Here is a 56,408-nt window from a genome sequence, read left to right on the forward strand (position 1 = left end):
CCTCAGATCCTCAAGATCCAAGTGTCTCTGATGTCCAAGATCCGGGGTCAGGCTCCGGGGACGTACACCAGCATCTCTGTCTGGCCCTCGCACCAGCCGTCGACAGCAGCTGGAACGGGATCGGATCGAACTCCTGAAGCGGGTGTCCCAGGTTCGATCAGCCGAGATATGGCCGCTCACGGTGCTCCAAGAAGTGACGGATCCGGAGCCGCTGCGTGTGGTGCATCGGCAGTTGATCAATCTCATCCGGATGGACGAACGCCAGCTCCGTAGACTCGTCCGAGATCGCGAGCCGGCCCCCGACCGCACGGGCGGTGAAGCAGACGTTGAACTGCCTGCGCACCTCACCGTCCGAGTAGGCGATGATGTGGCGAGGGTCGGTGTACGTGCCCACGAGCCCGGTGATCTCTACGTCCAGTCCGGTTTCTTCCTTCACCTCGCGGACGGCCGTTCCTGGGAGTGAGTCGGTCATCTCCATGCCGCCACCAGGTAGCGCCCACAGATCGTTATCCCTGCGGCGCTGAAGAAGTATGCGTCCTTCGTCGTCGGTGACCACGGCGGACGCGGCAACCACCAGGGTGTTCGGCTCCGGTGCCGCTGGGTCGTCGTAGTACTCGGTCCGTGCCATGGTCACCCTTCTCGTACCGGCGTCGCGGTTTCCCACACCGCGTCGAAGCTGCTGGCGTAGGTGTCGAACATGCCGCCCTTCCCGCTGCGCCGGAGATGCCACACGGGAGCACCGTAGGCGTTCACGCCCCAGACATGGGCATTGACCAGTGCTTGGTCATCCGCACGATAGATCGAGTTGTAGAGCGTGGTGGCATGGGTGCGCACCTCGATGCCAGGTACCCCGGCAAGCGGGCGGTAGTGCATGAGGGCGAGTCGGCAACGGGACTCGATCCCGTGGCCGAACCTCTCCTCTGCGCCGCGCTGTTGGACATTCGTACTGTCCGGGTCGCCGATCGCGATACGGACCGCACACCCGTCGTCCGCTCGCTCTCGCAACAAGTCGTTGAGCCGCGGGTACGCCTCGTGCAGGAAGACGGCGGCGTACACCAGCACGTCGATGTGCTCGCGCGCCTGGGTCAGCATGTCCACGAAGGTGGACACGGGGATGTCCGCCCGCTGGTCGTAGAGAGCCACAAGTTCCGGACTGACAGCGCGGGCAGGGCGTGCCTGCCGGAGCGCGGGCCATAGAGCGTGCACGTCTTCTCCTAGTATTTCCGCTGCCAGCATGGCCGTGGCACGGCGCGGCGTACGCCCTAGATTGACCCACCGTTCAACGGACTTGGGGTCGACGTCGACCTTGTCCGCAAGGGCGGCGTACGTCCAGCCGCCGGCCGCCATGGCAGCACGTAACCTCTCGTTCGGCATCCCAATCTCTCCTAACAGCCGGGGACGGCACTAGGGACGTTCTACCCGACGCGGGACGTCCCGAAGTGGGGTTTGTCGGAGGTTTCGACGTCCTGATGAGCGGCAGGATGCTCGTCCGCATGGCGAGCAATCAGCAGACCAGACCAGGCATCGGTGAACTGGCGAAGGACACTGCCAGTGGACGTATCGGCGTCGTCATGGGCGAGGTCGGCGCCCGGGTGCAGATAAGGCCCGTCGGCGGCGGCGTCGAGTGGGATGCCTTGCCGGACAACGTGGTGGCCCCGACCGCGCGGGAAGAACTGAGCGCCCGCCTGGCCATCAAGAACGGCAACAGCCGGGACGGCCTGTGATGCGCGCCATCGGCCGGTATGCCGGGGTCCTGTTCATCATCATGATCAGCGGATCGTGTGGCCTGGTGATCGGCATGGCCCTCGGAACCAGCCAGTAGACCGGCCGCCCCGAACGGGGTGCCACCTTCCCTGGCTCCCCCTTCCCCGTTCGGGGTCGGCCTTCCATCCCCCGGTCGCCATAGGCCGTGCCTCGGCGACCGATGCGGGCGCAAGTGCCAGAGCACAGCGACACTCAAGGAGTATTCGCATGACGGCAACGGCCAACGACCAGAAAACCGGTCGCGCGGTGGCTGGTGAGGAACTGTTCGACAGCCTCACCCACTTCGTGATCGTCCACAACGGGCAGTCCCGCGAACGGGCCGAGCGGATCGCGGACCAGGCGGTGGCCTTCGTGGTCACCGCCGCGACCGCGACCGTCCCCATGGTCCCGTCCGACGACGTGGACCTCGGTCTGCACGCACTCATCCTGCACACGAAGGAGTACGCCGCGCTCTGCGACCGGTATGCGGGCCGCTTCCTCCACCACAACCCCATGCCGGGGGGAGGGCCCCGTGACCCGAAGAAGGTCGCCGCGTCCGCACACGCGATGAAGGCGGCCGGGTTCATGGTCTTCGACGACCTCTGGACCGTGGACGGCACGAACCTCGCGCAGTGCGACGCGGACTGCGGCCGTCCGTACGGTCAGGCGTAGCGACACGACACCAGCGGCGCGGCCGGCCTCGATGCGGGGTCGGCCGCGCCGCCCGGAAGGAGAACAGACGTTGTCCGGGACACCCCCTGAACTGCCGATCGTCGTGCTCGACGCACTGATGCCCAAGGCTCAGCGCCTGGTCGTCAATCGTCGGGGCTCGATGGTCTGGGAGATCGAAAGCCATCGGGGGCAGTACGCCGTGAAGGTCGGTTACCCGATCGAGGCCACGGCCGAATGGCCCGCACAGCCATGGACGGCACTTGCCCCCGCGCGCGAAGGGGCCGTGCTGCACCGACTCGGCCTCGATGACTTCGCGTACGGCGAATGGGAGCTGGGCACCTGGAACTTCCAGCCGTGGCACGAAGGGCCCGACCTGTACGAGCTGTGGAAACCCTGTCGTGAGCCGGACTCTCGTACGGAACCTCATACCGGCGCGGCCCTCGGCTGCGTAGAGGCGCTGGCCGAGCTACATGGCAAGGGCTGGGCCCACGGCGACGTGCAGCCCGCACACTTCATCATCGGCCCGGAGCGCACGCACCTCATCGACCTGGCCTTGGCGCGCGGCGGACACGTCCCCAAGGGGTACGACTTCCCGTTCCGCGGCTGCCTCGTCCACTACGAGGCGCCGGAGATCGCGCGAAGCGTGCTTGCGACCGGAGAGGCGCAGCCTACGCAGAAAGCGGACATCTATGCGCTCGGCGCGTCCCTGCTCATTTCCGCCACGGGCTGGCGGGCCGTCGAGTACCCGGACGACGCACCGCGCCGCGAGCAGAGACAAGCCGTCGCGAGCGGCAAGCGCCGGCCTGTGAAGGTGCATGGCGAGCTGGGCGAACTGATCGACGCCATGCTCAGTCCGGCGCCCGAGGACAGGCCCACGATCTACGAGGTCGGTAAGGCCCTGAGCTGAGCCGTAGACCCACAAGCAGAAGACCGGACCACCCCTCCGCCTGGACAGCATTCAGGGTGGCCCGGTCGCGGAATCCCTGGTCAGGACCCCGGTGCCGATGGTACCGGGGCGGTTGGCGTGCTCGTATGCGGGTGCTGCTGGAACCCCGGTTCCTCGTTGTCGAGTTGGAGAGGAGTTCTGACCTGAGCCACCGAAAGTCAGCCACGACGGCGGGTGCGCCGAACGAGCACCCGTCACGTGTGTTTCCAGCGACCACCCGCCGGCCTCGACCACGCTTCTTCAATGCGTCACGGTCCTCGGTCCCATTCCGGCCGGAGCGTCGTCAGCGCTGCATGACGTATGGGCACTGCCTGCGGCTCTGCGATTCATCCGGCTTGAACGGTGGCCGGTTGGGCGGTGTGGTCACGCATGGTCGGCGTCGGCCTGGTCCTGGTGCTCGGGGAGGTCGGGTTTCCTCCTGGCCTGGTCGACCGGCTCGGCGGGGGGCCGCCGGAGCGGCGGCGGCCACGGGCCGCCAGCGCGCGCGGCCCACCGCAGGCGGGCCGCCTTGATCCACCGCGCCACGCCCTCCGAGGCGGTTGCCGTCAAACACAGCCGTCAAGGAAAATCCAGAGGCCCAGTGGAGTGATCCACAGGGCCTCTGGCGTGCTGTGCACTCGGCAGGATTCGAACCTGCAACCTTCTGATCCGTAGCTCTGCAGAGATCCGTCGCTAAGGGTTACGGAGGCCATTACCTGGCTTCTCGGAGTGGTCCATCGTCAGGGTCGGTTGCTGAGGTTGCTGTATTTCTCTGCTGTACAGCCTTGGCCATTTGACGCGCGCTGGTGCGGGTGTCGGGGTGGGTGTTGCCCAGGACCTGCTCGCGCTGGGCCAGGGTGGTCTCGTACAGAGGGATGGCCCGCCCGAGGTCTCCGGCCGACTCGTAGACGTAGGCGAGGTTGTTGCGGCTGATCAGGGTGTCGGGGTGGGTGTTGCCCAGGACCTGCTCGCGCTGGGCCAGGGTGGCTTCCAGCAGGGGGATGGCCCGCCCGAGGTCTCCGGCCGACTCGTAGGCGCCCGCGAGGTTGTTGCGGCTGGTGAGGGTGTCGGGGTGGGTGTCGCCCAGGACCTGCTCGCGCTGGGCCAGGGTGGTCTCGTACAGAGGGATGGCCCGCCCGAGGTCTCCGGCCACCTGGTAGACGTAGGCGAGGTTGTTGCGGCTGATCAGGGTGTTCGGGTGGGTGTTGCCCAGGACCTGCTCGTACTGGGCCAGGGTGGTCTCGTACAGGGTGATGGCCCGCCCGAGGTCTCCGGCCGACTCATAGGCGCCCGCGAGGTTGTTGCGGCTGATCAGGGTGTCGGGGTGGGTGTCGCCCAGGACCTGCTCGTACTGGGCCACGGTGGCTTCCAGCAGGGGGATGGCCCGCCCGAGATCTCCCGCCGACTCGTAGGCGCCCGCGAGGTTGTTGCGGCTGGCCAGGGTATCGGGGTGGGTGTCGCCCAAGGTCTGCTCGCGCTGGGCCAGGGTGGTCTCGTACAGAGGGATGGCCCGCCCGAGGTCTCCGGCCGACTCGTAGACGTAGGCGAGGTTGTTGCGGCTGGTGAGGGTGTCGGGGTGGGTGTCGCCCAGGACCTGCTCGCGCTGGGCCAGGGTGGCTTCCAGCAGGGGGATGGCCCGCCCGAGGTCTCCGGCCGACTCGTAGACGTAGGCGAGGTTGTTGCGGCTGGTGAGGGTGTCGGGGTGGGTGTCGCCCAAGGTCTGCTCGTACTGGGCCACGGTGGTCTCCAGCAGAGGGATGGCCCGCCCAAGATCTCCCGCCGCCCGGTAGGCGCCCGCGAGGTTGTTGCGGCTGATCAGGGTGACGGGGTGGGTATCACCCAAGGTCTGCTCGTACTGGGCGACCATGGCCTCCAGCAGGGGAGTGGCCTGCTCCAGGTTTCCTGCTGCCCGGAAGGCGATTGCAAGGTTGTGGCGACTGGCCAGGGTGATGGGGTGGGTGTCACCCAAAACCTGCTCGTACAAGGCGAGTGCGTTCATGCGCAGAAGAATGGTGTGGGCGTCGCGGCCCTGCCGGTATAGGAACTGCGCGGCAGCGTGATAGGCGTCGGCAGTCTCGCTGGAAGCGGGATTGTTTGGTGGTGTGGATTCGGCCAGAGCGATGACATGGGGGAGCAGGCGTTCCCACTGCATGGTCTGCTCCGTCGCAAAGCCGTCCTCATCCGGGAGCGCCTCACGCACAGCCTCTTCGACCTCCCGCCGGCCGGAGAGGTACATACCGGGCTCGGCGGCGGTCTGGGCACGCAGGACCGTCTGTATCAGGCGGTGAACGTTGACGCCCTGCCGATCGGCGGTGAAGGAGATCATGTTGTAGGCGTGCAGGACCCCCAGCGCTTCGTCCACGGCCACCGGGTCGGGCGCCAGGGAGGCCAGCAGAGTGCGGGGGATGTCGTCCGGGGCTGTCCATGCCATGGTGTCCAGCAGGGTGACGGCCAGCGGATCGCGGCCCGCGATCACCGTCAGAGTCTGGGTCCAGATGCGGGCGATGGTGCGCTCGGCGCTGATGCCATCGGCGCCCTTGGCGAGCATCAGCCCAAGAGCGCGGCGGTACGCGTCGATGTCGGTGCCGGTCTGATGCAAGTAGGCGCCGGCCTGTTCCAGAGCCAGCGGCAGGTACCCCAGATTCCTTGCCAGTTCTTCGGCCTGCCGACGCTGAGCGGTAGTGTGCGGCTGCCCGTCGAAGGCAATAGCGCACAGCAACTCGGCGGCTGGGGCGGGGTCGAGCAGGCCCAGGGGCATCGTGGGGGCGATGGCGTGCCAGCCGGTGGCCCGGCGGCTCGTGGCGAGATGATGACCGCCTGGGAGAGTCCCGAGGTAATGTCGCAGGACACCCGGGTCCTCGACGTTGTCGAAAATCAGTAGCCAGCCCGTATGCCATTGCAGCCACAGCATCGCCCACGCCGCCCGCTGTTCCAAGGGCGCTGATGCCGCCCAGTCTTGGCACAGGCTCCCGGCTAGGGATGCTAGGTCTGTGATGGTCTGCTCGGCCGTTGCGGCATTGATCCACCACACCAGCGTGTACGAGTTCCGGTACCGGTGGGCGTAGTGCAGGGCCAGCGCGCTTTTGCCGATGCCGCCCAGACCATGGATCGCCTGCACGCCCGAGGTGAGCTGGGTGACCGCAGCCTCGCCTTCGCGGGCCAGCATCTGGCGGAGCCGTCTGACTTCTTCGTCACGGCCGACGAACAGCCCGGATGGCGATCCCGGCAGGTTCGCCAGGCCCGGTGGTGCACTCACCTCCTGCGCGCGTTGCGCCGCTTCTGGCGGCAGCATGATCACACGTGCGTTGTCCCCGGTGATGGCCACACCAATGCTGCTGGCCGCCACCGACCGTTCGCCCGTGGCCTGCGGGCCGCCGTGCACAGACAGGGGCTCCATGTTCACGGCCTGAGCGTGACGTTGTCCCCGGTGACGGCCGTACCGATGGTCTGCGCCGCGATCGAGCGCTCACCGGACGCCGTCACGTTCACCGGTCCGGCACCGGCGGCCGACAGCATCTCCGCCAACTCCTCCCGCAACTCCGCATCCTCCCTGAGGGCTCGCTTGACCTGCTGGCGTAGTGCCGCTGCCGCGTCCCCGTCTTTCAGATCGGCAGCTACGTCCTGCACCGCGGCCTCCAACTCGGCCCGGCCCTGCTCGCCGCGCTGACGCCACACCGCCTGCAGGATCCGTCGCCCCAGATTCGCCGTCGCCTCCACTGCGGCATCCTCGGCACGGGTCAGGACACCCACCCCATAGGCACTCACTGCCGTCGACAGGTACGGCCACGCCTGTTCCGCCAACTCCACGATCGCAGGACCCACTTGACCCCCCAGGGGCTTCAGATTTCGAACGACTTAGCATAGGAAGACACCACCATCGCGTAACCCAAAACGTCGACACTGCCCGTTATGGTTCCACTCCAACTCGCAATCGCACACCGAGTCGACCCGAAGCTAGTCAGCGGGCAAGGCAACGACGAAAGGTTGGTGGAACGGCTTTGGGGTGGCGCTGCTTTGGCGCGAGTGATCATGGCCCCGTAAGCTTCCGGCGTGTCGGGCAGTCTGTGGACCTGCCCGGTAAAGCACGACGTTGGGGCCATGATCTTCGAGGCTCGCGCCAAAGTGGCTCCGTAAAGCCGTGGAGCCAACCGCCCCAGCCACGACGTACCCCTTCTCTCACGGCAAGCGGCTGATTGCTGTGCGCGCGGCGCGGGCGCCGGCCGGGCTGGAGCGGGGCGGAGACAGGAGCGCAGGCCCGGCCGGGGGCCGGGCCGCGCGCGGGGAGCGGAGCGAGCCGCCTTGAACCAGTAGAGAAAGTTGTAACTCAGTCTGTCGGGCGGGGCTTGAAGTCGTACGCACATGCGGGAAGTTCGGCTGCCTGGCGGTGCGCGAGTGGCAGGAAGAGCACGGGTCGGATCGTCCAGGTGATGCGGGTCTTGGCGTGGGTCACTGACACCGTGCACGGCTCGGAGCGCAACAGGGCTCGGCGGGTCTCGATGCGGCCCTCGTACAGCCACTCCCACGCTTCGTCTGAGGCGTCCGCGTCCAGGGCCGGTGAGATCGTGCGGAGCGCGACCGCTACCCAACGGTCGGCCTGGGGTGCCGAGTAGGCGTCGAACGATGCCAGCAGTGCCGGCCCCCGCTGCTCGGTCAGGTCCTCGGTCCAGCACTCGCACCAGTAGCCCCACTGAGGCGGCTTCAGCATGGGTGGCCTCCCAGTCGGGTGTCCGCAAACAGCTCCGCGGTGACCGTGTGACCCTGGTCGCTGTCGTGCACGACGACTCGATGGGCGATCGCGCTGACCATGCCCAGTCCCCGGCCGTGCTCGGCGTCCTGGTCCTGGTGCTCGACCTTCGGAGCCGTGGTCGTGCCGCCGTCGTCCGTTACCGAGACGGCGACCACTTGAGCGGAGACCGCGACGGCCAGGTGGAAGCTGCCGTGCTCCCGTCCGCTCGCCGTGTGAAGAATCGCGTTTGCGCTCAGCTCGCTCACGATCAGCTCGGCGTCGTCCGCCAGAGGGGAGTCGCGCAGGATGTCCCGGGTCCAGCGGCGGGCCCGGCTCACTTCTTCCGGGAATCCTGGGCAACTCAGCCCCCAGACCCGGGCTGTACTCGTATACTCGTGCATACAAGTTCCTTCGTGCTGGTAGGCCGCTATGTGCAGCGGGTTCGGGCTAGACGAGTTTCACGCCGTCGTGGGCGCGGATGGCCGGCGGGGTCGTTGCGTCGAGTGCGTCCAGGACGCGGATCGCGTAGGCCTCGTCGGCAAGCTCGGTGACCTCTTCGCGGGTGGCCCAGCGCAGTGCGCGGGTCTCATCACCGGTGGTGGGCACACCGTCGGCGGCTTCACAGCGGAAGACCAGCGAGACGATCAGGCCCTTCATGTTCTTGTAGACGCCGGTCAGTGTCGCCGGAAGGGCGATCTTGATTCCGGTCTCTTCGAGGACTTCGCGCTGGAGGGCTTCCGGGATGGTCTCCTCGCGTTCGAGGACACCGCCCGGCGGCTCCCAGTGGCCATTGTCCCGGCGCTGGATCAGGAGGGCCCGGCCTTGGTCGTCCACGACGACCCCGGCGACGCTCACAGAGTGCGGGCGTTCAGTACTCACGTTCCTCGGCCCTCTCGGCTGACTAGGCTCTCCACCGTAGCAACAACACTCGCCCACTCGTCTAGATACCTAAAGGAGTACTCACGTGAGCCCTCTTTCTTCGGGCCTCCTCGGTGATCTCGACCCCACGAGCGATCGTGCGGTCTTCCGGCAGATCGCCGACCAACTGCGCGAGGCCATCGACCGTGGGCGATTCCGCGAGGGCGAGAAGCTGCCCTCGGAAGCCGACCTTGTTGACCACTTCGGGGTTTCCCGGATGACGGTCCGCAACGCCTTCTCCATCCTCCAGGGTGAGGGCCTGGTGCACGCCGAGCACGGCAGGGGCGTCTTCGTACGACCACGACCGCCCGTGCGACGGCTCGCCTCCGACCGCTTCGCCCGGCGACACAGGGAGCAAGGGAAGTCCGCGTTCATCGTGGAGGCCGACGCGGCCGGCAGTCACCCCCAGGTGGACAGCCTGGAGGTCAAGGAAGAGAAGGCCAGCCAGGACATCTCCACTCGGCTCGGGTCCGTGCGGCGAGTTCTCGCGCGTCGGCGCCGGTACCTGCTCGACGGGAAGCCGGTCGAGTTCGCCACCTCGTACCTCCCGCTCGACATCGCCCGCGGGACCCCCATCGCCGAACCCAACCCGGGCCCCGGTGGCATCTACGCCCGCCTCGAAGAACTGGGCCACCACCTCGACCACTTCGAGGAAGAGATCCGCGCCCGGATGCCCTCGCCCGCAGAGGTCAAGACGCTCCGACTGGCCGCTGGCGTCCCGGTCATCCATCTCATCCGGACGGCCTTCGACACCGAGGGCCGGGCCGTCGAGGTCTGCGACACGGTGATGGCGGCGGACGCGTACGTCCTCTCGTACCAGCTTCCGGCGACCTGATCGTCACGATTTGCGGTGGTGCGCGGGGACGTCCTCCCGAACTCGTACACCCCAACACGCTTACTCGTATAGACGAGTGGGCGAGTGGTGTGGCAAGGTGACTGTGTGATCCCGATCAAGGGGTTCGCATCACCCACCTTGTATAGACGAGTAGATAGGAGTGTGCCTTGCGCACCATCCGCGTGGAGACCTCCGGAGCGACGATCCTCCTCACCGAGGCCCCCGAGCCGAAGGTCCGCGACCGGCAGACGGGCGAGATCGCCAAGGACGCCAACAGCGGTGAGGCGCTGATGACCATTGGCGTCGTCTACATCGAGGACGGCGAGTCCTCGCTCATCAAGGTCACCGTCCCGGAAGGCGGCATCTCCGAGGGACTGACGCTCGGGGCGCCGGTCTCGCTGCCGGGCCTCGTCGCCCGGCCGTGGGAGTCCGTCTTCAACGGTCAGCAGCGCCACGGCATCGCCTACCGCGCTGCCGCCGTCACTCCGGCCGCCTTCCCGGCCACGACCGGGGCCGTCGCCTGATGTCCGACCTGACGACGCTCCTCGAAGTGGGTGGTCCTGTCGCCGCGCTCGGCGGCGGGGCCGCCTACGCCCGGGCCAAGCACCCGGCGGCGTACTGGTCCACGGTCGGCCTGCCGGTGTCCACGGTCCGGCTGCTCAGCTCGTACGGCTCAGTCATGGAGGCGTGCGGCCTGACCGTGGCACCCTCCCGGCTGCGGGTGCTTGCCGTGAAGGCCATGACACAGCGCGAGGTCCGGCCCGTACCGCCGCGTCGGGGCCTCATCCGACCCACCACGACAGGGCTGCGGATACGCCTCCGCTTGGCGCCGGGCCAGGAACCCGCCGACGTCGCCGCCTCCGCCGAGCGGCTGCGGCACGCCTGGGGCGTTCACGCCGTGTACGTCACGACCGTCAAGCCGGGAGTCGTCGAGCTGCGGCTTGTCGGCTATGACGTCTTACGGCGGGTGCGTATGCCGCGCAAGGTCGCGGGCGGCTTCCTCAAGGTGCCGGTCGCACTGCGAGAGGACGCCATGCCGTTCATACGCGACTACCGCACCATTCCCCACCAGCTCACCCTGGGCGCGACCCTGTCCGGCAAGTCCATGTACCTGCGGCACCTCATCGCCGGACTCGCTCCTCAGCCGGTCGCCCTCGTCGGGACCGACTGCAAGCGGGGTGTCGAGCTGGCGCCCTTCGCGCCCCGGCTCTCCGCACTTGCCACCGACCCGGAACAGGCGGCTGAACTGCTGCCGGTGCTGGTCAAGGAAATGGAGGACCGGTACGACCTGATCAAGGCCCGGCAGGGCATCGCTCCCGACACTCCGGACGAGGAAATCACCTCCGACATCTGGGGCCTGCCTGAACACGAACGCCCGGTGCCGGTGGTGCTGTTCGTGGACGAGGTGGCCGAACTCTTTATGGTCGCCACGAGGAAGGACGAGGAACGGCGCGACGAGATGGTCACGCAGCTCATCCGCCTCGCCCAGCTCGGCCGCGCGGCCGGCATGTACCTGGAGGTGTGCGGGCAACGCTTCGGCGCTGAACTCGGCAAGGGCGCGACCATGCTCCGCGCCCAGCTCACCGGCCGCGTCTGCCATCGGGTCAACGACGAAGCGTCCGCCAAGATGGCGCTCGGCGACATCGCCCCCGAAGCGGTCATGGCCGCCTGCTCCATCGCCCCCGAACGGCCCGGCCTGGCTGTGGCCGGTGACACCTCCGGCGGCTGGTCCCGCATCCGCACGCCGTACCTCTCCCTGGGCGATGCCGCCGAGACCTGCCGCAGGGCGGCGAACCTCGTGCCCGACCTCACCGCGCTGAAGCCTTTCCGCCCTGACGTGCCCGTGCGTCCGGTCGAGAGCGCGACCCCGGCCGTCCTGCCTCACCCGGTAGCCGACTGACCTTCCCCCGCCCGACTCCGGAAGGAGCCGCATCATGCGCGCCCACTTGGCCCGCGTCGACGCGGTGCTCGTCCAAGCGCTCATCGCCGCCGCGCTGTCCTTCGCCCACCTGCACGACGTCGCCGTGGCGGCCGGACAGGACGGATGGAAGGCGTGGGCCTACCCCGTCTCCGTCGACCTGCTGCTCGTCGCCGCCTGGCGTCGGCTGCGCTCGGGTCATGGCAAAGCGGCGGCCTGGTGCTGGTTCGTCATCGCCCTCGCCGCCTCCCTCGGTGCCAACGTCGCCACCGCCGGCCTCCTCGACCTCGGCAACGTCCCGGCCTGGCTACGCATCCTCGTCGCGGGCTGGCCCGCCGTCGCTTTCCTCGGCGGCACCCTCCTCGCGCACACCGCGCCGAAGACGGACCCCGCACCGGGGGTCATCGAGGACCAGGAGGACGAGTCCGAAGCCGCACCCGAACCACCCGCACACCCCGTCATCGAGGCACCACCGCAGCACCCGCCCGTACCCGTCCCCTCCGCCCTGGTCGCCCACGCCCGCAAGGTCGCCGCCGAGCACCACGCTCGTACCGGCGCCCCGATCGACACCCCAACCCTCCGCGCCCGCCTCGGCGTCCCGGCCCCGATGGCCGAAGCCATCGCCGCCCACCTCTGAGAGGAGACCCCGTGTCCGCCAACCGCAGCTTCCGCAACGTCACCCGCATCGGCCCCGTCCAGGTCGGCACCTCCTACGACGGCCGTGGCCGTGAGAAGCACACCGCGGCCTGCACCGCTCCGCGCTGTGGCTTCTCCGCCGATTACGACAGCCGCGCCGCCGCCGAACTGGCCGCTCGCACCCACCGCTGCCCCGTCCGCTGAAAGGACCAGGACCACCGTGACCGTCAGCCTGCCGCTCGTCGTCGTCCTCGGCTTCTTCGCCTGGGGAGCGATCAAGTTCCTCGGCGTCCGCACCTGGATCGTCGTCCTGATCGCCCTGTTCGGCTTCTGGCTCTCGCACACCTTCCTCGCCCCCGCCATCGAGTCCGGCACGCGCTCCGGCGTGAGCGTCGTAAACGGCTCACATGACTAGACGAGTAGATAAGGAGAGGTCAACCGTGTTCCTGCCCAAGTACCCGGACAACCCCACCCCGGCGCCCGCCCACACTCACGTCCCGACCGGCCCGGCACCGGTCCGACGCGGCCTGCCATCGCTCCCCATCGATCAGAAGACGGTCGTGGCGGTGCTCGTCGGTGGCGTCGTCCTCACCGCGCTTCTGGCGGCCGTCGCCATCACGGCGATTTCCGTGGCTGTCGCCGCCGTCGTCTTGTGCTCCCTGGTCCGCGACCAGCACCGGCGCTGACCAGCCGAACCGCACCCGGGGCGGCCACGACACGGCCAAGCATCCGGCCGCCCCGGGCCCCTCCCTCCTGACCGATCCAGCCAGAAGGAGACCGCCATCTTTACCCGCACCACCCCGCCCCCGCTCCCGGAACTCGCAAGGCTGGCCGAACACGGCACCCTGCCCGGTATCCTCCGGCAGCTCTCCGGGCTCGGCGGCTGCACCCACCCGATCCGCCTCGACGGCCACCGCACCGAGTACGGCGTCGACACCACCACCGGTGAGATCGGCCGCGTCCTCCACCACCTCGACTCGGCCACTCTCCCGGCCGGCCAACTCCTCGTGCGCTGCAACAACCGCCGCACCACCCGCTGCCCGGCCTGCGCCGAGGTCTACCGCCGCGACACCTTCCATCTGATCACCGCCGGACTGCGTGGTGGCAAGGGCACCCCGGAACACGTCGCCGCCCATCCCCGCGTCTTCGCCACGTTCACCGCCCCCGGCTTCGGCCCGGTGCACAACCGCCGCACCGACGGCCGCCCCTGCCGCTGTGGCACCCACCACGACCAGGACGACGACACCCTTGGCACCCCGCTGAACCCGGACACCTACGACTACGAAACGGCCGTCCTCTGGAACGCCCACGCCGGACAGCTCTGGCGGCGCTTCTCGACCTACCTCCGCCGGGAGGTCGCCAAGCGTGCGGGCCTGTCACAGCGTCGGTTCCGCGACCACGCCCGTGTTTCCTTTGCCAAGGTCGCCGAGTACCAGAAGCGCGGAGCCGTCCACTTCCACGCCGTGATCCGCCTCGACGGCCCCGGCGGCGGAGACACCCCGCCCCCGCCCTGGGCAACGGCCGAACTCCTCACCGACGCCATCCGCGTCGCCGCTGCCAAGGTCCGCGTCGACGGCCCGGTCATCGACGACCGCGCCCACACCTTCACCTTCGGCCGCCAGCTCGACGTCCGAACCATCCGCTCCGCCGACTTCAACGACGGCCAGGAGCTGACCGAGCGGGCCGTAGCGGCGTACATCGCCAAGTACGCCACCAAGGGCGCCGAGACCGCGACCGGCGCCCTCGACCGCCCACTCAAGTTCGCCGCCGAACTCGCCCAACTCGACATCAGCGACCACGCCCGCCGCCTCATCCGAACCGCCTGGACCCTCGGCGCACGCAAAGACCTGGAACACCTCCGCCTGCGCGCCTGGGCCCACATGCTCGGCTTCCGCGGGCACTTCTCCACGAAGTCCCGCCGCTACTCCACCACCCTCGGCGCCCTCCGCGACGCCCGCGCCCAATGGCGCCGAGCACAAGCGACAGCACCCAACGGCGCGGAACCCGAGACGACTTACGTCCTCGCCCACTGGGTCTTCGCCGGCACCGGCCTGTCCGACACCGAAGCCTGGCTTGCCACATCCCTCGAACCCGCTCCTGGAACGGAAGGAGAGCCCACCGCATGACCACGGTGACCATCACCCGTAAGTGGCACACCACGGCCGAAGTCGCCGAGATGCTCGGCTTCGGCCTCTCCAAGACCAAGGCGCTCATCCTCAGCGGTGAGATCCGGTCCGTGAAGATCGGCCGCAACCGCCGGATCCTCCCGGCCTGGGTGGACGAGTACGTGGCCCGCTGTGCCTCCGAGACCGAGGAGTGGGCGGCATGACTGGGAAGCGCGCGAACGGCGAGGGGTCCATCTACCCGTACAAGAACGGCTTCGCGGCCTATGCCTGGGTCACGGCCCCGGAGGGCGACCGCAAGCGGAAGTACGTGTACGGCAAGACGCGAGAGGAGACCCACGAGAAGTGGATCAGGCTGCACAGCGAAGCCACCAAGGGCCCCGTGCAGACCCGGCACCGCACGGTGCAGGCGTTCCTCTCCTACTGGCTTGAGTCGATCGTGAAGCCCAACCTGGCTCCACTCTCGTACGTGTCGTACGAAGGTTCCGTGCGGCTCTACATCAACCCGCACCTTGGCGGGAAGCGGCTCGACAAGCTGACCGTCCGGGACGTCCGGGAGTGGCTGACCAAGCTGGCCGGCATCTGCCAGTGCTGCGCCCAGGGCAAGGACGCCAAGCGGGTCAAGGCACGGCAGCGGTGCTGTGCCGTCGGGGAGTGCTGTGAGGCCTACCCGTCCCGGCGGGTCGTCCAGGCCGCCCGAGACGCCCTGCGGGCCGCGCTCACCCACGCCGTCACCGAGGAGGAGATCAGCAAGAACGTGGCCTCCTTGGTCAAGGTGCCCAAGCCTCGGCGGCGCCGGATCAAGCCCTGGTCCGTGGTCGAGGCCGGGCGTTTCCTCGCCGATTCCCTCGCTCGCGAAGATCCGCTCTTCGCCGCCTGGGTCCTGGTGCTCTGCCTCGGCCTGCGACGCGGTGAGGTCCTGGGCCTGACCTGGAAGTCGATCGACTTCGAGACCGGTGAGCTGTACGTGGATCACCAGATCCAGCGTGCGGGTCGACAGATCCTCCACCGGGAGACCAAGACGGAGGAGTCCGACGACTTCCTTCCGCTCCCCGAGTTCTGCCTTCGGGCGCTCCGGATGCGGCGTGCCCAGCAGACCGGGGACCGGAAGGCGGCCGGTGAGCTGTGGCAGGACACTCGCGGGCTGATCTTCACCACGAAGTACGGAACGCCGATCGAGCCGGGGAACCTCACCCGCATGTTCGCCCTGCGGGCCCGGCGCGCCGGCCTCCGGGTGATCCCGCTACGGAACACGCGCCACACGTGCAGCTCGCTCCTCGTCGCCCTGAAAGTCCACCCGAAAGTCGCCCAGCGAATCCTGCGGCACTCGCAGATCGCCATGACGATGGAGGTCTACGCCGAAGCCAGCGAGGAAGAGGTGCGGGCCGCGCTCGGCAAGCTGTCCGCCGCCATGGGCGGTACCGGGACCGAGACCGGCTGATCCAGACCCCGTTGCTGTACTTCGCTGCTGTACGCCCCTGAAACGCAAGAGGCCCCGGAGCAATCCGGGGCCTCTAACCTGTGTGCACTCGGCAGGATTCGAACCTGCAACCTTCTGATCCGTAGTCAGATGCTCTATCCGTTAAGCTACGAGTGCTTGTTCTTTTGTTTTGCCCCCGCTCCCGGTCCTTTCGGCCCGCTCGCGGCGACAGGAAGAACATTACATGACTGCCGCCGTCATGTGAAATCCGATCCCTACACCCCTTGTGACCTGCGAAAACGTCGGCCGGGGGGTGAGGAGGCGACGGAGAGCGGGGAACGCCGAAGCCCCGGTCCTGGGGACCGGGGCTTCGGGATAGGGGCGGAGGCGGAGGGATTTGAACCCTCGATGGGCTTTAAGACCCAAACCGCATTAGCAGTGCGGCGCCATAGACCGGACTAGGCGACGCCTCCAGCACAACCGCTCACGCGAGCGCGCGAGTGGTGCGTGCAGATGATGACACAGTCGAGTACCGCGTCACCAATCGCCCCCCACGGTACTAGGCACCTGGGCCGCAGGGCAAAGGGCTTCTCCCCCGGCGGGGCGCAACGTCTGGGGCGCGGGCGCGTTGGAAGGGGCATGGACCCTGTGCTGCCGGGCGCCGTGCGGCGCCTTCTGCTCGCGTCGCTCTCCGCCGCCGCTTCCCTCGTCCCCCTCACCGCCGTGTCCGCCGCCGCGGCCGGCGCCATGCCGCCGCCCGTCCGGCCGGATGACCAGGGTGATCACCTCACCGTCGTCGTCCGGCACGCCGGGGCGGGGCGGGACGGGACGTACGAGGTGCGCTGCCATCCCAGTGCCGGCCGGCATCCGGACGCCGCCGAGGCCTGCCGGGTGCTCGACGCGCACACGCGGTGGGGGCAGGACCCCTTCGCGCCGGTCGCCGCCGGCACCACCTGCACCATGCTCTACGGCGGCCCGGCCACCGCCCATGTCACCGGGACCTGGGCCGGACGCCCGGTGGACGCCTCGTACGACCGCCGCGACGGGTGCGAGATCGGGCGGTGGGACCGGATGGTGCCCCTGCTGCCGCGCATGGGCGGACCGGCCTAGCGAGCGGTGGGCGGACGCATTGGTTCCGTAAAGGTCCCGGGGAGGAGTCGGGGATCCGGCGCATACGGTCACGCGTTCGCCGTCACTTCCTCGTGGGACCTCCCTCTCATCCGGCGCCGCGAGCGGGACCCGTGCCCTTAGACTCCCTCGCGTGACACGTCGCGGGCCGGTTGGCAAGATGGCCCGAGCGGTCGGCAAGGTGCGGTAACAGGGAGGAAGGCGTCTCGTGAGCAGCAGGCCATCCCGAGGCGCTGCTCGCCTCGCAGCCATACTCGACGCGCTGCCGGACGCGTTGGTCCTGGTCAACGCCAACGGAACCGTCGTCAACGCCAACACCATCGCTCTGGAGGCCTTCGAGACGCCCGGTACGGCTCTCGTGGGGCGCGGGCTGCTCGATCTGCTGCCCGAGTTCGACTCCCGGCTCATCCCGGGCTCCATGCGGCGGCCCGATCACATGGATCCCACGGGACGGACCAAACCGACCCGGATGGTCGCGCGGCGGACCGACGGGACCGAGTTCCCGGTCGAGGTCACCAGCGCGAATCTGGAGAACGGGCAGCAGGCGTACGACGGTTACGGCTACACCGGCGACGAGTTGCTGATGCTCGTGGTCCGGGACCTGTCCGGGACCGTGGACACCGAGGCCGAGCTGGCCCGGTCGCAGCGGCAGACCGAGATGATCCTGCGGGCGGCGGCGGAAGGTGTCGTGGGTACCGACACCGACGGACGGATCGTGCTCGTCAACCCGGCCGCCGCCCAGATACTGGGGTACCGGGCCGGTGAGCTGGGCGGCAAGGAACTGCACACGCTGGTGCTGCACTCCCGTGCCGACGGCTCGCCCTTCCCTTACGACGAGTCGCCGCTCGCCGACACCCTACGCTCCGGGCGCAAGCACCGGGTGCGCGGTCAGGTGCTGTGGTCCAAGGGCGAGAAGAAGGTGCCGGTCGACCTGACCACCGCGCCGGTGCGCGACGGCGACCAGCTCGTCGGTGCCGTGATGACCTTCACCGACCGGCGGCCGTACGACGCCCTGGCGGAGGAGAAGGACGCGCTGGAGAAGGCGCACGCCGAGGAACTGGAGCGGCTCTCCGAGGAACACGCCTCCGACCTGACCGCGCTGCGCCAGCAGCATGTCACCGAGATCGAGGAGCTGCGCGAGCAGCACACGGAGGAGCTGGCGGCCGGCGAGGAGCGGTACGCGGCGCTCGCCGAGCGGGAGAAGGACCGGTACGAGGCCCTCGCCGGGCGGCACGAACAGCTGCTCACGCTGCTCGGGCAGTCGCTGCGCGGGCCGCTGGACGAGCTGCGCCGCGAGCTGTCCGCGCTCGCCGCCGACGACGCCGGGCAGCTGTGGCCCGAGGCCAACCAGGTGCTCCACCACCTCTCGGCCGGCTACTCCCGCATCACCACCCTCATCGACAACGTCCTCGGGTACCAGCGACTGGACGCGGGCAGCGAGGACATCACCCGTACGAAGGTGATGCTGGACGCCGTCGTCGCCGCCGGTGTGGACGGGGCCGTCGAGCTGATCGGGCCGGGGCGGGTGCAGTTCGCCGTCCACGCGCCGCCCATCGAGGCCGAGGTCGACCCGCGGCGGCTCGCCACCGCGCTCGCGCACCTGGTGGCGGACGTCGCCGGGGTCGACGCCACCGGCAACACGCCCGTCTCGGCGGGCGGTTACCTGGACAACACCGTCGTCGTGGCCGCCGCGCAGCGCGGCGCGGTCGCGCGGATCGAGGTGCGCGGCCCGTACGCCGGCGGAGACCCGGTGCACGAGCCGATCGTGCGCGGGATCGTGCGGGCCCACGGCGGTGTGCTCCAGACGCACGAGGTGCCGGGCATGAGCGGCAGCGCGTACGTGCTCGAAGTACCGCTCGGCGGCGGGGCGGGCGCGGTCGCGGCAGGTGTGCCAGGGGCCGCCGGGGCGCCGGTCGCGGTGCGGGTGCCGGACGGCGGTGAGGGCGGCGCGGACGACGCCGGTGCGGCCGGGCAGGGCCCCGGTGGTGGCCGGCGGCGCGCCCGGCGGGCCTCCACGGACGCCTTCCTGGACAGTGACGTGACCGGCGCGGGTGACGCCGGTGAGGCGGAGGCGCCCGCGCCGACCGGACGGCGCCGGCGGCGTGCCGCCGCGCCCGCCGAGGAGGGTGCCGCGGTCCCGGCCGAGGGCGCGGAGACCGCCTCCGGCGGGACCGGACGCCGCCGCGGTCGGCCCGCGGACAACGCCGAGGCCGGTGAGGGCACCGCCGAGGACGTGTCCGAGGGATCCGTGGTGACCTCGGCCGAACAGGGCGCGGGGGCCGCCGCCTCGGGTACGGGACTCGGTGGCACCGTGCCGCCGCAGGGCGTACCCGTGCCGACGGGCCGGCGCGCCCGCCGCGACTCCGGCGCCCCGCAGGCCGCGCTGCCCCCGGCGCTTCCGGCGGCGGGCAGCGAGCCGGGTGCGCGGGCGCTGCCGGCCGAGGGTGCCTCCGTGGTGCCGGCGCAGGGTGGCGAGGCGGATACGGCCGAGGGCGCGCAGCCGACGGGACGGCGCCGACGGGCGCTGGCCGCGGCGGCGGAGCGGGCCGCGGCGCAGGAGGCGGGCGGCGCGCGTACGGTCTTCGCCCTCCCGCCGGCCGAGGCGGACCGGTCCCCGGACACCCCGGGCCCGGAGAGTGGCGCGGCCGACGCCACGGGCACCGGTACGGGCGCGGGTGCGGCCGTACCGGTACCGCCGGGTGGCGGCGCGGCTGCGGGCCCGGGTACCGGGGCGCCGGCGGCTCCGGGGGCGGGTGCTCCTGTGGTTCCTGGTGCGGGCGTCCCTGTGGCTCCGGGGGCTGGGAGCCAGGCGGCTCCTGGGGCCGGTGTTCCTGTGGTTCCGGGTGCCGGGGTTCCGGTGGCTCCTGGGGCTGGGGGCCAAGTGACTCCTGGTACCGGAGTTCCCGTCGCCCCGGGTGCCGGTGCACCTGTCGGCCCGCACGCGGGTGTCCCCGCCAGTGGGCCTGTGGCTACCGGTGCGGGGGTTCCTGCCGGTGGCCTTGTGGCTCCCGGTGCCGATGTCTCCCCCGGTGGCCCCGTGACTCCCGGTGCCGGGGTTCCCGTCGCTCCGGGTGCCGGCGCGCCCACGGGCGCCGGCACCGACGCCGGTGTCCCCGTGGCCCCGGGTGCCGTTGCCCCGGCCGTCCCCGGTGCCGGTCCCACCGTCCCCGGTGCCGGTCCCGCCGGCGGTCGGCCCGGCGTCGCCGGTCCGGTGGCCGGTGCCGGGCCGTTGCCCGGTCAGGTGCAGGTTCCCGCCCGGATGCCGGTGTCCGTCGAGGGCATCCCGGGTGACGACGGCCGGCACGACGCCGTACCGCTCGACCAGGCCGACGACCACACCCCGCCGCAGCCCCATCCCACCAGCGCCCCGACCGGCCGACGCCGCCGGGCCGGGGCCCAGCCCGCCGAGGCCGCCCGGACGGTGGCGCCCGCGACCGGGCAGACCCCGCCGCAGCCCCTCCCGGCGCCGGCCGCTTCCGGCCAGGTCCTGCAGGGCACGGCCGTACCCCCTGGCCCCGGTCAGGGGACCCCGGCGCAGGGGACGGCCGGGCCGGGCAACCCCGTCCAGGCCGGTCCCGTCGCCCCGGCCGGGCAGCCGGCCGCCCAGGCGCAGGGTGCCGTACCCGCGGATCCCGGCGTCCAGCCCGGTGCCACCGCGCCGGGCACGCCGGGCCACCCCGCACCCGCCCCCGTCGCCCCTGGTCAGCCCGCGCCCGCCCCGGCGGCACCGGCCTCGGCCACGCCTGCCCACGGCATGCCGGCCCAGGGCACGCCCGGCCACGCCCCGCAGGGCCAGGGCACGGCTCCCCACCTCGCTCCCGCGCAGCCGGGCACCCCGGCCGCCGGCACTCCGGTGGCGTCCCCGGGTGCGCTGCCGTTGCCCGCCGAGGCCGGCACGGGTGAGGTGCCCGCGGGGGCGCAGGCCGCCCCTGTGCCGCCCGGCGTCCCGCAGCAGTGGCCGGGAGCCGACGACACCTCCGGCACGGGGACCCGCACACCGGTTCCGGGCGTCCCCTCCGCCGCCGTCCCGCAACAGTGGCCCGGCTCGGGCGACACCTCCGGCGCGAAGGCCCCGGGCGCTCCCGCCGCCGACGTCCCGCAGCAATGGCCCGGCACCGGGGAGACCTCCGGCACCGGGATCCCCGCCCCCGGCGCCCCTGCCGGGGGCCGGCCGCAGCGGGTCGCGCTGCCGCTGCCCGCCGAAGCCGCCCCCGGCGCTCCCGTCGACCCGGACTCGACGCAGGGACGGGCGATCAGCGTCCGTACGCTCGGGCAGGGCGTGCCGTTCGCGCGGCAGGCCGCTCAGGTGCAGCAGCCGACGGCGACCCCGCCGCCGCACGCGCCGGGCGGTTCGGGCCGGCGGCGCAAGCTGGGCACGCGCCCCGACCCGGCCCCCACCGGCCAGGAGCCGCGGCCGGACCAGGCGGCCCGGCCGCACCCGTCCGCCGAACCCGCGTCCGCGCACCCCACGCCGACCGGGCAGCCGGCACCCGGCGGCCAGAACTCGCTCGCCGGGCAGCAGTCCCTGCCGCACCCCTCGCCCACCGCCCCGGCACCCGTGCCGCAGTCCTCGCTCGGTGGGCAGGCGCGGCCGGCGCAGGGCACCGAGGGGGGCGGGCGGTCGTACGCCATAGGCGCCCCGGAGCCCGATGCCGCCGAGGGGCCGGAGCCGCTGGACGGTCCCGGTGGGGCCGTGGAGGTGGCGGACACCCCGCGTCCGCAGCCGCTGGACGACGAGCTGCCCCCGGAGCCGCTGGACAACCCGCGCCGGCTGCTGGTGTGGCCCGCGCCGGACGTGACGACCCAGCAGGCGCTGAGCGACCGTGGCTACCGGCCGGTGATCGTGCACTCGCGCGAGGAGGTCGACGCCCAGATCGCGGCCTTCCCCGCCGCGCTGTTCGTGGACCCGCTGACCGGGCCGATCACACGGACGGCGTTGCAGTCGCTGCGCCAGGCCGCCGTGGCCGCCGAGGTCCCGGTGCTGGTCACGGCCGGGCTCGGGCAGGCGACGCGCGAGGCGGCGTACGGCGCCGACCCCGCCGTCCTGCTGAAGGCGCTGGCTCCCCGGGACAGCGAGCAGCATCCGCCGCGGGTGCTGCTGATCGAGGAGCACGCGGAGATCGCGCTGGCGCTGACCGCGACGCTGGAACGGCGCGGGATGCAGGTGGCGCGGGCCGCGAACGACAACGACGCGGTGACGCTGGCGGGGCAGTTCCGGCCGAACCTGGTGGTGATGGACCTGATGCAGGTGCACCGCCGACGGGCCGGGATCGTGGACTGGCTGCGGGCGAACGGGCAGCTCAACCGCACCCCGCTGGTCGTCTACACCGCCGCCGTCGACCCGGCCGACCTGCCCCGGCTGGCCTCCGGCGAGACCGTGCTGTTCCTCGCCGAGCGGTCGACCAGCGGTGAGGTGCAGTCGCGGATCGTGGACCTGCTGGCCCGGATCGGCACGAACTGACCGGTCGGCGGTAGCGGTCTAACAGGCGATCAGCCTGCGGGCCGCCTCCTTGATGGAGGCCCGCAGGCGGTCGTGGTCGGTGTCCTCCGTGCCGGCGAGGATGCGTCGCGTCTGCGGGACCACGGTCATCCAGTTGGCCAGCGCGGTGAGCAGGATCAGCAGGTGGCCGGCCGGGATGGCGTCCGTGATGACGCCGCGGGCCTGGCCGTCCTCGATCGCGGCGATCTTCCTGGCGTAGTGGTCCTGGCGGGCCGCCTCGTCGGGCAGTTCGGCGCTGCCGTACTCCATGCCCTCCCAGAAGAGCAGGCGCACCAGTTCGGGGTGGGCGGCGTGGTAGTCGAGGAGGCGGTCGACCCAGCCGTCCATGTCGTCCGGGTCGACGGGTATGGCCGCCGCCAGGTCGGTCAAGCGGGTGCCGAGGACCTTGCTGAACAGCTCCGCCTTGTTGCCGAAGTACGCGTAGATGAGTTGCTTGTTCGCCTTGGCCTCGGCAGCGATGCGGTCGATGCGGGCGCCCGCGATGCCGTGCCGGGCGAACTCGGCGGCCGCCGCCTCGAAGATCCGGGCCTTGGTGGCCTCGGGGTCCCTCACTGATGCCATGAGGACAGGGTAGGCCGGGCGAGGCGGTGGCCAACGAGTTGGTTGGGGGTGGGAATGCCGACGGCGGTGCGGGCTGTTGGAGGGTAGTAACCAACGAGTTGGTTACCGACTAAGGAGCAGCTCCGCCCATGCCGTCAGCCCTCACCACCCGCCAGGCGCCCGGACTCCGGGCCCCCGCCCGCGAGCGGTCCGCCTCCGGCTCCCTCTTCCTCCTGCTGATCGCCGTCTGCACCGCCGTCACGGCCGCCAACATCTACCTCGCGGCTCCGCTGCTGCCGCTGATCGCCCACGACTTCGGCACGACCCCCTCGGCCGTGGCCTGGATCGCCTCGGTCGCCCAGCTCGGCTACGCGGCCGGTCTGCTCTTCTTCGCCCCGCTCGGCGACCGGGTCAACCGGCGCCGTCTCGTCGCCTGGCTTTCCGTGGCCACCACCGTCGCGCTGCTCGTCGCGGCCCTGGCCCCGGGCACCGCGGCCCTCGCCGCCGCCGTGTTCGTCGCCGCCGCGGCGACCGTCGTACCGCAGTTGCTCGTCCCGCTCGTCGCCGCGCGCGCCCCGGAGAACCGGCGCGCCCAGCATGTCGCGGCCGTGATCGCCGGGCTGTTCACGGGCATAGTCGCCGCCCGTGTCGTCGGCGGTCTGGCCGGACAGGCCTTCGGCTGGCGCTGGGTGTTCGGCGGGTCCGCCGTGCTGACGCTCGCCCTCGGGCTGGCCACCGCCCTGGCCCTGCCGGTCGAGCGGCGGGTGCGTGCGGGCGGGCTGTTCTCCGGGATCGCGGAGCTGCCGGGGCTGCTGCGCCGCTCGCCCGACCTGTGGCGGGCGTGCCTGCGGCAGGCGGGGATGTTCGGTGCGTGGAGCGCCCTGTGGACCTCCCTCGCGCTGCTGCTGACCGGCCACGGCTACGGCCTGTCCACAGCGACCGCCGGGCTCTTCGGCCTCTTCGGCCTGACCGCCAGCGCGGTGGCGCCGCTGGCGGGGGGCCTGGTGGACCGGTTCGGCGCGGCGCGGGTCGTGGGAACCGCGTATGTGCTGGCCGCCGTTGCCGTACCGCTGTTCTGGTTCGGTGGGCATGTGCTGGCGGCGCTGTTCGCCGCCGCGATCGTGATACACGCGGCCCTGGTCGCCTCCCATGTCGCCAACCAGACCCTGGCGCTGACGACGACGTCCACGCCGGCCACCGCGAACACGGCCTACGTGGTCTCCGGCTTCGCCGGCGGCGCCCTCGCCTCCGCCGTCGCGGGGCCGGCCTTCGGCCACTGGGGCTGGACCGGGGTGTGCGCGGTGGCGGGGGTGTGGCTGGTGCTGGGCTGGACCACGACAGCGCGGAGGCGGTGAGGCGCGCGGCACCTGCGTGCGGTGGGGTGAGGCGGACCTGGAGCACCGGTACCTGACGGCCGCACACAGGCTAAGGGAGCGTCCGAGAGGTCTCGGCCGGCGCTGACGCCCCGACCGGTCCACGATGCCTCAGAGCGTGGTCACCTCCAGCGCACCGTCCGCGTACCGCCGGCGCAGCACCTTCTTGTCGAACTTGCCCACGCTCGTCTTCGGTACCGCCTCGACGAGCGTCCAGCGCTCGGGGAGCTGCCACTTGGCGATGTGGCCCTCCTCGAAGAGGAAGGCGCGCAGGGTCTCGAAGTCGGCGGTCGCGCCCGGCCGCAGGACGACCGTGGCCAGCGGGCGCTCGCCCCACTTCTCGTCCGGTACGGCGACCACGGCGGCCTCGGCGACGTCCGGGTGGGACATCAGCGCGTTCTCCAGCTCGACGGAGGAGATCCATTCGCCGCCGGACTTGATGACGTCCTTGGCGCGGTCGGTGAGGGTGAGGAAGCCGTCGGGGGAGATGGTGCCGACGTCTCCCGTCTTCAGCCAGCCGTCCTCGCTGAACTTGTCGGTGGGGCGCAGGGGTTCGGCGTCGGGGCCGTTGTAGTACGCGCGGGCGATCCAGGGGCCGCGCACCTCCAGCTCGCCCGCCGACGCGCCGTCCCAGGGCAGGCGTGCGCCGCCGGGGCCGGTGAGGCGGGCCTCGACGCCGGCCGGGAAACGGCCCTGGGTGAGGCGGTAGGCGAACTCCTCGTCGGTGCCCGCCGCGTGGGCGGGCGGGCGGGCGACCGTGCCGAGCGGGGAGGTCTCCGTCATGCCCCAGGCGTGGCAGACCCGCATGCCCAGCTCGTCGAAGGCCGCCATCAGGGAGGGCGGGCAGGCCGAGCCGCCGATGGTGACCTGGGTGAGGGAGGAGACGTCACGGGGTGTGGCGTGCAGCTCGCCGAGGAGGCCCTGCCAGATGGTCGGGACGGCCGCCGCGTGGGTGGGCCGTTCGTGTTCGATCATCTCGGCGAGCGGGGCGGGCTGGAGGAAGCGGTCCGGCATCAGCAGGTTGACGCCGGTCATGAAGGTGGCGTGCGGCAGGCCCCAGGCGTTGACGTGGAACTGCGGGACGACCACGAGCGAGGTGTCCTGGTCGGTCAGGCCCATCGACTGGGTCATGTTGACCTGCATGGAGTGCAGGTAGACGGAACGGTGGCTGTAGACGACGCCCTTGGGGTCGCCGGTCGTGCCGGAGGTGTAGCACATGGCGGCGGCCCGGCGTTCGTCCAGCTCGGGCCAGTCGTAGCCGGTCGGCCGGCCGGCGAGCAGGTCCTCGTACTCGTGCACCCGGGCGGTGGCGCCCTGGAGCGGGGCGCGGTCGCCGGGCCCGGACACGACGATGTGCTCGACGGTGGGCAGCTTGGGCAGCAGCGGCGCGAGCAGCGGGATCAGCGAGCCGTTGACGAGGACGACCTTGTCGGCCGCGTGGTTGACGATCCACACCAGCTGTTCGGCGGGCAGGCGCAGGTTGAGCGTGTGCAGCACCGCGCCCATCGACGGGATCGCGAAGTACGCCTCGACGTGCTCGGCGTTGTTCCACATGAGCGTGGCGACCCGGTCGTCGCCGGTCACTCCCAGCTCGTCCCGCAGGGCGTGCGCCAGCTGTGCCGCGCGGGCCCCGACCTCGGCGAAGGTGCGCCGGTGGGGCTCGGGTTCCCCGGTCCAGGTGGTCACCCGCGACGAGCCGTGGACCGTCGACCCGTGGGTCAGGATCCTGGAGATCAGCAGCGGTACGTCCTGCATGGTGGCCAGCACGGCGATCCTCCCGGGCGACATTGCCTACGCGGTAGTAGGGGGGTGCGCTGATTCTGCGCACATACCACGCGGTATGTCACTAGGGGGTGTGTCACTGAGGGGGAGGAAAATCCCGGCTAGCGGGCCAGCTCCAGTTCGGGGTCCTCGCGCAGCTTGCCCAGTGCGCGGGACACCGCCGACTTCACCGTGCCCACCGACACGCCGAGCACCTCGGCGGTCTGGGCCTCGCTGAGGTCCTCGTAGTACCGCAGGACCACCATCGCCCGCTGCCGGGCCGGCAGCCGCAGGACCGCCCGCCACATCGCGTCGCGCAGCGCCTGCCGCTCGGCGGGGTCGTCGCCGCCGGGCACGGGCTCCGGCTCGGGCAGCTCGTCGCAGGAGAACTCGTCCACTCTGCGCTTGCGCCACTGCGAGGTACGGGTGTTGAGCAGCGCCCGGCGCACATAGCCGTCGAGCGCCCGCTGGTCCTCGATCCGCTCCCAGGCCACGTATGTCTTGGCGAGCGCGGTCTGCAACAGGTCCTCGGCATCGCTCGGGTTCGCGGTCAGCGACCGCGCGGTGCGCAGCAGGACCGGCTGACGGGCCCGCACGTACGACGCGAACGACGGGTAGGCGGCAGTCCGCCGCCCGGGTGCGGCGGCGGCCGAGGCGCTGGTGCAGACGGGTGTGGTCATGGCTCCACGCTAGGAGGGCCGCCCCCGGCGCGGATCGGCCGCAGGTCGCGAAGGCGAGTCCCCCTCAGGTTGTAGGGGTGGGGCTGCCTCCACCTCCTGAAGGTGGAGTGCGGGTGCGCCCCGTCTGCGGGTACGACCCTGAGGAGGTCAGCCGTCCGCCGTCAGGACCAGCCCCGACGTCGGCACTCCGGTACCGGCCGTCACCAGGGTGCCGGCCGCCCCCGGGACCTGGTTCACGGCCGTGCCCCGCAGTTGGCGGACCGCCTCGGCGATGCCGTTCATGCCGTGCAGGTACGCCTCCCCGAGCTGGCCCCCGTGGGTGTTCAGCGGCAGCCGCCGCTCCGCCACGAAGTCCGCCGCCTCCCCCCTGCCGCAGAACCCGAACTCCTCCAGCTGCATCAGCACGAACGGGGTGAAGTGGTCGTACAGGATGCCCACGTCGATGCCGTCCGGGCCGAGCCCCGAGGTGCGCCAGAGCTGGCGGGCCACCGCGCCCGCCTCCGGCAGGCCGGTCAGGCCGTCCCGGTAGAAGCTGGTCATCTGCTCCTGCGCACGGCCCGCGCCCTGGGCCGCCGCGGCGATCACGGCGGGCGGACGCGGCAGGTCCCGGGCCCGCTCCACGGAGGTGACGACGACCGCCTGGCCGCCGTCGGTCTCCTGGCAGCAGTCCAGCAGGCGCAGCGGTTCGGCGATCCAGCGGGAGGCGGCGTGGTCGGCGAGGGTGATCGGGCGGCCGTGGAACCAGGCGGCCGGATTGGTCGCCGCGTACCCGCGGTCCACCACGGCCACGTGCCCGAACGCCTCCGGTGTCAGCCCGTAGGCGTGCAGATAGCGCCGGGCCGCCATCGCCACCCAGGACGCCGGGGTGAGCAGCCCGAACGGCAGCGTCCAGCCGAGCGCCGCCCCCTCCGCCGACGGCTCCCGGTGCTGCACCCCCGCACCGAACCGGCGGCCCGACCGCTCGTTGAAGGCCCGGTAGCAGACCACCACCTCGGCCACGCCCGCGGCCACCGCGAGGGCCGCCTGCTGGACGGTGGCGCAGGCCGCCCCGCCGCCGTAGTGCACCCGGGAGAAGAAGGACAGCTCGCCCATCCCGCATGCCTGGGCCACGGTGATCTCCGGGCTGGTGTCCATCGTGAACGTCACCAGCCCGTCCACGTCGGCCGGGGTGAGCCCGGCGTCGTCGAGCGCGGCCCGTACGGCCTCCACCGCGAGCCGGAGTTCGCTGCGGCCGGAGTCCTTGGAGAACTCGGTGGCGCCGATGCCGGCGATCGCCGCGCGTCCGCCGAGGGTGTCGCGGGTGCGCAGGCTCATGATCCGGCCCCCGGGACCGTGACCGTCACCGTGCCCGTCACATGGTCGCCGAGACCGTTGGCCCCGACGACCCGGACGACGGCCGTGTCGCCGTCGACCTCCTCGACCCTGCCGGTCAGCACCATGGTGTCCCCCGGGTGGTTGGGCGCGCCCAGCCTGACGGCGACCCCGCGGAGCACCGCCGTGGGGCCGAAGTGGTCGGTGACGTACCGGCCGACCAGGCCGTTCGTCGTCAGGATGTTCATGAAGACGTCCGGGGCGCCCTTCTGCCGGGCCAGCTCCGGGTCGTGGTGGACGTCCTGGTAGTCCCGGGAGGCGAGGGCGCCCGCCACGATCAGGGTGCGGGTCACCGGGATCTCCAGCGGCGCCAGCCGCTCACCGGCCCTCACCGGTCCACCACCCGGAACACCGGCAGGGTCAGCTCCTCGTCGCACCGCAGGAACTCCACCCGTACCGGCAGCCCGATCCGCACCTTGTCGTACGGCACCCCGACCACGTCGCTCACCATCCGCACGCCCTCGGCGAGTTCGATCAGGCCGACGGCGTACGGGGGGTCGAAGGCCGGGAAGGGCGGGTGGTGCTGCACCACGTACGAGTGGACCGTGCCCTCGCCGCTCGCCTCCACCGTGTCCCAGTCCGGGCTTCCGCAGGCGTTGCAGCCCGGCAGCCAGGGGTGGCGCGGGGTGCCGCAGCCCGTGCAGCGCTGGAGGAGGAGCCGGTGCTCGGCCACGCCCTGCCAGAAGCCGGCGTTGTCCCGGTTGACCACCGGGCGGGGGCGGCGGGCCCGGGGCCCGCGGGGCGCGGGGGCGTACTTGAGGATGCGCAGGCGGTGGACGCCCGCCGGTTCGCCGTCCGCCCGGATGTCCATGCGGGTGGTGACGAAGTAGCCCGTGCCCAGTCTGGTCGTCTTGCGGGCGGACACGTGCTCGATGACCGTGTCGAAGGTGATCTCGTCGCCCGGTCGCAGGGGCCGCAGGTACCCCTGCTCGCAGTCGGTGGCCACCACGGCGGTGCAGCCCGCCGCGTCCAGCAGGCCGAGGAGTTCGTCGTACGCGCCGCTGCGGCCCTGGTGTCCGCTGAGGCCGCCCATCGTCCAGGCCTGGAGCATGGTGGGCGGGGCGATGGCGTCCGGGCCGGTGTAGGCGGGGTTGGTGTCTCCCAGCGCCTCGCACCAGTGCCGGATCATCGGGGCGTTCACCGGGTCCTTGCCCACGCCCGCGACGGCGGCCGGCCGGCCCTCGAACGCCTTCAGCCGCGCGCCCAGTTCGTCGTCCACCCGCTCGTCGCCCACCGGCACCCCCTGATCCGACCAGACGGTTTCTGACTGTCCGTCAGATCGCGTGGGGTGTCAAGGCCGGCGGCGGCCGGACCGGACCGGGCGAACGCCGGCGCGGCGGTACCGGAGCACCGCCGCGCCGATGTGTTGCGACCCCGAAGCACACCCCGCGAGCGCCCTCCTCATGAGGACCCTCGCCCCCGGCTCACCAGAGCCGCGTGAAGTTGACGTCGACGTTCCCGTTGCCCTGCCGGATGGCCGTGAACGCGGAACCGTTGACCTGGGCGGTGTTGCTCTGGTTCGAGGCGCCGGAACCCACCGCGTTCTGGTTCGTGGTGGAGGAGTTGCCGTTGTTGTCGTCGCCGACCCCGCTGCCGAGGACGGCCCCCACGCCCGAGTTCGATCCGTCGTCCGCGAGGGCGCCGTTGTCCGCCGTCGCGACGCCGGCGAAGAGGGCGGCTGCGAGCGGGAGAGCGGAGACGGCGGCGAGAACGCGGGCGGTACGGATGCTTGCCATGTGTTCCTCCAGAACCAAGCACTCTGCGGCCCTAGGGCCGGACGTACATGTACTACGGCTGGTGACAGGGCGGTTGGCCGACCGCCTTGACTGTCGTGGACGACGTCGCGCCTCCAGAGTTGCCCACCGGATCCCCGGCGAACCGTCCTGGAAGCCGCGATTCGCACGCAAGCGTGATGACAAGTCGATAAACCCCTATCGCCTTCTTTAGGCACATCTACCCCTGGAGCCACGCTTCACATGACCTCCCGACCTCAAGCGACACAGGGGATGAATCGTTCCGGCAGCCTTCCGGCCACTCCGCCCGTCACCGGCGCGTCACGCCTGCCCGCCCTTCCCATTTTCGAACAGGTGTACGAACATGGAGGCATGGCCACCATCGACCGGCAGGCCACGACGCTGGCCCTCGCACACGCCCTGTCAGCCGCCGAACGCGGACTGGCCGTGATCCCCCTGTCCCGGACGAAGCTCCCGGCCCTGCGCTCCCCGCACCGCGACGACCCGGACCCGGCGGGGCGGCCCTGCCACAGCGAGTGCGGCCGTTTCGGCCACGGCGTGTACGACGCCTCCACCGACCCCGTCCGCATCCGCGAGCTCTTCGCCGCCGCGCCCCGGGCCACCGGCTACGGCATCGCCTGCGGGCTGCCCCCGTACCACCTGATCGGCGTCGACCTGGACACCAAGTCCGGCACGGACTCCTCGGCCGCCCTGCGGGAACTGGCCCTGCGCCATCTGTTCACGATCCCGGAGACGGTCGTGGTCCTCACCCCGAGCGGCGGCCGTCACCTCTGGCTGACCGGCCCGCCCGACACCGTCGTACCGAACTCGGCCGGCCGGCTCGCCCCCGGCATCGACATCCGGGGCGCCGGCGGTTACCTCGTCGGCCCCGGCTCCCGCACCGACCACGGCGTCTACACCGCCGCGCCCGGCACGGCCGGCCTCGCCCCGGCCTCCTGCCCGCCGTCCCTCCTGCGGCTCCTGCTGCCCCCGCCCCGCGCACCCCACCCCACCCGCCCGGCGGCGGGCGACCACGGACAGGGACTGGTCCAGTTCGTGCTCGCCGCGCACGAGGGGCAGCGCAACACCCGCCTGTTCTGGGCGGCCTGCCGCGCCTACGAGAACGGCATCGGGCCCGCCCTGGCGGACCCCCTCGTGGCCGCCGCCCGCGACACCGGCCTCACCGAACGCGAGGCCCGCGCCACGATCGCGTCGGCGGCCCGACTGACGGGGCACCGGCCGTGAGGCCGGCGCCGAGCCATGGACCTCTCCGCGACAGGATCTCAGCGGGCCATCCCCGCGGCGGCGGTCTCCTGCCACTCGGCGCAGCGGGACCCCGCGCGCGGGCGGACACCGCTCAGCACGCCGGCCCCTGACCGTTTCACCTGGTCAGGGGCCGTGCGTCTCTGCGGTGGGTGTGGGATTTGAACCCACGGTGACTCGCGCCACGACGGTTTTCAAGACCGTTCCCTTAGGCCGCTCGGGCAACCCACCTCGCCCGCCCACCAGGGGCGGAGCGGGTACAGCGTACCGGGCGCGGGCCGGGGTGTGGGGGCATGGCCCCCGTGGGTCAGTTGTCGCCCACCCGGGAACCCAACGTCAGTTCCACCGTGTGCTCCTGGCCGCCCCGCTTGTAGGTGACCGTCACCTTGTCGCCCGGCTTGTGGGTCCAGATCTCGCCGATCAGGGTCGGTCCGCTGTCGATCACGTGGTCGTCGAGCTTGGTGATGACGTCACCGGGCTTGAGGCCGGCCTTGTCCGCCGGACCGCCCGTCTCGACCGCGGCGGAGCCGCCCGTGCCCTGGTCGGTGATCTGCGCGCCGTCGCTGGAGTCCGTCAGGGAGACGGACGCGCCGATGCGCGCGTACACCGGCTTGCCGGTCTTGATCAGCTGCTGGGCGACGTACTTGGCCTGGTTGATCGGGATGGCGAAGCCCAGGCCGATCGAGCCGGACTGGCCGGTGCCGAAGCCGCCGCTGCCCGTCGACTGGATCGCGGAGTTGATGCCGATGACCGCGCCGGAGGCGTCCAGCAGCGGGCCGCCGGAGTTGCCGGGGTTGATGGACGCGTCGGTCTGCAGGGCGCTCATGTACGACGCCTTGCTGCTGGAACTGCCGTCGCTGGAGGCCACCGGGCGGTTCTTGGCGCTGATGATGCCCGTGGTGACCGTGTTGGACAGGCCGAAGGGAGCGCCGATGGCGATGGTCTCGTCGCCGACGGCCACCTTGTCGGAGTCGCCGAGGGCGAGCGGCTTCAGGTCGGAGGGGGCGTTCTTGAGCTTGATGACCGCGACGTCGTAGCCCTGCGCGTGGCCGACGACCTCGGCGTCGTACTTCTTGCCGTTCGGGAAGGTGGCCGTCAGCTTGCCGCCGTCCACGGCGTCCGCCACCACGTGGTTGTTGGTGACGATGTGGCCCTGGGTGTCGAAGACGAACCCGGTGCCCGTGCCGCCCTCGCCGTTGGTGCTCTCCGCCTCGATGGTCACCGTGCTGGGCAGCGCCTTGGAGGCCACGCCGGCGATCGTCCCCGGCGCGCGCTTGACCTGCGTGACGCCGCCGTCGGACGCGGAGACGGTGGTGGAGCCCCGGTCGTCCCGGTCCTTGGCCAGGGTGTAGCCGAGACCGCTGCCCAGGCCGCCCGCCACCAGCGCGGCCACCAGGACCGCCGCGACCAGTCCGCCGCGTCCGCCGCGCGGCTTGGGGGCGGGCTGCTGGTAGGTGCTTCCCCAGCCGGCGCCCGCGCCGCCGGAACCGCCGTCGGCGTAGGCCGGGGTGGCAGGCGGCGGAGGCGGCCAGGAGCCGTCGGGGGCCGGGCCGGGCTGGTACGCGGGGCCGTGGTCCGCCGCCGCGGAGGCCGCCGGGGCCTCGTGGGGCACGGGCGGGAGCGGAGCCGTCGGCGCGTTCCCCTCAGGCGCGGGGCCCTGCGGGGACGCGGCGGGAGAGGCCATCGGCACGGGAGGCGCGGACGGCGCCGGGGGTACCGCGTTGCCCTCGTTCTCGGTGCTCACAGGTCTTCTCCTCGATCCACGCCTGGTGTCATCGGTCGCACTGGTCTGCGGTCAGCTTTTCCCACGGGCCGTCAGAGCACCATAAGCGGTGGCTGTGGGTCCGGCGACCGTCTTTATATAGGTTTATATAGGATCTTCCAGGCAAAGATTTCATAAACGTGCATGCCGTATGCCCCGTTCGCCGCCCGGACGCGCCCGCGCCGCCACGTGTACCCCGCGACGGTGGCACCATGACGCGGTGACCCACGCCCGACAGCACTCCCTCCAGGTCGTCGCCCACCGCGGCGCCTCCGAGGACGCACCCGAGCACACCCTCGCCGCCTACCGGAAGGCCATCGAGGACGGCGCGGATGCCCTGGAGTGCGACGTACGGCTGACCGCGGACGGCCATCTGGTCTGCGTCCACGACCGGCGGGTGAACCGTACCTCCAACGGCCGCGGCGCGGTCTCCGCGCTGGAACTGGCCGATCTGGCAGCCCTCGACTTCGGCTCCTGGAAGACGCGCGAGGCCTGGCGCGGGCGGGACGAGGAACCCGACTGGGAGCACCGGCCGGAGGACCGCGAGGAGACCTCCGTGCTCACCCTGGAGCGGCTGCTGGGGCTGGTCGCGGACGCCGGGCGGCGGGTGGAGCTGGCCATCGAGACCAAGCACCCCACGCGCTGGGCGGGGCAGGTCGAGGAGCGGCTGCTGACCCTGCTGAAACGGTTCGGACTGGACGCGCCGGCCTCCGCCGCCGAGTCGCCGGTCCGGGTCATGAGCTTCTCGGCGCGTTCGCTGCACCGCGTGCGGGCCGTGGCGCCGACGCTGCCGACGGTGTACCTGATGCAGTTCGTCTCACCCCGGCTGCGCGACGGACGGCTGCCCGCGGGCGTGCGCATCGCGGGCCCCTCGATCCGCATCGTGCGCAGTCACCCCGCCTACGTGGAGCGGCTGAAGCAGGCCGGTCACCAGGTCCACGTGTGGACCGTGAACGAGCCCGAGGACGTCGACCTCTGTGTCGGACTGGGCGTCGACGCCATCATCACCAACCGCCCGCGCGCGGTGCTGCGGCAACTGGGCCGCTGAGCCGGCCGGTCCCGCCCCCTCGCCCGCGCGGGCCCGTCACGGGGTGTGCTCCGGCGCGTTCGCCGCGTGACCATCCGTATCGAATGCGACACCGGAAGAGGATTGGCCGGTTTCCGGTACAAGCCAAGAGGGCATCCACCCCATGGCGTGGGGCGAAGGAGGTCTCGGGGGTGGCGTTGGTGGTGGCACAGGAGGTGCCCACGTCGTCGAGCATGGCCGTTCCCCATGGCCCTGCGGGCGTGGGGAAGGCGCGGCACCGGATGCGGGCGCAGCTGCGCAGCGGTGGCGTATCCGAATCGATCATCGACGACGCCGTACTGATCCTTTCCGAACTGCTGAGCAACGCCTGCAAGCACGGGCGGCCCTTGGGGGACACGCCGGCCGGGGACGGGGACGTCCGCGCCGCCTGGCGGGTCGACGCGCGCGGGCGGCTCGTCGTGGAGGTCACGGACGGCGGCGGCCCGACCCGCCCGGCGCCGGCCACGCCCTCGGTGACCGCGCACGGCGGTCGCGGGCTGAACATCATCACGGCCCTCGCCGACGACTGGGGCGTCCGGGACGACATCCGGGGCGAGGTGACGGTCTGGGCGCTGGTCCACGAGGACGTCCACGATCCCGATGCCGGGTGCCGCCGCGAGGGTTTCGCTACGCGCGTCACCCGCTCCGCGCCGCTGCCCGACCTGTCCGGGCTCGACTTCGCCGACGTGTTCGACGACCTGGACTGAACCAGGGCGGTGTGTCCCCGGTCCGCCACCCGCGGATTCGCCCACCGGCGTCGAGCGCGCGTGCGTTGTCCACAGGTTCCCGTCGGCCATGGTCCGAACGGCTAGGCTCCGGACGTACGAGAAGAGCCGTAACCGGGAGACACCCACCATGGCCAAAAAGCGACCCCAGACGAAGGTCAAGCCGCAGCTGATCGACGGGGAGATCCCGGTTGTCGGCGCCCGCGAACCCTGTCCCTGCGGCAGCGGCCGGCGTTACAAGGCCTGCCACGGCCGGGCCGCCGCGCACGCCGCGACCGAGCTGGTGCAGCGCCCGTTCGAGGGGCTGCCGAGCGAGTGCGACTGGGTCGCGCTGCGCGAGCTGGTCCCGGCCGCGACGGCCGGGCTGAGCCTGCGCGACGGCCTGCCCGAGGGTGTCCCGTCGGTCACCCTGGCCACCGTGCTGCCGATGGCCTGGCCGGCGCTGCGCCGCGACGACGGCTCGGTGCTGATCGGCCTCCAGAACGACACGGCGTCCGGTGACATCAGCCGCGACCTCGCCGACACGCTGCTGCGTGCGCTGGAGGCCGCGCCCGGCACCCCGGTGCAGGGCCGCCGGGCCCCCGCCGAGGGTCCGCGCCTCCAGGACCTGCTCGACCCGGAGGGCGCGTTCGAGCCGGTCGTGCACAGCGGCTTCGAGTTCTGGGTGCCGGACGCGGAGAACACCACGCCGGAGGTGGCGGCCTCCCTGGAGCGGGCCAACGCCGCCGCCATCCCGACCGTGAAGCTGTCCGGCGTGGACGCCGCGTACTGGTGCGAGACCCCGGACAAGAACCACCTGCGCTGGGTCATGCCCCACCCGGAGGAACAGCTTCTGGACGCCCTCGCGCGGTTGCACGCGGCGGGCCGGTCCAGCCTCGGCGAGGGCACCCGGCTCGTGGGCTCCTTCCGTGCTCACGGCCTCACCGTGCCGGTCTGGGACCTGCCGACCGGGGTCACCGCGGAGGACGTGGAGAAGCCGGCCGCCGAGTTCGCCGAGCGCCTCGCCGCCGCCCTCGCCGTCCAGGAGCCGCTGACTCCGGACGAGCGCCGGGCGCGCGGCGGCCTGACCAACCGGCAGGTCACGCTCAGCTGACGCCCCGCGCACGCGTGTCACGGCTGACCGGTCGGTCAGCCGTGACACCGGACCGCGCGGCAGGTGACTCCTGTCACAACTCCCGGTTTTGACAGGGAAATCGGTGTCCGAATCGCCAACCCGGAATTTGCGAACCGCCGATCTCTTGTTACCGTTCCAGTAGCCCGGTTGCTGGTGCATCCCCCGTCGCCAGCAACCGGGTCTTTCCATGCCCGCGTACGCCGGGGCAGCGCGCAGCCGCCCGCCAACTCCCCTCGGCAGTTCAGGAGTTGCTGCCGGAGCGGAGCAGCAGTGCCCCCTCGGGACCGCGCTCGGCGAACTCGCTGACGGCCGTGTAGGCGTCCGGCACGCCCCGGCTGCGCTCGCGCGGCGTCTCACAGGTGGCGGGCTCGTCGTCGGCCCCGGTGGCACAGCGCATCTGCACGGTCCGGTCGCCCGGACCCATCAGGCTCAGCACGGAGTCCAGCGACCGGCCGGTGGCATTGCGGTAGTAGGTGCGCGCCCAGGTGTCCTCGCCCCGCGTCAGCACACAGGTCTGCGCCTCGATGCCGTCGGGCGAGGTGAGTTCGGGGCCGCAGCGGGCGGCGGTGGTGAGCCCGAGACCGAGCAGGTGGGGGGAGCGGCTGCCGGTGTCCGGGCGGGCCGGGGCGTCACCGCGGGAGGCGGCCGGTACGACGGCCCGGCCGGTGTCGCCCGCCTGCCGCGCGGAGGCCACGGCCAGCGGCAGCGCCACCATGGCCACCACGAAGCCCGCGAGCGCGAGCAGCCGGAACCGCCGGGGGTCGGGCCTTCGGTGGGTGCGCCGGCCGCGGTGGCCGCCGGGTTGACGCTGCATATGCGGACGATAACGAGCGAGCGGGGCTCCCCCGCCCCGCCCGCGCCCGACACCCCTACAACTCGGGCGCGCTCACACCCGTACGAGTGAGGGCGTCGACCACGGCGTCCACGACGGCCTCCACATCCGGCACCCAGGGCGCGGCCGAGCCGGGCAGCGGCGCGCGCTCCCAGCGGACGGCTCCCTGGCCGGTCTCGGACGGGGGCAACGCGACATAGCCGCCCTCGCCGTGGAAGCGCAGGGAGCCGGGGACGAAGTCCTTGGCGTAGAGCAGTTCGCCGAGCTGCTCCAGGGAGTACGGCTTGACGAGCAGCGCCCAGCGGGTGGGCGAGGCGATCACCGGTCCGAGCCGCATGCCGCGCCGGTCGAGCAGGGCCAGGGCGCGGGAGGCCGCGAGCGCCGGCAGGCTGACCGCGCAGGGCGCCTTGCCCCCGGTGGCCAGGATGATCGGGGCCGCCGGCCGGTTGGTCCACCACCAGCGCACCATGCGCGCGTCGGTGGTGGCGGCGAGCAGGCCGGGGTCGAAGGGGTGCGCACCGGGCACCGTGCACTCCGGGTCGGGGCAGGCGCAGCGGGCCCGCCCCTGCGGGTCCGGCGCCACACCGGGGAGCACCGGCCACTGCCACTGCGCCGCGAAGGTCAGGGCCGCGCCGATCAGTTCAGGCCTCCCGTCGTTCCGCCTGGACAGAAGCCTGCGTCGCCTTCCGAGGATCTCGCGCATGAGCGCTCGTTCCTTTCCGTTGCACCGCTGGCAACACCGTGGGCCACATCACACCATGTGTCGATCACTTCACTGTGCGTACCTGTTGGCGCATCACACCCCCGCGCACGGCAGGGGGAACCCCAGGGGGTCGAGCATCGGCCGCGTCCGCGTCCATAGTGCGTCCATCAAAAGCACGGCTGCGGCGCGGGGGTGGCGAAGTCTGGCGTTTCGCCGTCGCGCGTGTTTCTCTCCGCCTCCGCCACGGGAGGATGGGGCTCGGCCGTCGGTGGCTATGACGCCCGGGTCCGTCGCCAGGTTCCGGGTAGCCCCCAACCACCCCTGGCCTTCTCCGAGTACGTACCCATCACGACCGCTGTGACGCTCTGTGGAGCAAGGCCAGTCGACCGCAATGAACCGATACCTAAGGCAGTTTTGAGCCAACTTGGCAGTAAGGCAAGGGGTTCGAGGAAAACCCTCACCAACCTCATGGACACCAGGAATCCCCGCAGGACAATGCTGGACATCCCCTCACGACTGCGTGTACATGTGGAGACACTGCTAGCGGCGCAGAATGACATGGGGGTTTGCGATGCTTTTCAGCAATACGCACCGGTCTGAGGGCCGGACGCCATGAACGCCCCGCACCCTCCGAAAGTGGCTGGAATCGATCCTACGGTTCCCCCGCCCGCCCACACTGCCGCACCCGCCTCCCCCGCCCCTGCGGTCCCCGCGCCGCACAGCCCCGCCCCGGGCGCCCTGCTCCAGGACCGGCTGGCCGGCTGGGTCTCCGATCTCACGACCCTCCACGAACTCACCGAGCGCCTCTCCCGCACCGGCGCCCTCGACCCCGCCCTGCACGAACTGATGCGCGCCGGCGCCGCCCTGGTCGGCGCCCGCCGCGGCCTGGTCGTCCTGGAGCCCGCCGACGGCGACGGCCCGCGCACCACCCTCGGCCTCGGCCTCGGCCGCGCCGACCTCGGCCACATCGAGACCGTGCCGCGCGGCGCCCTGCCGTACGACCCCGGCGGCACCGCCGAGATCGTCCACCGGGACCTGTTCGCGGAGGAGGGCCTGGACCCCCGCCATCGCGAGGTGGCCGCCCGCCTCGGCTACGCCGCCAGCTACGCCCTCCCGCTCGCCACCGAGTCCGCCGGCCGCCTCGGCGCCGTCGTCTGGCTCTACGACGAACCGGCCGAGCCGCACGAGCGCCGGCGCCACCTCGTGGGCCTGTACGTCCGGCACGCCACCGAGCACCTCGCCCGGCTGCTGGAGGTGGAGCGCACGCGCGCGTGCGTGGCGACCCTCACCGACGAACTGCTGCCCGCCCGGCTGCCCCGGGTGCCCGGCGTCCAGCTCGCCGCCCGCCGCCGCGCGGGTCCGCGCGGCGGAGGTGACTGGTACGACGCCCTGCCGCTGCCCGAGGCCGCCCTCGGCCTCTCGGTCGGCTCGGTCACCGGCTCCGGGCCGGGCGCGGTGGCCGCCATGGGGCGGCTGCGCGCCTCCCTGCGCGCGTACGCCGTGATGGAGGGCGAGGACCCGGTCGCCGTCCTGTCCGACCTGGAGCTGCTGCTGCGGCTGACCGAGCCGGCCCGCTCGGCCACCGCCCTGTTCGCCTACTGCGAGCCCGCCGTGCGCAAGGTCACCCTGGCCGGTGCCGGGCACAGCCCGCCGCTGCTGATCGGCGAGCGGCGCACCGAGTTCGCCGAGACCTCCGTCTCCGCGCCGCTCGGCATGCTCGCCTGCTGGGAGGCGCCCAGCGTGGAGATCCAGGCGGAGCCCGGGGAGACGGTCCTGCTCTACACCGACGGGCTGCTGCACCGTACCGGCGACCCGATGGACCGGGCCTTCGCCCGGCTGCACGCTGCCGCCGCGAGCGTCCCGCGCACGGCGCGGCAGGATCCGGGAGCCGTCGCCGACCACGTCCTGCGCGCGGTCCTGCCGGACGGCCTGGACGCGGCCGACAGCGAGGAGGACGTCGTCCTGCTGGCGGCCCGCTTCGACTGAGCACGCGCTCCGGGCGGTCGGCATGACCGGGCATAACAGGTCATCCGCCGCCGCCCGCTCCTGGTGCGACCGTACGATGATGGAGGTCCCCGCTCGGCCACAAGCAGGAGCGTCGCGGGCCCCGGGGGAGATCACTGGCGTACCGAGGAGGATCACGTGTCCGACGAGCTCAACCCGGCTGTCCCCGACTCCGCTACCGCGGAGGGCCCGGAGACCGAGGCCGAGGAGACCGTCAAGCAGCGGAAGAACGGCCTGTACCCGGGCGTGTCCGACGAGCTTGCCGAGAACATGAAGTCCGGCTGGGCCGACACGGAGCTGCGTGACCTGGAGCCGATCCCGCAGGCCGCCGAGACCGCGCGCCGCCGTGCCGCGCTCTCCGCCCGCTTCCCGGGCGAGCGCCTGGTGGTCCCGGCGGGCAACCTGAAGACCCGCTCGAACGACACCGAGTACCCCTTCCGCGCCTCCGTCGAGTACGCGTACCTCACCGGCAACCAGACCGAGGACGGCGCCCTGGTGCTGGAGCCCAAGGGCGACGGCCACGAGGCCACCATCTACCTGCTGCCGCGCTCCGACCGCGAGAACGGCGAGTTCTGGCTCTCCGGCCAGGGCGAGCTGTGGGTCGGCCGCCGGCACTCCCTCGCCGAGTCCGAGGCGCTGTACGGCCTGCCGGCCGCCGACGTGCGCGAGCTGGCCGACAAGCTCCGCGAGGCCACCGGCCCGGTCCGCGTGGTGCGCGGCTACGACGCCGGCATCGAGGCGGCCCTGACCGACAAGGTCACCGCCGAGCGCGACGAGGAGCTGCGCGTCTTCCTCTCCGAGGCCCGTCTCGTCAAGGACGAGTTCGAGATCGGCGAGCTCCAGAAGGCCGTCGACTCGACGGTCCGCGGCTTCGAGGACGTCGTCAAGGTTCTCGACAAGGCCGAGGCGACGAGCGAGCGCTACATCGAGGGCACGTTCTTCCTCCGCGCGCGCGTGGAGGGCAACGACGTCGGCTACGGCTCCATCTGCGCGGCCGGCCCGCACGCCTGCACCCTGCACTGGGTCCGCAACGACGGCCCGGTCCGCTCCGGCGACCTGCTGCTGCTGGACGCGGGCGTGGAGACCCACACCCTCTACACCGCCGACGTCACGCGCACGCTGCCCGTGGGCGGCACGTACAGCGAGATCCAGAAGAAGATCTACGACGCCGTGTACGACGCCCAGGAGGCCGGTATCGCGGCCGTGAAGCCGGGCGCCAAGTACCGCGACTTCCACGACGCCGCGCAGCGCGTGCTCGCCGAGAGGCTCGTCGAGTGGGGCCTGGTCGAGGGTCCGGTCGAGCGGGTCCTGGAGCTGGGCCTCCAGCGCCGCTGGACCCTGCACGGCACCGGGCACATGCTCGGCATGGACGTCCACGACTGCGCCGCCGCGCGGACCGAGACGTACGTGGACGGCACGCTGGAGCCGGGCATGGTGCTCACCGTCGAGCCGGGGCTGTACTTCCAGGCCGACGATCTGACCGTGCCGGAGGAGTACCGGGGCATCGGCGTCCGGATCGAGGACGACATCCTCGTCACGGAGGACGGCAACCGGAACCTCTCCGACGGTCTGCCGCGTCGCTCCGACGAGGTCGAATCGTGGATGGCCTCCCTGAAGGGCTGATCTGCGTTTGAATGGCCGGGTACCGGGGAGGTGCCCGGCCATTTCGTCTGCGGGGGCAGCCGTGGCCGACCGCGCAGTTTCCCGCGCCCCTCGGGGCGCGTGCAGTGACGGGGGTGGAAACGTGGACGGCTTCTGGTCGGGCGTCGGTGTCGACCTGCATCTCGAACCCGATGCGGTGGACGGCCGCCGGGTGGGGCTCGAACGAGCCCTCAGGGACGCCGTACGGGACGGGCGGCTCGCGCCCGGTACCCGGCTGCCCGCCACCCGGCGGCTCGCGGCCGACCTCGGGATCTCGCGCGGCACCGCGAAGGCCGCCTACGACCAGCTGGTCGCCGAGGGGTACCTGACGGCACGGCAGGGCTCGGGCACCCGGGTCGCCGAGCTGCCGGCCGTGCAGGCGGAGGAGCCGGGGACGGACACGCGCGCGCGTGCGCCGCGTCTCGATCTGCGTCCCGGCAGCCCGGACGTCGGCGCGTTCCCGGCGGCGGCCTGGCTGCGCGCGCTGCGCCGCGCCATAGCGACGGCGCCCTCGCTGGCGTACGACTACGGCGACCCGCGCGGCCGGATCGAGCTGCGCACCGCGCTCTCCGGCTACCTGGGGCGGGCGCGCGGGGTGCTGGCGCCGCCGGAGCGGATCGTCATCACCTCGGGCTATGTGCAGGGCCTGGCGCTGCTCACACGGGTGCTGGACGGCGCCGCCGTCGCCATGGAGGACCCGGGGCTGCCCTTCCACCGGGAGGTGGTGCGGCACAACGGCGGAACGGTCCTGCCGGTGCCGGTCGACGCGCGCGGGGTTCGCCCCGAGGAGCTGGGCGGGGCGGCGGCCGTGGTGGTCACGCCGGCCCACCAGTACCCGACCGGGGTGACCCTGCACCCCGAGCGGCGCCGGGCGCTCACCGACTGGGCACGCGCGCGGGGCGGACTGATCGTGGAGGACGACTACGACGGCGAGTTCCGCTACGACCGCCAGCCCGTGGGCGCGGTGCAGGGGATGGCGCCGGGCCAGGTGGTGTACCTGGGCACCGCCTCCAAGACCCTGGGCCCGGCGCTGCGGCTCGGCTGGATGGTGCTGCCGCCGCACCTGGTCGACGCGGTCGCCGACGCCAAGCTGCACAGCGACCACCACACCGAGACCATCGGCCAGCTCGCGCTCGCCGAGCTGATCGACAGCCATGCGTACGACCGCCATGTGCGCGCGTGCCGGCTGCGCTACCGGCGGCGCCGGGACCAGCTGCTGGACCGGCTGGGGGCGCGCCGGAGCGTGCGGGGGGTCGCGGCCGGGCTGCACGCGCTGATCGAGGTGCCGGACGAGGCCGCGGTCCTGGCCCGAGCCGAGGCGGAGGGCCTGGCGCTGGGCGCGCTCGGCGACCACTGGCACACCCCGGGCCCCGGCCGGCCCCAGGGCCTGGTCGTCGGCTACGGCACTCCCAGGGAGCGGCTGTACCCGGAGGCGCTGGAGACCCTGGCGAAGGTCCTCGGCCAGCCCGGCGGCACCGGCAGGGCCGCGGCTAGGCCGTGAGGAGGGACGGGTCCTTCCGCCATTTGAGGATCTTGTCGAAACTGACCACCGTCCCGCCCCGGCCGGGCTTCGGGCCGATGTGCACGTGGTCGGCCAGTTCGCGGATCAGACAGAGGCCGCGGCCGTGCTCGGCGTCGGGGCGGGCCGGCCGGGGGTCCTGCGGGCGGGCGAAGCCGGGACCGGAATCGGTCACTTCGATACGGCACTTCTCGCCGTCGAGATAGGCGGTCACCCGGTACGCCTCCGAGGCGCCGCGGGCGGTGTCCCCGCCGTGCTCGACGGCGTTCGCGCAGGCCTCGCTCAGGGCGACGGACAGGTCGTAGGAGATCTCCGGGTCGACGCCCGCCGTCTCCATCGTGCCGATCAGCAGCCGCCGGGCGAGCGGCACACTGGCGGCCTCGCGCCGCAGATGGAGTGACCACCAGATGCTCATGCTCCAGCCTCCTGGCCGCGGCTCGACATACCGTTACGTATTGCCGCCCGTAGGCGGCCGTAAGCACCGCGTCGACGTGTCTGCGCCCGTCCGGCCGATGCGCCGGGGGAGGAATCGGTGTATGAGGGGCGCCTCAGACGCCCTGCCGTATACGCGCGGTAAGGGCAGTGCGATGATGGCCCCGCCATGACTGCCCCCCACCCACGCACGGCGCACTCCGGAGCCGGACTCCGGATCCTGCGGGCCGCGGTGTTCGCCGCGGTCTGCGTCGCGCTGGCCGCGGGCGGGCACGTGCTGGCCTCCTGCGCGCGCGTGCCGCTGTGGACGCTCGGCGCGGGCTTCCTCGGCGCCCTGCTGCTCGTGGCACCGCTCGCCGGGCGGGCCCGCTCGCTGCCGGGCATCGCCGTACTCCTCGCCCTCGGTCAGACCGTGCTGCACACGCTGTTCGGGCTGGGCCAGCACGGGGCGACGATGGCCTCCGCCGGGATGTCGATGGGCTCGACGGGGTCGACCGCGTCGACGGGCGTCGGCGGGCCGACGGGTGCCGTGCTGAGCGACGGCGCGCTGGTCGAGCAGGCCACGCGGCTCGTGTGCGGCTCGACCGCCGCGTCCCTCACTCCGGGACACGCCTTCCGCCTGCTGCTCGACGCGCGTCTCATCGACCGCGCCGGCCGGCCGACGGGCGCCATGGGCACCATCGAGCACGTCCACGACGCCACCGGCGCCTCGGCCGGTCTGCTGCCCTCGCTGCCGATGCTGCTCGGCCATGTGCTCGCGGCCGTCGCCGCCGGCTGGCTGCTGCGCCGCGGGGATCTCGCGGTGCTGCGGCTGATCGAGCTATCGGCGCACGGAGTCGCGGAGGGGGCGCTCGTACGATCCCTGCGCGCGGCTCTCGCGCTGACGCGCGCCCTGTGCGCCGGGCTGCTGCCCGCCACCGGGCCCGGCCCGCGCGGCCCCCGCCCCGACCGGGACGAGGCACCGGCTCCGCACACCGCCGCACTCCAGCACACGGTGATCCGGCGCGGCCCGCCCGCCGCCGCCTTCCTCCTCGCTGCCTGACGCGGCCACCGCTCCCCCGACACGGACCCGGTGTGCCGCCGACGCGCGGCACGCGCGCGCGCGCGTCCTGCCGAGCCGTACGGGCGATTTCCGTGCCGTACTGCGACAACACCGGTCACGCGTGCGTATCCCTCTTCATCACCGGTTCTCACGCAGAGTGGAGTGCTTCCTTCCATGAAGGCTTCTCGTATCGCCGCCGCCGCCGCTGTCGCGGGTACGGCCGTCCTCACCCTGTCCGCCCCCGCCTTCGCGCACGTCTCCGTGCAGCCGGAGGGCCCTGCGGCCAAGGGCGGTTACGCGGTCGTGGACTTCAAGGTCCCGAACGAGCGGGACAACGCCTCGACGACCAAGGTCGAGGTGAACTTCCCGGCCGACCACCCGATCGCCTCGGTGATGCCGGAGGCGATCCCGGGCTGGAAGATCGACGTCACCAAGTCCAAGCTGGCCAAGCCGCTGACCATGCACGGCGAGAAGATCGACGAGGCCGTCACCAAGGTCACCTGGACCGCCGACGGCAAGGGCATCGAGCCCGGCTACTTCCAGAAGTTCCCGCTCTCCCTGGGCGCACTGCCCGAGAACACCGACCAGTTGGTGTTCAAGGCGATCCAGACGTACTCCAACAAGGAGGTCGTCCGCTGGATCGAGGTGCCGCAGAAGGGCCAGGACGAGCCGGAGAACCCGGCCCCGGTCCTGGAGCTGTCCGCCGCCTCCGACGACCACCAGGACACGGCGAGCGCCGAGAACACCGCCGAGAAGACCGGCAAGACGACCGCCGCCGAGGACTCCGGCGACGGCAGTGACACCACCGCGCGCGTGCTCGGCGTGGTCGGCATCGTGATCGGCGTCGCGGGCGTGGCCTACGGCGTCCTCGCGGGCCGCCGCCGGACCGCCGCCTGAGCCTTCGTTCCGCAGCGCGCACCGGGTGCCGTACGCCCCGCCACCCGGGCCGTCGTACGACCCCGCGTACGCCCCGCCACCCGGGCCGTCGTACGACCCCGGTGCGCGCCGCAGTTCACACATCTGGGACATTTTTCTATGCGCAATAAGACGTTCACCGCGGCCGTGCTGCTCGCCGCCGCCACCCTGACCCTCTCCGCCTGCGGCAGCGGCGACGACGGCAAGTCGCCGGTCGCCGTGGTCTCGGGAGGGTCGGACGCGGGCAAGGTCGCCACCGTGCTGGACCAGCCCTTCGACAAGCCGGGCCTGGTCCTCACCGACACCCACGGCGAGAAGTACGACCTCCGCAAGGAGACCGAGGGACACCCGACCCTGGTCTACTTCGGCTACACGCACTGCCCCGACATCTGCCCGACGACGATGAGCAACATCGCCGTCGCCAAGAAGGCGCTGCCCAAGACCGAGCAGGACGACCTCCGGGTGGTGTTCGTCACCACCGACCCCGGCCGCGACACCCCGGCCGAGCTGGGCAAGTGGCTCAAGGGCATCGACCCGCAGTTCATAGGTCTGACCGGCGACTTCGCCAAGATCCAGGCCGGCGCCCGGTCCGTCGGCATCTCCGTGGAGCCGACGACGAAGGACAAGAACGGCAAGCTGGTCTCCGTCCACGGCACCCAGGTCGTCGCCTTCTCGCCGAAGACCGACGCCGGATACGTCCTCTACGGCGAGGACGCCACGGTCGACGACTACACCAAGGACCTGCCCAAGCTCGTCGAGGGAGCCAACCCGTGAGGCGCCGTGCCGCGGTCCTGACCGCGGGCGCGCTCACCGGGGCCCTCGCCCTCACCGGCTGCTCCGGGTCCGGCTCGGGGTCGGACAAGGCCGAGCTGTCCGTCGGCTCCTCCTACATGCCCCAGCCCGTCTCCGCCGACATGGCCGCCGGGTTCCTGACGATCACCAACAAGGGCGGGGCCGGGGACGAGCTGACCTCGGTCACCAGTGACGTCGCCGGCGAGGTGACCATGCACAGCACGGTCGGCGGCGCCATGGCGGAGAAGTCCTCCTTCGCGATACCGGCCCACGGACGGCTCGTGTTCCGAAGCGGTGGCAACCATCTGATGTTCGAGAAGCTGAAGCGCGCGCCGAAGCAGGGCCAGACGGTCACCGTGAAGCTCACCTTCAGCGAGTCGGAGCCGCTCACCGTCGAGATGCCCGTCAAGTCCGCCACGTACAACCCGTCGACCGGCCACTGAGGGAGGGATCACCGTGACCCGGACCATCGCCCCCCGCGTGCGGATCCTGGTGCTGCTGTTCATCGCCGTCACCGGCGCGCTGCTGGCGGGCGCCGGACCGGCCTCCGCCCACGCGGCGCTGACCGGCAGCGACCCCGCGCAGGGGGTGGTGGCCGACAAGGCACCCACCCAGGTGTCGCTCACCTTCTCCGAGAAGGTGGCGCTGAACGACGACTCCCTGCGCGTCCTCGACCCGAAAGGCAAGCCGGTGCAGACCGGCAGCCCGGCCAACGTGAGCGGGACGACGTACGCCGTGCGGCTCAAGAGCGGTCTGGCCGACGGCACCTACACCGTCACTTACCAGGTCGTCTCCGCGGACAGCCACCCCGTCGCCGGCGCCTACACCTTCTCCGTCGGGGCGCCCTCGCGGACCGTCGTCTCGGGCACCGGTCCGACTGCGGGCGGCGGGGTCGTGGGCGGGCTCTACGCGTTCGGGCGGTACGTGTCGTACGCCGGGTTCATCGTGCTCGCCGGCGGCGCGGCCTTCGTGCTCGCCTGTTGGCGGCACGGCGCGGGCGTACGGCCCCTCCAGCGGCTGGTCGTCGGCGGCTGGGTCGCGCTGACGGCGGCCACCCTGTGGCTGCTGCTCCTGCGCGGCGCGTACACCGGTTCCGGGAAGTTCGCCGACGTCTTCGACCTCGACCTGCTCGGCCAGGTGCTCCAGACGAAGACCGGTGCCGCGCTGGTCTCCCGGCTGCTGCTGCTCGCCGCCGCCGCGCTGTTCGTCGCCGTCCTCTTCGGCACCTACACCCGGCGGGAAGAGGGCGAGGAGAAGCGCGACCTGACCTTCGGCCTCGCCGTCGGCGGAGTGGTCGTCGCGGCCGGTCTCGCCACCAGTTGGGCCATGGCCGAGCACGCCTCGACCGGGCTCCAGCCGGGTATCGCCATGCCGGTCGACGTCGTCCACCTGCTGGCCGTCGCCGCCTGGCTCGGTGGCCTCACCGCCCTGCTGACCGCGCTGTACCGGGCACCCGCCGAGACCCCCGTCGAGGCCGCCGCCGTACAGCGCTTCTCCCGCGTGGCCTTCGGCAGCGTCCTCGCCCTCGTCGTCACCGGCGCCTACCAGTCCTGGCGGCAGCTCGGCTCCTGGTCGGCGTTCACCGAGACCCGGTACGGGCAGCTGCTGCTGGTCAAGATCGGGCTGGTGGCGGTGCTGGTCGGCATCGCGACCGTGTCCCGGCGGTGGACGGGACGGCTCACGGACCCGGCCGTCCGCACCGGGAAGGCGCGGAAGACCCAGGCCCGCGCGGAGCAGGTCGCCGCCTCGAAGGCGACCGGTGACGGCAAGCGCACCGGCACCGGTACCCGTGACACCCAGCGCGCCGCCCAGCTCGCCCGGCAGCGCGCGGCCGTCGACGCCGCCCGGGAGAAGCGGCTGCGGGACGGCGACGCGAACCGCTTCGGTCTGCGCCGCTCGGTGCTCGCCGAGGCCGGCGTCGCCATCGTGCTGCTCGCCGTCACCACCGCGCTGACGCAGACCGAGCCGGGCCGCACCGAGCAGGAGGCCAAGGCGGCCACCTCCGCGCCGGCGGACTCCGGCACCAAGGCGGCGTCCGGCGCGCTCACCCTGGACATGCCGTTCGACACCGGCGGCACCGACGGCAAGGGCGTCGTCAGCATCGACCTCGACCCCGCGCGCGTGGGCGGCAACGAGATGCACGTCTACGTCCAGCGCCCCAACGGCCGGGCCTTCGACGTCCCGGAGGTGAAGGTCTCCTTCACCCTGGAGGCGAAGAAGATCGGTCCGCTTCCCGTGAACCCCGACCACATCACCACCGGCCACTGGTCGGCGAGCGGGGTGCAGATCCCCATGGCCGGCGACTGGAAGATCGCCGTCACGGTCCGCACCTCCGACATCGACCAGGTGACCGTCTCCAAGAACGCGCAGATCGGCTGAACCACACCATGCCCGACCAGTCCATCCCTCAGGCCCGCACGCCCGACGCGCCGCCGGCGGAGCCCGTGTCCGCGGCGAGCGGCATCTCGCGGCGCGCCCTGCTCGGCACCGCCGGCGCCACCGGGCTCGTGCTCGGCACGGCCGGCGGGGCCGTGGGCTACGCCTCCGCGCCCGCCGGGGCCACTCCGCTCACCTCGGTGGGTTCGGGGCGGGCGATGTTTCACGGGAAACATCAGCCCGGCATCACCGAGGGCCTCCAGGCGTGCGGCCATCTCGTCGCCTTCGACCTGGCGGCGGGCGCGGGACGCAAGGAGGCGGCGGCCCTGCTGCGCCGCTGGTCCACGACCGCCGAGCGGCTGATGGCGGGCGAGGCGGCCCCGCACGGCGACACCGATGTGGCCCGGGACGCGGGCCCGTCCTCGCTGACCCTCACCTTCGGCTTCGGGTACAGCTTCTTCGGCAGGACGGGCCTGGAGAAGCAGCGGCCCGGCGCGCTCGACCCGCTGCCGGACTTCTCCTCCGACCACATCGACAGGTCCCGCAGCGACGGTGATCTGTGGGTGCAGATCGGCGCGAACGACGCCCTGGTCGCCTTCCACGCCCTGCGCGCGATCCAGAAGGACGCGGGCTCGGCCGCGCGGGTGCGCTGGCAGATGAACGGCTTCAACCGCAGCCCCGGCGCCACCGCCCAGCCCATGACGGCCCGCAACCTGATGGGCCAGCTCGACGGCACCGGCAATCCCAAGCCCACCGACGCCGACTTCGACCAGCGGATCTTCGTGCCGGCCTCGGGCGAGCCCGCGTGGATGGCCAACGGTTCCTACGCGGTCGTACGCCGTATCCGCATGCTCCTGGACGACTGGGAGAAGCTGTCGCTCACCGCCCAGGAGCAGGTCATCGGGCGCCGCAAGGCCAATGGGGCGCCACTGTCCGGCGGCGACGAGACGACTCCGATGGACCTGGAGAAGAGCGACGCGCACGGCGACTACGTCGTCCCGCTCAACGCCCACGCCCGGATCACCCGGCCCGAGAAGAACGGCGGCGCGGCCATGCTGCGGCGCCCGTTCTCCTACCACGACGGCATCGACGCGGACGGCACGCCCGACGCCGGTCTGCTCTTCGTCTGCTGGCAGGCGGACCCCCTGCGCGGCTTCGTCCCGGTGCAGCGCAAGCTCGACCGGGGTGACGCGCTGTCGAAGTACATCCGGCACGAGGCGAGCGGCCTGTTCGCGGTGCCGGGCGGGGCGGCGAAGGGGGAGTACGTGGGGCAGCGGCTGCTGGAGGGGTGAGCCCGGGAACCCGGAGTGTGCAGGGTGAACCGGGCTCAAACCACCTGGTCGAGTGGTTGTCGTCGAACGCCTCAGCCGACCGGGCCCGCGGCCATTAGGGTGAGGACATGCCAGCGAGCTATGCCTACCTCGGCCCGGAGGGCACCTTCACGGAGGTCGCCCTGCGCACGCTTCCGGAGGCGGCCACCCGGCAGCTGATCCCGTACGTCTCGGTGCAGTCCGCGCTGGACGCGGTCCGGGCCGGCGAGGCCGAGGCCGCGTTCGTGCCGATCGAGAACTCCGTCGAGGGCGGCATCACCACCACCCTGGACGAGCTGGTCGCGGGCGAGCCCCTGATGATCTACCGCGAGGTGCTGCTGTCGATCACCTTCGCGCTGCTGGTCCGCCCCGGCACACGGCTCACGGACATCAAGACGGTCTCCGCGCACCCGGCGGCCCAGCCCCAGGTGCGCAACTGGCTGCGCGCCAACCTCCCGGAGGCCACCTGGGAGTCGGCGGCCTCCAACGCGGACGCCGCCCGTCTGGTCCAGGAGGGCCACTACGACGCCGCCTTCGCCGGCGAGTTCACGGCCGCCCGGTACGGCCTGGAAGCGCTGGAGACCGGGCTCCACGACGCGGAGAACGCGCAGACCCGGTTCGTGCTGGTCGGCCGCCCGGCCCGGCCCGCCGCGCCCAGCGGTGCCGACAAGACCTCCGTGGTGCTGTGGCAGCGGGACGACCACCCCGGTGCCCTGCGCGACCTGCTCGGCGAGTTCGCCTCGCGCGGCATCAACCTCATGCTGCTCCAGTCCCGGCCGACCGGCGCCGGCATCGGCAACTACTGCTTCTGCGTCGACGCCGAGGGGCACATCGCCGACCGGCGGGTGGCGGAGGCGCTGACGGGGCTGCGGCGGATCTGTCTCCAGGTGCGCTTCCTCGGCTCCTATCCGCGCGCGGACATCGCGCAGGGCGGGGCCCGGCCGACGCCGCCGGGGACGTCGGACGAGGAGTTCATGGCGGCGGCGGACTGGGTGGCGCGCTGCCAGGACGGCCGGTTCTAGCCGTCGTACAGGCGGACGCCGACCGGTCGTACCTGCGGACGAACGTTATCCACAGAAGTTATCCACAGGTTCCCTTCTCGACCTGGGGACAAGTCGACAGAGTGGTGCCGGCGGGTCGACAAATCGCCCAGGGAGCCCCGACCGGGGCCACCGGCGCCTGGCTCACTCTTCGTCCATGCGTTTCCTTTGGTTCATCTTTGGGGGCGACCGTTTTCCACCCGAAGGTGGGTGTCGACGTGGTTTGACCCAGGAATTCTTCAGTCCGTTGGCGCTTTCCGGAGTGATCAATTCCGAAGTCCACAGATCTTCCACACAGCCTGTGGATAACTCCTGGGAGAGTGTGGATCGCTGTGGACAACCGGCCCGCCAAATCCCGTTCTCCACAAGGAAGTCGAGTCAACCAGACGCCCGGGATGTGGCCCGTCCCAGGGAGTGAGACACTTTCCCCTTGACGGCTGGCATGACGTACGGACGACACAACGCAACACACTCGGCAATTACCGCATAACGGAACGTACGCCGTGAATCAGAACTCCTTGCTGAGTGAGTCGTGAGCCGCGACCCCGCACCGGTAGCCTTGCCCTCGTGATTGACCTTCGCCTGCTCCGTGAGGACCCCGACCGTGTGCGCGCCTCCCAGCGCGCCCGTGGAGAGGACGTCGCGCTCGTCGACGCCCTCCTGTCTGCCGACGAGCGGCGCAGGTCCTCCGGCGTCCGCTTCGACGAACTGCGTGCCGAGCAGAAGCAGCTCGGCAAGCTGATCCCCAAGGCCGGCGCCGAGGAGAAGGCCGAGCTGCTGGGGCGCGCCGAGCAGCTGAAGGCGGACGTGAAGGCCGCCGACGCCGAACGCGACGCCGCCGACGCCGAGACCCAGGAACTGCTGCTCAGGCTCGGCAACCTCGTCCACCCCGACGTGCCCGTCGGCGGCGAGGAGGACTTCGCCACGCTGGAGACGCACGGCACGATCCGCGACTTCGGTGCCGAGGGCTTCGAGCCCAAGGACCACCTGGAGCTGGGCCAGCTGCTCGGCGCGATCGACGTCGAGCGCGGCGCCAAGGTCTCCGGCTCCCGCTTCTACTTCCTCACCGGTGTCGGCGCCCTGCTGGAGCTGGCCCTGGTGAACGCGGCGATCTCCCAGGCCACCGCCGCCGGCTTCACGCCGATGCTCACCCCGGCGCTGGTCCGCCCGCAGTCCATGGCCGGCACCGGCTTCCTCGGCCAGGCCGCCCAGGACGTCTACCACCTCGACAAGGACGACCTGTACCTGGTCGGCACCTCCGAGGTCCCGCTCGCGGCCTACCACATGGACGAGATCATCGACGCGGACCGGCTGCCGCTGCGGTACGCGGGCTTCTCCCCGTGCTTCCGCCGCGAGGCCGGCTCGCACGGCAAGGACACCCGGGGCATCTTCCGCGTGCACCAGTTCGACAAGGTCGAGATGTTCTCGTACGTCGCTCCCGAGGACTCGCAGGCCGAGCACCAGCGCCTGCTGGAGTGGGAGAAGCAGTGGCTGACCTCGCTGGAGCTGCCGTTCCGCGTCATCGACGTGGCCTCCGGTGACCTCGGCTCCTCGGCCGCCCGCAAGTTCGACTGCGAGGCGTGGATCCCGACCCAGGGCAAGTACCGCGAGCTGACCTCGACCTCGGACTGCACCGAGTTCCAGGCCCGCCGGCTGTCCATCCGGGTCCGCGACGGCAAGCAGGTCAAGCCGCTCGCCACCCTCAACGGCACGCTGTGCGCCGTACCGCGCACGATCGTGGCGATCCTGGAGAACCACCAGCAGGCCGACGGCTCCGTCCGGGTCCCCGAGGTGCTGCGCCCCTACCTGGGCGGCCGTGAGGTCCTGGAGCCGGTCGCCAAGTGACCGGCTTCCCGTACCGACTGATCGCCACCGACCTCGACGGCACGCTCCTGCGTTCCGACGAGTCGATCTCGCAGCGCACCCGTGACGCGCTCGCCGCGGCCACCGCGGCGGGCGCGGCGCACATCGTCGTCACCGGCCGCGCGGTCCCCTGGACCCGGCACATCCTGGACGACCTCGGCTACGACGGCCTCGCCGTCTGCGGTCAGGGCGCCCAGGTGTACGACGCCGGCTCCCACCGCCTGCTGACCTCGGTCACCCTGGACCGGCAGCTCGCGGGCGTGGCCCTCGCCAAGATCGAGGCCGAGGTGGGTCCGCTGTACCTGGCGGCGAGCCGGGACGGCCTGGACGGCGAGGTGCTGGTGGGCCCGGGGTACGCGGTCGTCGGCAAGCTGCCCGGCACCCCCTTCACGGACGCCTCCGACCTCTGGACGGCGCCCCTGAACAAGATCTACATACAGCATCCGACGCTGGGCGACGACGAGCTGGCGGAGGCGGCCCGGCAGGCGGCCGGCGGCTTCGTCACGGTGGCCATGGCGGGCGAGGGCATCGTGGAGCTGCTCCCGCTCGGCCTGTCCAAGGCCACGGGCCTCTCCCTGGCGGCCCGCCGCCTGGGCCTGAAGGCCGCCGACACGATCGCCTTCGGTGACATGCCCAACGACATCCCGATGTTCGCCTGGGCGGACCGCGGCGTGGCCATGGCCAACGCCCATGCGGAACTGCGGGCGGTGGCCGACGAGATCACGTCCTCCAACGAGGAGGACGGGATCGCGGTCGTGCTGGAGCGGCTGCTCGGCTAGCGAGCCGCCACGCCAGGGCAGGTAGCGGGCCCGGGACGGGTACGTCCCGGCGCCCCCGGCGGCCACGATCCTGCCGTCGGACCGGGGCGGCACGCGCGGCCGGCCCCCGGACGGCGACTGGGTGGGCGGCCCACGCGAGAGCGACGTCGCGTGCTCGAAGCGGCCACCCCTGGCAGTCCCCGTGGCCCCACGGAGATGCCCCCAGCCGGTGACGCCCGGACGATCCCGGGCGTATGGGGCACACCCACTGTGCCCGGCGCCGGAGGGGGCGCCACCGAATAAGACGGACAGCCGGACGGCCGCTACCGGCGGCGCCACCTGCGGCGCCGCGCCTTGCTGAAGAACCAGCCGGCCGGCGGGTCGTCGGAGCGCCACGGCTGCGGCTCGGGCGCCTCGGCCCGCCAGCGCGCGGCGAGCATCCGGGCCCGGGCCGACGGCTCGGAGGTCCCGGCCGCCCGGACGAACGCCTCGTCCAGGACGACGTCGTCCCACGCGTCCTCGCCGGTCCGCTCCCGCCCTTCGTGCTGCGGCGTCTCCTCAGCCATCTCCGGCCTCCCAGCCGTCCATCCGCTCGGCCCAGTGTGCCCGGGCCGGGGTGAAGCCCCCGTCAAGGCCGATGCCCGTCACTCCTCGCCCGCGAGCGTCAGCGACCTCAGCTTCTGGCCGGCGTACCAGGTGGCCAGGACGGTGACCGCCACCAGCAGCACCGTGGCCGTCGGCAGGCCCACCTCGGAGGTCACCAGATCCCCTCCGGCCATCTTGTGGGCGACGGCGAGCGACCACTGCTGGACGCTCAGCGTGCGCGCGCCCGGCACCAGGGAGCCGAACAGCGCCTCCCAGACCAGGGCGTAGACGAGCCCGAAGACCACCGCGTGCCGGGAGACCGTGCCCAGCAGCAGGAACAGCGCCGAGTAGGCGATGGAGGAGACGAGCGCGGCGACCGTGTAGGCGACGGCGATCTGCTGGCCGTTGCCGTTCAGGATGAGACCGGCGATCAGGGTCGGCACCGCCGAGAAGACCATGGTCACGGCGATGGCGACGATCAGCTTGGTGAAGATGATCGTGGGCCGCTTGAGCGGCTTGGACAGCAGGTAGACGACGGAGCCGTCGTCGATCTCCGGGCCGATCGCGCCGGTGCCGGCGATGACACCGATGATCGGCACCATCGTGGCGAGCGCGAAGCCGCCGAGCACGTCCGAGGCCGTCTGGTCGTCGGCTCCGGTCAGGGCGCGGACGGCCACGGAGATCACGATGAGCAGCAGCGGGAGCGCGCCGAGGATGAGGGCCCGGCGGCGGCCGAGCAGGGCCCGGTAGGTCAGCCGGGCGACGGTGGGGTCGTACATCTTCGGCCTCCTACGCCGCGACCAGGTACGAGAAGACGGACTCCAGGGACTCGTCGGACGGCGAGACCGTGAGGAGCCGGATGCCGTGGTCCCTGGCGACCTTCGGCAGCAGGGCGGTGAAGCGGCCGAAGTCGACGGCCTGGATGCGCAGGGCACCCTCGGCGTGGTCGACCTCGATGCCGGCCGTCGACGGGTCGGCGATCAGCGCGGCCGCGAGGGCGCGGTCGTCGCTGGAGCGGACCAGGTAGCGGTGCGGGCGGTCGGTCATCAGACGGCGGATCCTGCGGAAGTCGCCGCTGGCCGCGTGCCGTCCGGCGACCACGACCTCGATGTGCCAGGCGAGTTGCTCGACCTCTTCGAGGATGTGGGACGAGAACAGCACGGTGCGGCCCTCGTCGCCCATGCGCCGCAGCAGGTCCATGAGCTGCATGCGCTGGCGCGGGTCCATACCGTTGAAGGGCTCGTCCAGCAGGAGCAGCGAGGGGTCGTGGACCAGGGCGGACGCCATCTTCACGCGCTGGCGCATGCCCTTGGAGTACGTGGCGATCTTGCGGTCCTGTGCGTACTCCATCTCGACCGTGGCGAGGGCGCGCTGGGCGGCCTTGTCGCCGAGGCCGTGCAGTTCGGCGTTGGCCACGACGAATTCACGGCCGGTGAGGAAGTCGTACATCGCCTCGCGCTCGGGGACGATGCCGATGTGCCGGTAGATCGCCTCGTTGCGCCAGACCTGCTGCCCGTCGAGGGTGACGGTGCCGGTGGAGGGGGCGAGGAAGCCGCCCATCATGTTGATGAGGGTGGACTTGCCGGCGCCGTTGGGGCCGAGCAGGCCGGTGACGCCGGGGCCGATGGTCATGGTGATGTCGTTGACGGCGACCACGTTGCCGAACCAGCGCGAGACGTGGTCGATGACGAGGGTGCTCATGGGCGCGGCCCGTTCCTTAGAAGGGTGGTGGTGGCCGGACGGGTGGGCGTGGTCACAGTCCCACCTTCTTGTAGCGGCGCATCAGCAGGCCGTAGCCGGCGGCGATCAGGCCCAGGACGACCAGGACGTACACCGCGCCCTCGCCGCTGCCGGGGCCGGCCGCGCCGGGGAACGCCGAACTCGCGCCGAGGAAGGCGGACTGGACCCCGTCGATGAGTGTGACGGGCGAGAAGAGTCCGATCCAGGGGATGGCGCCGGTGCTGTTCTGCGCGTCGGCGATGGCCTGGAGCGTGGAGACGGCGCCGTAGGAGATGGTCAGTACGGCGATGACGGCCGCGATGCCGAAGCCGCGCCGCGGGGTGACCGAGGCGATGACCAGGCCGATGCCGGCGAAGAGCAGTGAGAGCAGTGCCACGGAGACGAGTCCCTGCGCGAATCCCTTGGTCTGGTCGGCGAAGTCCAGCTTGGCCAGCAGCGCGCCCACGTAGAGGACGATCAGCGGGGCCGCGGTGAGGACGAACAGCGCGGAGGCCAGCGCCGCGTACTTCGCCCGGACGTAGTCGGCGGTCTCGATCGGCCGCGAGAAGTACAGCGGGACGGTCTTGAAGCGCAGGTCGCGCGAGACGGACTGGGGCGCCTGCGAGGCGACGTACAGGCTGATGACGGCCTGCATGATGATCGCGTAGCGCGTGTAGTCGACGGGCAGTTCCCTGGCCTTGGTGGCGACCGCGACGGCGACCATGATGGCCGCGGGCACGCACATCACCACGAACAGCAGCATCGGCAGCACCTTGGACTTGACGGAGCGTCCGAGTCCGTAGGCGCCGCGCAGGGACTGCGAGTACAGGGAGCGGGTGGCGTAGGAGCGGCCGAGGCGGGGGCCGTCGTAGTTGCGGTAGCCGATGTTGTGGATGCGGGTCTGGTCACCCGGGGTCGCGGCGGATGCCGGCAGGGGCTGCTCAA

The 56,408-nt window shown here is 71.9% G+C and carries 55 protein-coding genes and 3 tRNA genes (2 of these 58 only partly in view); 32 read left to right on the forward strand and 26 right to left on the reverse strand.

Translation table 11 applies throughout. The annotated features are described in order from the left end of the window. Positions 1–157: 157 nt before the first annotated feature. Positions 158–628 carry an NUDIX domain-containing protein gene (locus IE273_RS30430; RefSeq protein ID WP_189818396.1) on the reverse strand — a complete coding sequence of 157 codons (471 nt, stop codon included), beginning with the start codon at positions 626–628 and terminating at the stop codon, positions 158–160. A gap of 2 nt (positions 629–630) precedes the next feature. Beyond that, a complete protein-coding gene (locus IE273_RS30435) occupies positions 631–1,374 on the reverse strand; it encodes a helix-turn-helix domain-containing protein (protein ID WP_189818397.1) in 744 nt (247 codons plus the stop codon). Positions 1,375–1,481: 107 nt separating this feature from the next. Here IE273_RS30435 and IE273_RS30440 point away from each other — a divergent pair, with 107 nt between their 5' ends. The 3 genes from IE273_RS30440 to IE273_RS30450 all read left to right on the forward strand — a co-directional run bounded on the left by IE273_RS30440 (position 1,482) and on the right by IE273_RS30450 (position 3,322). Beyond that, the gene (locus IE273_RS30440; protein ID WP_018384534.1) at positions 1,482–1,724 is read left to right on the forward strand and encodes a hypothetical protein; all 243 of its coding nucleotides are present in this window, start codon (positions 1,482–1,484) and stop codon (positions 1,722–1,724) included. A gap of 247 nt (positions 1,725–1,971) precedes the next feature. Continuing rightward, positions 1,972–2,415 (forward strand): glycine-rich domain-containing protein, encoded by a 444-nt coding sequence (locus IE273_RS30445; protein ID WP_189818398.1) that lies wholly within the window; start codon positions 1,972–1,974, stop codon positions 2,413–2,415. Positions 2,416–2,485: 70 nt separating this feature from the next. Continuing rightward, the gene (locus tag IE273_RS30450) at positions 2,486–3,322 is read left to right on the forward strand and encodes a protein kinase domain-containing protein (protein ID WP_189818399.1); all 837 of its coding nucleotides are present in this window, start codon (positions 2,486–2,488) and stop codon (positions 3,320–3,322) included. A gap of 730 nt (positions 3,323–4,052) precedes the next feature. Here IE273_RS30450 and fxsT read toward each other — a convergent pair. From fxsT to IE273_RS30475, 5 genes are all read right to left on the reverse strand, one after another. Next, positions 4,053–6,737 carry an FxSxx-COOH system tetratricopeptide repeat protein gene (gene fxsT, locus IE273_RS30455; RefSeq protein WP_229887728.1) on the reverse strand — a complete coding sequence of 895 codons (2,685 nt, stop codon included), beginning with the start codon at positions 6,735–6,737 and terminating at the stop codon, positions 4,053–4,055. A gap of 2 nt (positions 6,738–6,739) precedes the next feature. Then, positions 6,740–7,147 (reverse strand): hypothetical protein, encoded by a 408-nt coding sequence (locus IE273_RS30460; RefSeq protein ID WP_308437073.1) that lies wholly within the window; start codon positions 7,145–7,147, stop codon positions 6,740–6,742. A gap of 517 nt (positions 7,148–7,664) precedes the next feature. Next, positions 7,665–8,045 carry a hypothetical protein gene (locus tag IE273_RS30465; protein WP_189818401.1) on the reverse strand — a complete coding sequence of 127 codons (381 nt, stop codon included), beginning with the start codon at positions 8,043–8,045 and terminating at the stop codon, positions 7,665–7,667. Further along, positions 8,039–8,467, reverse strand: coding sequence for an ATP-binding protein (locus IE273_RS30470; RefSeq protein ID WP_189818402.1), 429 nt, complete (start codon positions 8,465–8,467; stop codon positions 8,039–8,041). The genes IE273_RS30465 and IE273_RS30470 overlap by 7 nt, the downstream gene beginning before the upstream one ends. 46 nt (positions 8,468–8,513) lie before the next feature. Continuing rightward, positions 8,514–8,921, reverse strand: a complete 408-nt coding sequence (locus IE273_RS30475; protein WP_189818515.1) for an NUDIX hydrolase — start codon at positions 8,919–8,921, stop codon at positions 8,514–8,516. A 109-nt stretch (positions 8,922–9,030) separates the two neighbouring features. On the opposite strand from IE273_RS30475, the gene IE273_RS30480 reads away from it, so the two are divergent. The 10 genes from IE273_RS30480 to IE273_RS30525 all read left to right on the forward strand — a co-directional run bounded on the left by IE273_RS30480 (position 9,031) and on the right by IE273_RS30525 (position 15,937). Continuing rightward, the gene (locus IE273_RS30480; RefSeq protein ID WP_059263712.1) at positions 9,031–9,819 is read left to right on the forward strand and encodes a GntR family transcriptional regulator; all 789 of its coding nucleotides are present in this window, start codon (positions 9,031–9,033) and stop codon (positions 9,817–9,819) included. Between the two features lie 167 nt (positions 9,820–9,986). Continuing rightward, positions 9,987–10,343, forward strand: coding sequence for an SCO3933 family regulatory protein (locus IE273_RS30485; protein ID WP_059263711.1), 357 nt, complete (start codon positions 9,987–9,989; stop codon positions 10,341–10,343). Continuing rightward, entirely contained in the window at positions 10,343–11,719 is a 1,377-nt protein-coding gene (locus IE273_RS30490; protein WP_189818403.1) for an FtsK/SpoIIIE domain-containing protein, read from the forward strand. The genes IE273_RS30485 and IE273_RS30490 overlap by 1 nt, the downstream gene beginning before the upstream one ends. A 34-nt stretch (positions 11,720–11,753) precedes the next feature. Continuing rightward, entirely contained in the window at positions 11,754–12,374 is a 621-nt protein-coding gene (locus tag IE273_RS30495) for a DUF2637 domain-containing protein (protein ID WP_189818404.1), read from the forward strand. 11 nt (positions 12,375–12,385) lie between these two features. Beyond that, positions 12,386–12,577: a mobile element transfer protein gene (locus tag IE273_RS30500; RefSeq protein ID WP_086698316.1), complete on the forward strand. Its 192-nt coding sequence runs from the start codon at positions 12,386–12,388 to the stop codon at positions 12,575–12,577. 16 nt (positions 12,578–12,593) lie between these two features. Next, on the forward strand, positions 12,594–12,788 hold the full coding sequence (locus tag IE273_RS30505) for a hypothetical protein (protein WP_030992098.1): 195 nt from the start codon (positions 12,594–12,596) through the stop codon (positions 12,786–12,788). A gap of 25 nt (positions 12,789–12,813) precedes the next feature. After that, positions 12,814–13,059 (forward strand): SpdD protein, encoded by a 246-nt coding sequence (locus IE273_RS30510; protein ID WP_189818405.1) that lies wholly within the window; start codon positions 12,814–12,816, stop codon positions 13,057–13,059. Between the two features lie 141 nt (positions 13,060–13,200). Next, a complete protein-coding gene (locus IE273_RS30515; protein ID WP_189818516.1) occupies positions 13,201–14,499 on the forward strand; it encodes a replication initiator in 1,299 nt (432 codons plus the stop codon). Next, positions 14,496–14,702 carry a helix-turn-helix domain-containing protein gene (locus IE273_RS30520; protein ID WP_086700592.1) on the forward strand — a complete coding sequence of 69 codons (207 nt, stop codon included), beginning with the start codon at positions 14,496–14,498 and terminating at the stop codon, positions 14,700–14,702. Before IE273_RS30515 ends, IE273_RS30520 begins: the two co-directional genes overlap by 4 nt. Further along, positions 14,690–15,937, forward strand: coding sequence for a site-specific integrase (locus IE273_RS30525; RefSeq protein WP_189818406.1), 1,248 nt, complete (start codon positions 14,690–14,692; stop codon positions 15,935–15,937). The genes IE273_RS30520 and IE273_RS30525 overlap by 13 nt, the downstream gene beginning before the upstream one ends. Before the next feature lie 83 nt (positions 15,938–16,020). Here the strand turns inward: IE273_RS30525 and IE273_RS30530 are convergent. Together IE273_RS30530 and IE273_RS30535 are read right to left on the reverse strand one after the other, a co-directional pair. Then, positions 16,021–16,093 (reverse strand) — tRNA-Arg (locus IE273_RS30530). A 205-nt stretch (positions 16,094–16,298) separates the two neighbouring features. Continuing rightward, a tRNA-Ser gene (locus tag IE273_RS30535) sits at positions 16,299–16,389 on the reverse strand. Between the two features lie 166 nt (positions 16,390–16,555). Here IE273_RS30535 and IE273_RS30540 point away from each other — a divergent pair. After that, a complete protein-coding gene (locus tag IE273_RS30540) occupies positions 16,556–17,026 on the forward strand; it encodes an SSI family serine proteinase inhibitor (RefSeq protein WP_189818407.1) in 471 nt (156 codons plus the stop codon). 226 nt (positions 17,027–17,252) lie between these two features. After that, positions 17,253–22,505 carry a hybrid sensor histidine kinase/response regulator gene (locus IE273_RS44760; RefSeq protein WP_189818408.1) on the forward strand — a complete coding sequence of 1,751 codons (5,253 nt, stop codon included), beginning with the start codon at positions 17,253–17,255 and terminating at the stop codon, positions 22,503–22,505. 18 nt (positions 22,506–22,523) lie between these two features. Here the strand turns inward: IE273_RS44760 and IE273_RS30550 are convergent, their stop codons facing one another. Beyond that, on the reverse strand, positions 22,524–23,105 hold the full coding sequence (locus IE273_RS30550; RefSeq protein ID WP_189818409.1) for a TetR/AcrR family transcriptional regulator: 582 nt from the start codon (positions 23,103–23,105) through the stop codon (positions 22,524–22,526). A gap of 128 nt (positions 23,106–23,233) precedes the next feature. On the opposite strand from IE273_RS30550, the gene IE273_RS30555 reads away from it, so the two are divergent. Continuing rightward, complete coding sequence (locus IE273_RS30555) at positions 23,234–24,439, forward strand: MFS transporter (protein ID WP_189818410.1); 1,206 nt, start codon at positions 23,234–23,236, stop codon at positions 24,437–24,439. 129 nt (positions 24,440–24,568) lie between these two features. On the opposite strand, the gene IE273_RS30560 is transcribed toward IE273_RS30555, so the two are convergent. The 6 genes from IE273_RS30560 to IE273_RS30585 all read right to left on the reverse strand — a co-directional run bounded on the left by IE273_RS30560 (position 24,569) and on the right by IE273_RS30585 (position 30,005). After that, entirely contained in the window at positions 24,569–26,224 is a 1,656-nt protein-coding gene (locus tag IE273_RS30560; protein ID WP_189818517.1) for a long-chain fatty acid--CoA ligase, read from the reverse strand. A gap of 116 nt (positions 26,225–26,340) precedes the next feature. Next, on the reverse strand, positions 26,341–26,898 hold the full coding sequence (locus IE273_RS30565; RefSeq protein WP_189818411.1) for a SigE family RNA polymerase sigma factor: 558 nt from the start codon (positions 26,896–26,898) through the stop codon (positions 26,341–26,343). Positions 26,899–27,045: 147 nt separating this feature from the next. Next, positions 27,046–28,212 carry a lipid-transfer protein gene (locus tag IE273_RS30570; RefSeq protein WP_189818412.1) on the reverse strand — a complete coding sequence of 389 codons (1,167 nt, stop codon included), beginning with the start codon at positions 28,210–28,212 and terminating at the stop codon, positions 27,046–27,048. Beyond that, positions 28,209–28,601: a MaoC/PaaZ C-terminal domain-containing protein gene (locus IE273_RS30575; protein WP_189818413.1), complete on the reverse strand. Its 393-nt coding sequence runs from the start codon at positions 28,599–28,601 to the stop codon at positions 28,209–28,211. The genes IE273_RS30570 and IE273_RS30575 overlap by 4 nt, the downstream gene beginning before the upstream one ends. Next, positions 28,598–29,503 (reverse strand): bifunctional MaoC family dehydratase N-terminal/OB-fold nucleic acid binding domain-containing protein, encoded by a 906-nt coding sequence (locus IE273_RS30580; protein WP_229887717.1) that lies wholly within the window; start codon positions 29,501–29,503, stop codon positions 28,598–28,600. The genes IE273_RS30575 and IE273_RS30580 overlap by 4 nt, the downstream gene beginning before the upstream one ends. A 190-nt stretch (positions 29,504–29,693) precedes the next feature. After that, positions 29,694–30,005, reverse strand: a complete 312-nt coding sequence (locus IE273_RS30585; RefSeq protein ID WP_189818414.1) for a hypothetical protein — start codon at positions 30,003–30,005, stop codon at positions 29,694–29,696. Positions 30,006–30,374: 369 nt separating this feature from the next. On the opposite strand from IE273_RS30585, the gene IE273_RS30590 reads away from it, so the two are divergent. Further along, positions 30,375–31,247, forward strand: coding sequence for a bifunctional DNA primase/polymerase (locus IE273_RS30590; RefSeq protein ID WP_189818415.1), 873 nt, complete (start codon positions 30,375–30,377; stop codon positions 31,245–31,247). A gap of 164 nt (positions 31,248–31,411) precedes the next feature. Here the strand turns inward: IE273_RS30590 and IE273_RS30595 are convergent. Beyond that, positions 31,412–31,496, reverse strand: a tRNA-Ser gene (locus IE273_RS30595). A 76-nt stretch (positions 31,497–31,572) separates the two neighbouring features. Beyond that, positions 31,573–33,009 (reverse strand): S1C family serine protease, encoded by a 1,437-nt coding sequence (locus IE273_RS30600; protein ID WP_189818416.1) that lies wholly within the window; start codon positions 33,007–33,009, stop codon positions 31,573–31,575. A 238-nt stretch (positions 33,010–33,247) separates the two neighbouring features. Between IE273_RS30600 and IE273_RS30605 the strand changes: the two genes are divergently transcribed. The 3 genes from IE273_RS30605 (at position 33,248) to IE273_RS30615 (ending at position 35,911) form a co-directional block, all read left to right on the forward strand. Then, positions 33,248–34,075 carry a glycerophosphodiester phosphodiesterase gene (locus tag IE273_RS30605; RefSeq protein WP_189818417.1) on the forward strand — a complete coding sequence of 276 codons (828 nt, stop codon included), beginning with the start codon at positions 33,248–33,250 and terminating at the stop codon, positions 34,073–34,075. A gap of 83 nt (positions 34,076–34,158) precedes the next feature. Further along, positions 34,159–34,800, forward strand: coding sequence for an ATP-binding protein (locus IE273_RS30610; protein WP_189818418.1), 642 nt, complete (start codon positions 34,159–34,161; stop codon positions 34,798–34,800). 148 nt (positions 34,801–34,948) lie between these two features. After that, entirely contained in the window at positions 34,949–35,911 is a 963-nt protein-coding gene (locus IE273_RS30615; protein WP_189818419.1) for a DUF5926 family protein, read from the forward strand. Between the two features lie 262 nt (positions 35,912–36,173). On the opposite strand, the gene IE273_RS30620 is transcribed toward IE273_RS30615, so the two are convergent. Both IE273_RS30620 and IE273_RS30625 read right to left on the reverse strand, forming a co-directional pair. Beyond that, a complete protein-coding gene (locus IE273_RS30620) occupies positions 36,174–36,647 on the reverse strand; it encodes a hypothetical protein (RefSeq protein WP_189818519.1) in 474 nt (157 codons plus the stop codon). A gap of 154 nt (positions 36,648–36,801) precedes the next feature. Beyond that, the gene (locus IE273_RS30625) at positions 36,802–37,467 is read right to left on the reverse strand and encodes a bifunctional DNA primase/polymerase (RefSeq protein WP_189818420.1); all 666 of its coding nucleotides are present in this window, start codon (positions 37,465–37,467) and stop codon (positions 36,802–36,804) included. Between the two features lie 612 nt (positions 37,468–38,079). Here IE273_RS30625 and IE273_RS30630 point away from each other — a divergent pair. The 3 genes from IE273_RS30630 (at position 38,080) to pdxR (ending at position 42,613) form a co-directional block, all read left to right on the forward strand. Further along, on the forward strand, positions 38,080–39,453 hold the full coding sequence (locus IE273_RS30630; RefSeq protein WP_189818421.1) for a PP2C family protein-serine/threonine phosphatase: 1,374 nt from the start codon (positions 38,080–38,082) through the stop codon (positions 39,451–39,453). Between the two features lie 156 nt (positions 39,454–39,609). Further along, positions 39,610–41,094 carry an aminopeptidase P family protein gene (locus IE273_RS30635; RefSeq protein ID WP_189818422.1) on the forward strand — a complete coding sequence of 495 codons (1,485 nt, stop codon included), beginning with the start codon at positions 39,610–39,612 and terminating at the stop codon, positions 41,092–41,094. Positions 41,095–41,215: 121 nt separating this feature from the next. Further along, complete coding sequence (gene pdxR / locus IE273_RS30640; RefSeq protein WP_189818423.1) at positions 41,216–42,613, forward strand: MocR-like pyridoxine biosynthesis transcription factor PdxR; 1,398 nt, start codon at positions 41,216–41,218, stop codon at positions 42,611–42,613. Here pdxR and IE273_RS30645 read toward each other — a convergent pair. Then, a complete protein-coding gene (locus IE273_RS30645) occupies positions 42,603–43,046 on the reverse strand; it encodes an ATP-binding protein (protein WP_189818424.1) in 444 nt (147 codons plus the stop codon). The two genes, pdxR and IE273_RS30645, sit on opposite strands and share 11 nt — an antisense overlap. 186 nt (positions 43,047–43,232) lie before the next feature. Between IE273_RS30645 and IE273_RS30650 the strand changes: the two genes are divergently transcribed. From IE273_RS30650 to IE273_RS30690, 9 genes are all read left to right on the forward strand, one after another. Further along, positions 43,233–44,105: a hypothetical protein gene (locus tag IE273_RS30650; RefSeq protein WP_189818425.1), complete on the forward strand. Its 873-nt coding sequence runs from the start codon at positions 43,233–43,235 to the stop codon at positions 44,103–44,105. A gap of 174 nt (positions 44,106–44,279) precedes the next feature. Then, positions 44,280–45,002 (forward strand): YcnI family copper-binding membrane protein, encoded by a 723-nt coding sequence (locus IE273_RS30655; RefSeq protein ID WP_189818426.1) that lies wholly within the window; start codon positions 44,280–44,282, stop codon positions 45,000–45,002. Positions 45,003–45,140: 138 nt separating this feature from the next. Continuing rightward, positions 45,141–45,794, forward strand: a complete 654-nt coding sequence (locus IE273_RS30660) for an SCO family protein (RefSeq protein ID WP_189818427.1) — start codon at positions 45,141–45,143, stop codon at positions 45,792–45,794. Then, positions 45,791–46,255 (forward strand): copper chaperone PCu(A)C, encoded by a 465-nt coding sequence (locus IE273_RS30665; RefSeq protein WP_189818428.1) that lies wholly within the window; start codon positions 45,791–45,793, stop codon positions 46,253–46,255. The genes IE273_RS30660 and IE273_RS30665 overlap by 4 nt, the downstream gene beginning before the upstream one ends. A 13-nt stretch (positions 46,256–46,268) precedes the next feature. After that, positions 46,269–48,191, forward strand: a complete 1,923-nt coding sequence (locus IE273_RS30670) for a copper resistance CopC/CopD family protein (protein WP_189818429.1) — start codon at positions 46,269–46,271, stop codon at positions 48,189–48,191. Positions 48,192–48,199: 8 nt separating this feature from the next. Further along, positions 48,200–49,480: an iron uptake transporter deferrochelatase/peroxidase subunit gene (gene efeB, locus IE273_RS30675; protein ID WP_189818430.1), complete on the forward strand. Its 1,281-nt coding sequence runs from the start codon at positions 48,200–48,202 to the stop codon at positions 49,478–49,480. A 107-nt stretch (positions 49,481–49,587) separates the two neighbouring features. Continuing rightward, entirely contained in the window at positions 49,588–50,520 is a 933-nt protein-coding gene (gene pheA / locus IE273_RS30680; RefSeq protein ID WP_189818431.1) for a prephenate dehydratase, read from the forward strand. A 585-nt stretch (positions 50,521–51,105) separates the two neighbouring features. Continuing rightward, positions 51,106–52,383, forward strand: a complete 1,278-nt coding sequence (gene serS, locus IE273_RS30685; protein ID WP_189818432.1) for a serine--tRNA ligase — start codon at positions 51,106–51,108, stop codon at positions 52,381–52,383. After that, complete coding sequence (locus tag IE273_RS30690) at positions 52,380–53,180, forward strand: HAD family hydrolase (protein WP_189818433.1); 801 nt, start codon at positions 52,380–52,382, stop codon at positions 53,178–53,180. Before serS ends, IE273_RS30690 begins: the two co-directional genes overlap by 4 nt. Positions 53,181–53,482: 302 nt before the next feature. Here IE273_RS30690 and IE273_RS30695 read toward each other — a convergent pair whose 3' ends face one another. Next, a complete protein-coding gene (locus IE273_RS30695) occupies positions 53,483–53,725 on the reverse strand; it encodes an SGM_3592 family protein (RefSeq protein WP_189818434.1) in 243 nt (80 codons plus the stop codon). Positions 53,726–53,803: 78 nt separating this feature from the next. Next, the gene (locus tag IE273_RS30700; RefSeq protein WP_103813629.1) at positions 53,804–54,523 is read right to left on the reverse strand and encodes an ABC transporter permease subunit; all 720 of its coding nucleotides are present in this window, start codon (positions 54,521–54,523) and stop codon (positions 53,804–53,806) included. Positions 54,524–54,533: 10 nt separating this feature from the next. Beyond that, positions 54,534–55,445 carry an ABC transporter ATP-binding protein gene (locus IE273_RS30705; protein WP_058081126.1) on the reverse strand — a complete coding sequence of 304 codons (912 nt, stop codon included), beginning with the start codon at positions 55,443–55,445 and terminating at the stop codon, positions 54,534–54,536. A 52-nt stretch (positions 55,446–55,497) separates the two neighbouring features. Then, positions 55,498–56,408: the 3' portion of an ABC transporter permease gene (locus tag IE273_RS30710; protein ID WP_189818435.1), read on the reverse strand. It continues 7 nt past the right edge of the window; 911 of the gene's 918 nt are visible here — the last part of the coding sequence; its start codon lies beyond the right edge, outside the window — the gene reads right to left on this strand; its stop codon occupies positions 55,498–55,500. Further along, positions 56,405–56,408, reverse strand: partial view of an ABC transporter ATP-binding protein gene (locus tag IE273_RS30715; protein ID WP_189818520.1) — the 3' portion only. It continues 956 nt past the right edge of the window; 4 of the gene's 960 nt are visible here — the last part of the coding sequence; the start codon falls outside the window, past its right edge — the gene reads right to left on this strand; it ends in the stop codon at positions 56,405–56,407. The genes IE273_RS30710 and IE273_RS30715 overlap by 11 nt, the downstream gene beginning before the upstream one ends.

The sequence above is a fragment of the Streptomyces olivaceoviridis genome, assembly GCF_014650115.1.
In the GTDB taxonomy this organism is placed as follows: domain Bacteria; phylum Actinomycetota; class Actinomycetes; order Streptomycetales; family Streptomycetaceae; genus Streptomyces; species Streptomyces olivaceoviridis.

What these genes read in the sequence shown, in the direction of transcription:
- IE273_RS30430 (WP_189818396.1), bottom strand. Translation starts at nt 628, where the DNA reads ATGGCACGGACCGAGTACTACGACGACCCAGCGGCACCGGAGCCGAAC.
- IE273_RS30435 (WP_189818397.1), bottom strand. Translation starts at nt 1,374, where the DNA reads ATGCCGAACGAGAGGTTACGTGCTGCCATGGCGGCCGGCGGCTGGACG.
- IE273_RS30440 (WP_018384534.1), top strand. Translation starts at nt 1,482, where the DNA reads ATGCTCGTCCGCATGGCGAGCAATCAGCAGACCAGACCAGGCATCGGT.
- IE273_RS30445 (WP_189818398.1), top strand. Translation starts at nt 1,972, where the DNA reads ATGACGGCAACGGCCAACGACCAGAAAACCGGTCGCGCGGTGGCTGGT.
- fxsT (WP_229887728.1), bottom strand. Translation starts at nt 6,737, where the DNA reads ATGGAGCCCCTGTCTGTGCACGGCGGCCCGCAGGCCACGGGCGAACGG.
- IE273_RS30465 (WP_189818401.1), bottom strand. Translation starts at nt 8,045, where the DNA reads ATGCTGAAGCCGCCTCAGTGGGGCTACTGGTGCGAGTGCTGGACCGAG.
- IE273_RS30470 (WP_189818402.1), bottom strand. Translation starts at nt 8,467, where the DNA reads ATGCACGAGTATACGAGTACAGCCCGGGTCTGGGGGCTGAGTTGCCCA.
- IE273_RS30490 (WP_189818403.1), top strand. Translation starts at nt 10,343, where the DNA reads ATGTCCGACCTGACGACGCTCCTCGAAGTGGGTGGTCCTGTCGCCGCG.
- IE273_RS30495 (WP_189818404.1), top strand. Translation starts at nt 11,754, where the DNA reads ATGCGCGCCCACTTGGCCCGCGTCGACGCGGTGCTCGTCCAAGCGCTC.
- IE273_RS30520 (WP_086700592.1), top strand. Translation starts at nt 14,496, where the DNA reads ATGACCACGGTGACCATCACCCGTAAGTGGCACACCACGGCCGAAGTC.
- IE273_RS30540 (WP_189818407.1), top strand. Translation starts at nt 16,556, where the DNA reads ATGGACCCTGTGCTGCCGGGCGCCGTGCGGCGCCTTCTGCTCGCGTCG.
- IE273_RS30550 (WP_189818409.1), bottom strand. Translation starts at nt 23,105, where the DNA reads ATGGCATCAGTGAGGGACCCCGAGGCCACCAAGGCCCGGATCTTCGAG.
- IE273_RS30555 (WP_189818410.1), top strand. Translation starts at nt 23,234, where the DNA reads ATGCCGTCAGCCCTCACCACCCGCCAGGCGCCCGGACTCCGGGCCCCC.
- IE273_RS30565 (WP_189818411.1), bottom strand. Translation starts at nt 26,898, where the DNA reads ATGACCACACCCGTCTGCACCAGCGCCTCGGCCGCCGCCGCACCCGGG.
- IE273_RS30570 (WP_189818412.1), bottom strand. Translation starts at nt 28,212, where the DNA reads ATGAGCCTGCGCACCCGCGACACCCTCGGCGGACGCGCGGCGATCGCC.
- IE273_RS30585 (WP_189818414.1), bottom strand. Translation starts at nt 30,005, where the DNA reads ATGGCAAGCATCCGTACCGCCCGCGTTCTCGCCGCCGTCTCCGCTCTC.
- IE273_RS30590 (WP_189818415.1), top strand. Translation starts at nt 30,375, where the DNA reads ATGGCCACCATCGACCGGCAGGCCACGACGCTGGCCCTCGCACACGCC.
- IE273_RS30610 (WP_189818418.1), top strand. Translation starts at nt 34,159, where the DNA reads ATGCGACACCGGAAGAGGATTGGCCGGTTTCCGGTACAAGCCAAGAGG.
- IE273_RS30615 (WP_189818419.1), top strand. Translation starts at nt 34,949, where the DNA reads ATGGCCAAAAAGCGACCCCAGACGAAGGTCAAGCCGCAGCTGATCGAC.
- IE273_RS30620 (WP_189818519.1), bottom strand. Translation starts at nt 36,647, where the DNA reads ATGGTGGCGCTGCCGCTGGCCGTGGCCTCCGCGCGGCAGGCGGGCGAC.
- IE273_RS30625 (WP_189818420.1), bottom strand. Translation starts at nt 37,467, where the DNA reads ATGCGCGAGATCCTCGGAAGGCGACGCAGGCTTCTGTCCAGGCGGAAC.
- IE273_RS30630 (WP_189818421.1), top strand. Translation starts at nt 38,080, where the DNA reads ATGAACGCCCCGCACCCTCCGAAAGTGGCTGGAATCGATCCTACGGTT.
- IE273_RS30645 (WP_189818424.1), bottom strand. Translation starts at nt 43,046, where the DNA reads ATGAGCATCTGGTGGTCACTCCATCTGCGGCGCGAGGCCGCCAGTGTG.
- IE273_RS30650 (WP_189818425.1), top strand. Translation starts at nt 43,233, where the DNA reads ATGACTGCCCCCCACCCACGCACGGCGCACTCCGGAGCCGGACTCCGG.
- IE273_RS30655 (WP_189818426.1), top strand. Translation starts at nt 44,280, where the DNA reads ATGAAGGCTTCTCGTATCGCCGCCGCCGCCGCTGTCGCGGGTACGGCC.
- IE273_RS30660 (WP_189818427.1), top strand. Translation starts at nt 45,141, where the DNA reads ATGCGCAATAAGACGTTCACCGCGGCCGTGCTGCTCGCCGCCGCCACC.
- efeB (WP_189818430.1), top strand. Translation starts at nt 48,200, where the DNA reads ATGCCCGACCAGTCCATCCCTCAGGCCCGCACGCCCGACGCGCCGCCG.
- pheA (WP_189818431.1), top strand. Translation starts at nt 49,588, where the DNA reads ATGCCAGCGAGCTATGCCTACCTCGGCCCGGAGGGCACCTTCACGGAG.
- IE273_RS30695 (WP_189818434.1), bottom strand. Translation starts at nt 53,725, where the DNA reads ATGGCTGAGGAGACGCCGCAGCACGAAGGGCGGGAGCGGACCGGCGAG.
- IE273_RS30700 (WP_103813629.1), bottom strand. Translation starts at nt 54,523, where the DNA reads ATGTACGACCCCACCGTCGCCCGGCTGACCTACCGGGCCCTGCTCGGC.
- IE273_RS30705 (WP_058081126.1), bottom strand. Translation starts at nt 55,445, where the DNA reads ATGAGCACCCTCGTCATCGACCACGTCTCGCGCTGGTTCGGCAACGTG.